Source organism: [Phormidium] sp. LEGE 05292, from assembly GCF_015207735.1.
GTDB lineage: Bacteria > Cyanobacteriota > Cyanobacteriia > Cyanobacteriales > Aerosakkonemataceae > Floridanema.
In genome coordinates, this window is record NZ_JADEWG010000041.1 from 1 (window position 1) to 51,130 (window position 51,130).

The window sequence follows — 51,130 nt, forward strand, 5'->3', positions numbered from 1 at the left end:
CTCCTGTTCCCCTGCCCCCCTTGCTCCCCTGCTCAATAAGTTGGTGCAGCTAACCAACCAATAGTTACACCCAAAGCCGAGCCAACAATTACTTGAAAAGGTGTATGTCCAAGTAATTCTTTCAGACGGTCTTCGTTAAAGGTGGGATGTTCGCGAAATAGTTCATCAATGATTTGGTTAAGGATACGTGCTTGTTTGCCAGCAGCCTGACGGACTCCGGCGGCATCGTACATAACGATAATGGCAAAGATGGCTGCGATCGCAAAATCAGGACTGTTCCATCCCGTTTTGTGACCGACACCCGTTGCCAAAGCGGTTACTAAAGCTGAATGGGCGCTGGGCATACCGCCTGTTTCCACCAAAACACGGATGTTAATTTTCCGGTTTTTAGCCAACTCGATGGCGAGTTTAGTAATTTGAGCAATTACACTGGCAATAACAGCAACCAGCAATATGTGGTTCTCTAGAAGACTGTGGCAAAATTCCTGCATATCAATTTTGGCTTTTAGGTTGAATTTCGGATTATGTAGGATTCTGCTGTAGATTTTGTGAGCAGGTTTAAATGTTAAGTCTTGTAGAAGACCAAATTTACTAAATGTTACCTGTTCTACAGACTTTTAGTTAGTGCGGGTGGTAATAAATTCTGCGATCGCTATTAGCGGTCGAGCATTTTCCCCAAAAGGTGCTAATTCTGCCTTAGCAGCTGCCACTAATTGTTGAGCCTTGCATTTAGACTCTTCCAAACCCCAAAGACTAGGATAAGTTGCCTTTTTAGCTTGTAAGTCCTTACCTGCGGTTTTGCCCAACTCTTCTTGGGTAGCTGTAATATCCAGAACATCATCCACAATCTGAAATGCTAACCCAATATTTTCAGCATAACGAGACAATCTTTGCAAATCCGTCACCGATATCCCAGCAATAATCGCCCCGCAAACCACGCAAGCCTCTAGCAGCGCACCCGTTTTGTGAGTGTGAATAAAATTCAGAGTTTCAATAGTAACATCTGACTTCCCTTCACATTCTAGGTCAACCACCTGACCACCCACTAATCCAGCCGCACTCACCGCACGACCTAAACGAGCAATCACTTTCACTAAGCGTTCTGCGGGGACATTTTCTGTCTGAGCGACTATTTCAAAAGCATAAGCTAATAAACCATCACCAGCCAAAATAGCGATGTCTTCACCATAAACCTTGTGATTTGTCAATTTACCACGTCGATAATCATCATTATCCATCGCTGGCAAATCATCATGGATTAACGACATCGTGTGGATCATCTCCAAAGCACAAGCTGTCGCCATCGCCATCTCCAGCGTCCCACCAGCCAGTTCGCAGGTAGCCAAACACAGAATAGGACGCAAACGCTTACCCCCAGCCATCAAGGAGTAGCGCATCGCTTCATAAATTTTCTCAGGATAAGTGACGGGAAGAAAATGCTCTAAAGCTTCTTCCACCAAAGCCTGACGTTCCGCTAGGTATTTGCGTAGGTCAAACGGAGGAGATTGCCCCTGTGCCGAAAACTTGTCATCCGTAGTAGCTACCATCCTTCGATTCCTTGATTGAGTCTACATCCGTAACAATTCTACAGGGGATGGGTGTTTGCTTATTTGGGAATTTTTTATTTGTTATTGAGGAAGGACGGGGACTGGCTACTGGGTACTAGGTACTGGGTACTGGGAAGGCAGAAGAAAGTTTTGAGTTTTGAGTTAAAGAGTCCCCTTGTCCCCTAGTACCCAGTCCCCAGTCCCTAGTCACTGTTTCTGACTATAACTCCAGACGGTATTTGCTAATAATAAAGCGACGGTCATCGGACCAATGCCGCCGGGGACGGGGGTGATGTATCCGGCTATGGTTTTGACGGCATCAAAGTTGACATCTCCGACTAAGCGTGAGTTACCTGCTTCGTCGGTGACACGGTTGATGCCTACGTCGATTACAATTGCTCCAGGTTTGACCATATCAGCTGTGATTAGGTCTTTGCGTCCAGCGGCGGCGACTAAAATATCAGCATCGCGGGTAATGTCGCCTAAGTTTTGGCTGCGGGAATGCGCGATCGTCACTGTGGCATCGGCTGCTAGTAACATTAATGCTAGTGGTTTACCTACTAAAATACTGCGTCCGACGACTACAGCTTTTTTGCCTTTGAGAGGAATCTGATATTCTTCGAGCAGGCGCATGACTCCGGCGGGAGTGCAACTGCGTAACCCTGCTTCACCTCTGACTAAGCGCCCTAAGTTGACTGCGTGTAGTCCGTCTGCGTCTTTATCTGGGTCTATTTGGTGCAGCAAGGAGACTGAATCTAAGTGATCGGGGAGGGGTAGCTGGACTAAAATGCCATCTACACGATCGTCTTTGTTGAGTTCTTCAATTACTTGTTTTAGTTCTTCCTGGCTGGTTTCTGTGGGGAAATGTTTGCCAAAAGATGCGATTCCCACTTTTTCGCAAGAGCGTTCTTTATTCCGTACATAAGCGGCGCTAGCTGGATTATCGCCTACCATTATTACTGCTAATCCTGGGGGGCGGCCAATTTTCGGTGTTAATTCCTCTACTTGCTGTTTTAGCTCGGCTTGAATTTTTTGGGCTAAAGTTTTACCATCTAATATTTTTGCTTCCATAGTTAATTAAATTGATAGTCTGGAACCATTGGCTCTACTAGTTTCGCAAACACTGGTTAGTTTAATGGGGAATTTTAGAGTTATTTTTGATTTTTCCGGGTTCTTAGGTGGGGAAAGGGAAATTTTTTGCTGTTGGAATTGGTAATAGGTAATGGGTAGTGGGTAGTAGGAATGCCGCTATCCACTACCAGCCTCATCTTATAACTAGCAACTTGAGTTACTATCTAGGGGAATAATCTAGTTGTTTTTTGATGACAGATATTCGGCAGATTGGCGATCGCTTTGGGAAACTGCGATGAAACAAGAGTTAATTCAAATGTTACAAGTTGGCACATTTACTCTGATGGTGGGTGGGTTGTTCAGTTGTACCCAAGTTAACAACTCAGGAATGGGTATTTTATCTTCTAATGTTTCTGTGAGTAACATTAGTGAAGTAAAGCAGCAAAGCCAAGTTAATTCTACTGTTTACTTAAAAGGTGATGTGGGTAAGTTAATTCCTTTTTTGGAAAAACGAGCTTACGAATTAAAAGACGGTACTGACACTATTACTGTAGTGACTAAAGATCCATTCCCGAAACAGAAGCAAGAAATTGTCATTCAAGGTAAGGTTTTGTATAAAAGTGTGCCTGCGGGTGGTCAAGAGTTTGGTGAGTTTTATATAGAGGAGCAAAAGAGACTGTGAATACTAAAATAGCTCATGTAGCAGTAGCAATTCTTTACCGGGATGGCAAGTTTTTGATGCAATTACGAGACAATATTCCGACTATTGTTTATCCCGGTTATTGGGCTTTTTTTGGCGGGCATTTAGAACCAGATGAACCTCCAGAAATAGCAGTAAAGCGAGAATTAAAAGAAGAAATTGGTTATGTTCCTCCCGTGTTACATAAGTTCCGTAATTATGAAGATCCCAATGTGGTGCGTCATGTTTTTCATGGGGAGTTAACTGTTGAATTAACGGACTTAGTGTTAGGAGAAGGTTGGGATATGGGATTGTTAACAGTTGCCGATATTCAACGGGGTAATTGTTATTCGGAAGTTGCGGGGGAGGTGCGTCCGTTGGGCGATCGACATCAGCGAATTTTGCTAGACTTTGTAGAATCACACATAGGCATCATCCAAAACCAATAACTATATCACCCAACCAAAATCCATCTGTGTTCATCTGTGTTTATCTGTGGACATCTGTGGTAAAAAAGCCAAAATTAACAACCCCTACCCCAAATAATCATCAACAACATCTGCGTTTATCTGCGCTTATCTGCATTAATCTGCGTTCTAAAAATCAAAAATTAACAACTCCAACCCCAAATAATCATCAACAACATCTGCGGTTAAATAAAACTCTATTCCAACTTTTGCTGATTATACCGTTCCTTAAAAATTCTTTGCTGAATTTTGTGTTCCACGATCGGCAAAGGATAACCTAAATTTTTCCGTTGAGAATCAGGGATTTCCCCACTAATTAAAAGCTTGGTGGGGAGCGATCGCAATTCCGGCACCCACTTTCTGATATACTCCCCATTAGCATCGAATTTCTCTGCTTGAGAAGCCGGATTAAAAATTCGCAAAGGTTTCGGGTCCATCCCGCTAGAAGCACTCCATTGCCAACCGCCATTATTAGCAGAAAGATCCCAATCATAAAGGCTTTGCGTAAAATATTTTTCCCCCATTTTTGGGTCAATTAATAAATCTTTGGTCAGGAAACTAGCAACTATCATTCGACAACGGTTGTGCATCCAACCAGTTGATTTTAATTGTCGCATCGCTGCATCGACAATAGGATAACCAGTGTTTCCATCACACCAAGCTTGAAAATGTTCTGAATTATTATCGTAAGGAAAGCTTTTAAAAACCTTTCGATAAGCGCCGTCAGCTAATTCGGGAAAGTGATACATTGCGTGTTGGTAAAACTCGCGCCAAGCTAATTCTTGTTGCCAAGTTTTCACGCTTTCTTGTGCTTCATCGCTGCTACTTCCAGCTATGGCGTTAATCGTAGCATCCCAAACTGTCCTAATACCAATCGCACCAAATTTTAACGCTGCACTTAGTCGAGATGTCCCATCAATAGCAGGAAAATTGCGCTTTTCTTTATAGCTAAAAATCACTTCATGACAAAACTCTTCTAATCTTTCCAGTGCTGCGGTTTCTCCGGGTGCTAACATTAGTTCGTTATCCCAACCAAAGCCTAATTCTTTGGCGGTTGGTAAGGGAATTGCACCTGCTTGATTGATTATTTTTTGTTCTGCTGCGGTTAAACTTTCTCGGTTTTGAAATTTGTCAACTGGTTCGGTTTTCGGTTTGCTAATCCAGTTTTTCCAAAAAGGTGTGTAAACTGTGTAAGGTTGATTAGCACCGCTTGCTATTTCACCGGGATAGTGCAATAATTGATCCCAGAATGTTTGAATGGGAATTCCTTTTTCTTTTAGGGCTTGGGTAATTTGGCGATCGCGTTCTCTAGCATAAGGTTCTACATCTAAATTCCAAAATACACCTTTTACATTTAAAGCAGTTGCTAACTTGGGAATCTCTTGGGTTGGTTCACCTTTTAAAATAACTAATTGGCTTCCTGCTTGGAGATAGTTTTGTTGTAATTCCTGCAAACAACCAATCATGTAAGTGATTCTGGCAGGGGCGATATCTTCACTTTCTAAAATATTGGTATCGAGGCAAAAAACCCCGACAACTTTGGCGCTTTGTTGGTTAGCTGCGGCTAATCCTATGTTATCGGAAATGCGTAAGTCTCGGCGATGCCAGAAGAGAATTAGGTTAGTCATAGATTTAAATTTAAGATGTTGTTGATTTAGATTTGGTTTGGGTGTTGTCAGTTTTTTGATTTTAGAACGCAGATAAATGCGGATAAACGCAGATGAACGCAGATGTTGTTTATGTAGATTTGGGTTGGGTGTTGTTAGTTTTGGCTTTTTACCACAGATAAATACAGATGAACACAGATAATATATTTAAACCTGGGTTTATTTTTGTCTATCTGTGGTTATAAAAGTGGAACAATTATTTAAGAAATGGACGCGCCATGAAGAAGCTGGTGACAGATTTTGCGTCTACTGGTTCGCCGGATAAAATTGCTTTTTCTAATTCTTCGGGAGTTAGAAAAACTGTTTCCATATCTTCGTCTTCGTCTTGTTCTGGTGGTTTTTCTAAGGGGTGCAAATCTTGGGCGAGAAAAGCATAAATAATTTCATCAGAATAACCAGGCGCAAGGAAAAATTCGCCTAACTTTTGCCATTTATTCGCGTGATAACCTGTCTCTTCTTCTATCTCGCGCTGAATCGTAGAAAATGGATCTTCATTAAGTTCTATAGTTCCGGCGGGAAATTCTAATAAACGTCCTTGGGCAGCAAAACGATATTGACGCAATAATATTAATTTACCTTCAGGAGTTACGGGAACCGCTAAAGCACCGCCGGGATGACGAATACATTCCCAGTCGCCTTCTGCTTTGTTAGGAAGACGCAAACGAGTTACTTCAAAATTGAATTTACGACCTTGATAAAATAGGCGTTGTTTAATTATTTCAGGCGGTTCTTTACCTAATGGCATAATTAATTTTCGATTTTAGTCACACCTGAACAGTCTACCGCTTGCACGAGTTGCGCGATCGCTTTTCCTGAAATAGGATCGATCCAATTCGGCGCAATCTCTGCCAAAGGTACGAGAACAAACGCCCTTTCTCTCATGCAGGGATGAGGTAACGTTAGCTTAGGAGTCTCTAAAATCAGATTATCGAACAATAATAAATCTAAGTCTAAAATTCTTGGCCCCCAGCGTTCTTGACGCACCCGACCAAATTTAGCTTCAATGGCTAATAGCGTTTCTAGTAACTCCGGCGGACTCATCTCCACCTTGAGCAAAGCACACCCATTCAGATAATCTGGTTGTGGTGGCCCTACAGGTTCGGTACGATACCAACTAGACTGAATCTCTAAACTAATTCCTGGGGTTTGGTCAAGGATTTTCAGGCTAGATTCCAGAATAGCGCGAGAGTCACCCAGGTTACTGCCTAGTGCGATCGCACTTTGTCCAGATTTACCCATAAAATCAAAATTCCCTAACCTGATTATCATAAATTAATTCTTTAGAATGAACCTTTTAGCGAACCAAGTAGCGTTAATTAATCATAAGGGGATTTCCGGCGCTACAGACCTAAACCAGAGTGCTATGCTACATTCCCTTGATAATTAGCTGTACTTTGTAGGTTAAAAATGTTCCCATAGAGTTAAAACTAGTTTTGCGAAGTTTCCCAGCTTCCCTATCAAGCCGGAACGCTTCCTAGCTAATATAACCAAGGTTGCAATAGTTGAGATTAGAATCATGGAAACCAAAGAACCGCAACAACAAACAACCCCCACTGTAGAAGTCACCGTCGATCAAGGTGGCCCGATCATTACCAATACTCCTGGTAGCACATCCGCTGGGCAGGTGCAAGAGTATTGGGATATATTCGTCTCCTACTTGGCTAAACTCCCAGATTATCTGGGCGATTTCTTCAGCACCTACCAAAAGCCCTTAATTACTGTTGGTTTGATTGTAGGTGCCTTTGTCACCGTTAAAGTCACTCTAGCTGTACTCGATGCGCTAGATGATATTCCTCTACTCTCGCCTTTCTTTGAATTGGTGGGTATTGGCTACTCCGGTTGGTTTGTGTATCGGTATTTACTCCGCGCCTCAAATCGTAAGGAGTTGGCTGACGAAATCAATGGCTTGAAAAATCAAGTAGTCGGCGGGAACAAAACACCAAAAGTTTAATAAATAATTAACCACTTTTGGAGTTTTCTTAAGTCTAAAACCAAAAGCGTCCGGGAACTCTCGGACGCTTTTTTAGCAAAATCTCGATTAATTCTCTAACTATTGTTTGCTTAAAGTACTAACTTTTTGTTCGGAAAGAAGGCTACGAATATCATCGAGTTGCTTATTGATTTTACCGATATCTCTAAAAGCATTTCTTTCACTTAATAGAGATACTACATATTGATTGAAACTGACTTCCTCTCGTTCAGCATTTTCCACCAACTGTTGATGTAAAGATTTAGGCATTCGGAGCAAAACTCTGCCACTGTACTGATTTTCAGTTGATGGCAAAGGAATCATACTTCCATGTTCATAAGCAGTTTCAATCCATAATTCTCGCGCTTCTTCAATATTAGACATAACCTCATCAATTGTATCTCCCTGAGTCATGCAACCAGGTAGATCTTTGATTTCTGCTACATAAGCTTCTTCACCAGGGTAAAGAGTAACAGGATATTTTAGATTTAAGTAAAACTCTAGCGATTCTCGCTCAGTCAGCGTCTTCTTTTTGGACATCATAATCCTCCAATCTGAGCAGCTTGGTTATCTGCTTTATATAAATTTTTTCAACCTTTTTACCTCCCTTCTTAGGGATAGTTAGCTGTCGCCCGTCTTCATGCAAGAAGATATGGTGACTTCCTTTTGAACGAACTTCTTCAAAGTCGAAAGCTGTCAATAGAGGCTCAACATCTTCAAAACGCGCTTCGGTTGGATAGGACAAGAAAAACTTGATTAATTTCTCTAACTGTGACATTTATTCGCTTCCTTTGTCTTTTGTGTTTTAAGTCCATCGGTCTTTTACTCCAAAAAACGATATCGTATATAGTATCATGCACCAGTAAAAAAAGCTAGAATTATTAGTTCTCCTTTACACAGCACTTGGCAAGATTGGGAAAATGAGCCTTTGGAGAGAACATTTCTCACCAGTTCGATCGCAACTTAGTAAGTAGCAGACAAAACAGCAAGGAAAAATTAGGATGGACGCAACAGAAACAACCGACAAACTTCCAGACTTCACCGAAATATTTACAGAAATGGGTAAAGTAGGGGCGACAGCTGGACAAATCATGGCAAATGCAGCAGTAGATGTGGGGACAAATGTAGCTTTTGTTGCTAACCAAACTGGAAAAGCTGCTTTAGAAACGGCTGAAGCCGCAAGTAAACAAGGCTACGAGTTGATTGAAAGGAGTACCCATACTGCTGGGGAAGCTGTTTCTGCTGTCTCAGATAACTGGTTAGTGAAAAATGTCAGCCACTTTTTTAAGTTAGATTGGATCTTCGCAGGTGTGGATCAAGTTGACTTGGAAAAAGCAAAAGCGGCTGTGGAAAAGTTGCAAGCACAACATCCAGAAGAGTCACCCAGAGAAATCGCTCATCGAATTATTGTGGAAAAATCCACTTATGCTGGTGGTGTTGGTTTGGTTAGCAGCTTTATACCAGGAATAGCTTTGGCTTTGTTGGCGATCGATCTAGTCGCCACCACTAGACTACAATCAGAAATGATTCTGCAAATTGCCTCTGCTTATGGCTTAGACTTACAAGAACCTGCACGCACAGGAGAAGTATTGGCAATTTTTGCCTTGGCGATGGGTGGTAATAGCGTCGTGAAATTGGGTTTAGGTACTTTGCGAAATATTCCGATCGCAGGAGCCGCAATTGGTGCTAGTACAAATAGTGCGGTGTTATACTCTTTAGGATTAGCAGCTTGTCAGTTCTATGAAACCAAGCTTCAGTCAGGAAATCAATAGTAATTTCTCAACTAGTTTCATAAACAAATAAACAAAGTTAATCAATCTTCAGCTTTTAAGGTTGAGGAATGGTGGTTTGCGATCGATCTCACTGGAAATCACCCCTATTATCACATCTCTCAACCTGATTAAATCACAAAGCCATCTCCACAGATTTTCCATAGTGGAGACAATTGCCTGTGGAGAAACCACATCCAGCTGAGGAGAGAATTATGAAAATTATATTAACAATAAAATGGTTACTAGAAACCATAGCTCTACAATTTTTAGCTTTAAGTCTAGGCTGGTTATTTTTGATGTATTTTGTTAACTCTGGCAGGTAGAGGACACTTGATAGGAAACAAAAGCTATCCTAAGAAGCAACTCCTTTACTAGAGCGGCGATGATTCACAAATTTAGCTTGTCCTTGTGTCTGTTGACGAGTGCAATCTGGGGTGGTAGTAGCATTCCCGTTGTTTTTGCCCAAACTCCCCCAGCAGCTACCCAACAACTCCCAGCGGCTACCCCTGTTCCCACACAAAGTTATAATAATGCAGTTTTGACTGCACAAGATTTGCCACCTGGGTTTAAAGAACTCCCCCCGGAAGTAGCAGCACAAGTTCAGACTCAATTTTCAGTTCTCAGCAGTCAATTAGCAAAAGCCGGGATGAAGCCAGAAAAGTTTTTTGCTTTCATTAATCAAGAGACTTTACAAATGGTAGTTGGTTTTACTGGTTTAATTCCAAATCAGTCAGATCAAGCAAATTTTGATTCGACTCTGAAACAAATGCAACAACCAGAGTATCAGCAACAAATGATGAATCAAATTCGGCAATCTATTCCGTCGAATCAAGGAATTAAAATAGTTGATTATGGCATGATTCCTAGTGCGAATAATATTGCTGAAACTTCCTCTGGAATGACTGTGGGAATTGATATGGAAGGGCAAGTTTTACAGTTAGATTTAGCAGCTTTTCGGCGCAGCAATGTGGGAGCTTTTACTGCTATTATGTACCGCAAGGGCGCTCAACCAACCATAAATTTAGATGCTGTAGCTCGCCAGTTAGATACTCGCATTGTCCAAACAGCTTCGGAAACAATTCCTACTAATGCTAATGAGTCAGAAGTAACTCCTTCCAACAACAGGCAAATGCAATAATATTTTTCAGCTTTGCTGTTAGTGCAAGGGTCATTAGCTTTTTGTGTTTACCCAATTCGCTAATGACCTCAAAGTAGATGTCACGAATGCAGAAAAATAGGAATTTCTTAATAAGTATTTAAGTAATAAAACTATTTTACAGAGTTACAATAAACTTATCCGAATTTGGCTAGACCAAAGATGGGTTATACTTTTACACTTTTAATAATTTTAGCTTCTTTAGCTTTTTCCGGGTTAAAATTAGACCGCGAATATCAACGCGGTGTTATCTTTCGTTTAGGTAGAAGTAAAGGAGTAATGGGGCCAGGAATGTACTGGATTATACCCATTGTTGACCAAAAAGCTCAGATAGATATTCGGACTAAAACCGTAGATATCGAACCCCAAGAAACGGTAACAGCTGATAGCGTCACAATTCGTGTCAATGCTGTGCTTTATTACCGCATTCTTGAACCGATGAAAGCTATTAATAAAGTCGAAAATTACCAAATGGCAGTTTATCAAACAGCTTTGACGACTTTAAGAAATGTGGTTGGTCAAAATATCTTAGATGATGTTTTGCAAAATCGGGATAAGATTAATACTAAGGTACAGGAAATAGTTGACGAAATCACTGAACCTTGGGGAATTGTGATTGAACGGGTGGAAATGAAAGATGTAGAAATCCCCCCGGCAATGCAAAGGGCAATGGCGAAAGAAGCAGAAGCAATTCGGGAAAAACGCGCCCGAATTATTAAAGCGGCGGCGGAACAAGAAGCATCAATTAAATTGGCAGAAGCTTCTCAAAATATTGCCGCCAATCCCGCAGCTTTGGAATTACGCAGGCTGCAAATGCTCTCAGAAATTGGGGCAGAAAATAACACAACTACAATTATTATGTTGCCTTCAGATGTAGTGCAAGCTGCGAAGAACTTGTCAACAGTTTTGCCTAATAGACATGAACATGAGGCAAATTCTTTGCAGCCAAAAGAAGTTTTTACATCTGAGAAAGTTGCGGAGGACGACCTCTTAAACCCGTCATAAGTTGTAGGGCATACTTTTTAATAGGGGTGATGTTGCGTAACATCCATAAACCGAAACGACGAATGATTACTAAAGGCAAAAACTGGTTAGAAAATATTCGGTCTAAGAAATCAGTAAATCCTAAGATTACCCAGTTTTCGCGTTTGCGCCAAGTTTCGTAATGTTTCAAAACTTGGATGTTACCAATGTCTTCACCGTTTTGTTGAGCAGTTTGGAGAATTTGGGCGAGGGCAGCTGCGTCACGAATGCCTAAGTTCATGCCTTGTCCGGCGACGGGATGACAACCATGAGCAGCATCTCCAATTAAGGCGAGTCTGGGGAGAGTGTAGCGATCGCACTGCATTAACTGTACTGGAAAAATGTAGCGATCGCCTAACAATTCCAACTTACCAAACTTCCCACCCGTATAATATTCCAACTTTTGCAAAAACTCGGTTTCATCTAATTCTTGCATGGCTTTCGCTTCTGCGTGGGGCCAAGTCCAAACAATTTGAAACCTATTTTCTGTTAAAGGCAAAACTCCCATTGGACCACTGGGCCAAAATCTTTCGTAAGCTACATTATTGTGGGGTTTTTCTGGTTTAATTGTAGCTACCACGCAAGATTGCCAGTAAGGCCAACCGTGAGTTTTAATTCCCGCAGCTTGACGAATGCGAGATTTCGCCCCATCAGCACCTACAAGTAAGCGAGTTTTAATTGTTTTTAACTCGCCATTTAAGCGCAATTGAATTTCGACAAAATCTTTCTGATAATCTGCTTTTATTACCTCTGCTGGACAAAGGTAAGAAACATTAGGACAAGTTTGTAAGAATTCCTGCAAAACTGTTAATAACACTCTATGTTCTGCGGTGTATCCTAAACCATTTGTACCTAATTCTGGGGGATGAAACTGCACAATTTTGGGATAATCAGCATCAGATAATTGCACTTGCTGATAAGTGGTAATTTGGGGTTCTATTTTGTCCCAAATGCCAATTCCGTCAAAAATGCGTCCCGAAAGTAGGGAAATAGCGTAAGCGCGTCCTTTAGCAACGGAAACAGACTCGACTTGTGCTTCGATTAACGCCACACTAAGTCCAGAATCTTTTAAAGCGGCGGCGAGAGTAGCGCCGACAATACCACCACCGACGATTGCTAAGTCGTAGTCTAGTTTAATTTCAGATGTTGGGGTAAGTAACATTCTTAACTGTGTTTGTCTTGTGCGATCGATTTTATCTATCTTTATTGTTAAACTTTGGGTGAAACTTTTCAAGGTTAAGACTGAGATATCAATACCACAAACCCACTATAGCCGCTATTTTAAAAACTCTCATAGCATAAGTAGAAACATCTAAACACAATGATTCTTAAGTGCTTCTGGACTAATCTTTATCAAGAATCTCTAAATCCGTAGGTTTCAACTTATAAAATTCTTCATTAATTAACACATATATAACTTTACTTGGAAAATCCACTTGCTCAGAACAAGTCAATATCTCTCCAATAGAACCATACTTAGGATGCCTAGTCAAATTTATCCGAACTTTTATACCACTTTTATAAAAGAGATGCGTAGGTTCTGATGAGTAAACAACAATTTTATTTGTGTACTCCACTTCATTAATAAATCTGCAATCCAAAATACATATTCTCCGAAATGTGGGAAACCAGTTAGCATATTTGCCAATATTTCTCCTAAGATTTTTTACATTTCTTGGCTTAAGATTTTGCCAAGGTAAGAAATATGAATTACCAATATAATGACCGTTACAGCACCTAATTTTCAAGGGTTTAGAATTACGAGTAAATTCCTCTGTATATTTTCTCCAAGAATCTTTCACTAAATCTTTTATATTAATAATATAATCACCTTTTTGACTATTCCAATTTGCCTCTTGATTTTGCATGATTAAGCATTCTCCCTGTTTTAAAGGTAATGAAACATTAGTAGACTCATCCTCCGAAAAATGTACAAGAGCAGAAACAATCGCTTGGCATTGTTTACACTGAAGAAACCCACTTAAGATCTGTTGATGATCTGACCTGTTTAGTGACGGATTAGGCGTGTTTGAAACTATGGGAGACAATTGGGTATTATGAGAGAATTTCTCTAAAGCTTTCTCTAATGCTTTTACTACTTGCTTTCGTTTATTTTCTTTTCTCAGATAAGAAGGTAAACGCTCATACCATCGCTGAAATTGATAGCGATGATTGTTGAGAAGCATTTGTTCATAATTAGAAAAATGAATTCGTGAGCTTGGATGAATCTTTTGAGAATAGTAATCAAGAGCGGCTTGAATTTGGTTAACTGAGCAGAATTTAAATTTAAATCCACAAACTTGCACGTAATAGATCCACTCTAGCCTTTGTTCAGAAGAAATATCTGTAGCCGAGTCGTCGCCGCGCCACATTAAGTTGGAGTCATTGTATTTAGTTTTTGGTTCTTTCCAAATCTGTGCCATTGTTCCTATACTATTTGTTCAGAGTTCTGTAGAACCATTTTACACACCCTTTTCTTGCCGATCGAACTCTAGAAAAATTTCTTCAGCATTGAGAATTAAATCCTCTTCGGACAATGGCGGAAATTCAAATTGAACAACTCGCCGCAAAATCTCTACTGCAACGTCTAATCTTTCTGATTGTGGTAAGCGATCGAAAGTGATTAAAAATTCCTCAACAGAAGTAGTCATAGTCACGATTTCAAACAATACAAGAGAATTGTTGAACTGCTGCAACTACTACAAATATACCAGATATGATATAAAATACCAAGAAGTTAATTAGATACTTTGAAAGTGAAGAAATTTCCGCTCCTAATCTGGGAAACATTATTTTTATTCCCTACAAAATTGGATAACTAATATTAACTAGTTATCCAAAAATGCAAAGTTCTTCTGGAGGATTGGTGACTCGCCAGCAAATTTCTGTTACAGCAATAGCACCGCCAATTTTTCAGAAACTATGCCAAGATTGTAAGCTTTAAACACGAATAGTAGATTCTTGAATATTTATGGGGAGGAGAAACGGTGATGGGGTGGATTTTAGCGCAACAAACCCCTTTAGGCAGCAGTTCTGCTGTGGAAAGCCAAACGGCAGGTACTATACCTCAACTAGTCATTATCTCGATCGTTCTGCTTTTAATGGCAACTGTGGTTGCACTTGTAACCCAGCGATTGCGAATTCCTTATGTTACAGGTTTGGTGCTAGCAGGTCTACCCATTACAAATGTCTTATCGCGTCGAGTAGGTTTAGACCCCTCTTTAGTTTTAAATCTTTTCCTACCAATTCTGATTTTTGAAGCAGCAATTAATACTGATATTAGCCGTCTTCGGAGTACCTTTAAACCGATCGCACTTTTAGCAGGCCCAGGCTCAATTTTTTCCTCAGCAATTATTGCGGTTCTGGTTAAATATGGGCTAGGGCTAGACTGGATACCTGCTGCGTTAATCGGAGTCATTCTGGCTAATACAGATACAGTTTCGATGATTGCAGTTTTTAAAGAAATCCGCGTACCTTCCCGATTGTCCACAATTGTAGAAGGTGAAACCTTATTCAACGATGCGGCAGCTTTAGTTACCTTCAACTTAATACTAGTTATTTATGCCACAGGTTCTCTGACCTTCGCGCAAGGAGTCAAGGAACTGCTGGTAGTCGCCGTAGGTGGGGCAGTTGTGGGCGCTATTTTAGGCTACTTGAGTTTGCCGATATTTGTCCGACTGAATGACCCATTAGGTAGTTTATTGCTAACAGTTGCTTTAGCGTTAGGAACATTCCAGATTGGGCAATTTTTGGGTGTTTCGGGTGCGGTAGCAGTGGTGATTGCGGGACTAATTTTTGGTAATTTGGGATTGCCTCGTAGTTCGTCTGCTTCCGATCGCATTACTCTGTTAAGTTTTTGGGAGTACGCGGGATTTACTGTCAATACGTTTATTTTCCTGCTGATTGGGATTGAGATTAACCCGCTGACATTGTGGAGAATCTTACCAGCAATTCTATTTGTGATTTTGGCCTATCAATTAGGAAGAATTCTCTCAGTTTATTTATTATTAAACGGGTTGCGCTGGTTCGATCGACCAATTCCTTTACGTTGGCAGCACGTTTTGTTCCTGGGAAACATCAAAGGTTCTTTGTCAATGGCATTGGCACTAAGTATTCCTCTATCCTTACCCGGACGAGAAAAGATTATTGCATTGGTATTTGGTGCGGTTTTGTTTTCTCTAATCGGACAAGGATTAAGTTTACCTTGGCTAGTCAAACGACTAAAAATTAGCCGAGTTTCTGATGTAATGGAACAAGCTGGAAAGTTGCAGATTCAGTTGATTGCGGCTAAAGCTGCTCAAGATGAACTTGATAGTTTACTCAAATCTGGTGTGTTGCCAAAGGCAGTTTACGAGGAACTTTGGGCATCCTATCAAGTACGAGTGGCAGAGTCGGAACGAGTATTGCGCGATTTTTATAATCAATATCGGGCTGGTCAATTAAAAAGCGATCGCAGCGGCTTAGATGCGATTCGACGACGATTGTTTCTCGCCGAAAAAGGAGCCGTTAGCGATGCGCTTCGCAAGCGAATTGTACCCGAAGACTTAGTACAACCTTACATCAAAGATTTGGATGAGAAACTTCTAGGGTTGGAAGATGACTAGCGTGAATCCCAAGGTAATCAATCATTTTATGGACTGACTCAGGGCGGGTGACAACTAAAATGGTTGAGCCAGCTTCCAGAACAGTATTACCATTGGGAATCTCTAAATTAGCGCAAGCATGACACTGGTAGCCAATGATTAGCGAACCTTTAGGAAAGCGGGGATCTTGAGCAATTTGAGCTACGGTGCGACTTGCCACATTGCAATCGCCAGGAACGGGTAGTTTTAGCACCTCTACCTGTCCTTGCTCAAAGTGCATCATCGACTCGACTTGGGGATATTCGATCGCATTTGCCATTGTTGCCACTGCTAAATCAATCGTGCTGATGATGTGACTCGCGCCAGCAAGACGATAGGATTCGAGAAATTCTCGATCGCGCATTCGCACCACAATATGGGAAATGCCATAACTTCTAGATAAAGTAATCAGCGCCAAATTCAACGCATCATCTCTCAAAGCTGCAACAACCGCGTTAGCTTGTCTAATACCCGCTTCCAGAAGAACTGTAGTGCTGACGGCGCTGCCCTCAAATGCCATCACGCCAATTTTTTCCCGCGCAAAGCGACAAGCCAGCGGATCTGAATCGATGATGGCAACTGTATGACCAACTTTTAATAACTGCTGGGCTAATCCCAGTCCCATCATTCCTGCGCCACCAATTAAAACGTACATAAGTAATTGCTACCAATTTTTTAGGTTTTTGAATAATAATTGTGCTAGTTTTTGGCGATCGTCATCAGCATAACTCAAACAATAATCAGGCAATTTGAAGCGTTCTAGGTTCAGGGATAGATTCGCCTTCTGCAAGACACGCTTCCAAATACATTTCAATCACTTCTTCGCCGTTATGAATTGCTTCCTCACGAGTTTTGCCATGAGTACAAGGCATCACAACTAAGTCGGCAAACTCTGGAATTGTGACTAGGAAAAGCCGATCCTCATCAGACCATTGAATAATCATACTGTATCGGCTCATAAATCATCATTCTCCCTTAACTCTTCCAATACAGTATACGTTCGTCTTGTCCTCAAGCTGCTTTTGAAACGAGCTTCGGTTTAGCTATGTTTCAATAAAAAAAGCCGCCGGGGGGCAGCAGGGTGAAGTACAAATAATTCGGAGACAGAACTTTTCTTAGGAGTGATTTAGCAAGTCCACAAATTAAGGGAGATGCCAATATCGCAGCGCAATCATTCAACTTATGGGATGTCTTTCTTTGATGACGCTTTTGATATTGTTAGTATCTAACAGAGAGATGACATAGCTTTGTCAAAGATATGGAGTTTTTGTGACAAATCTATCTTATACAAATAAAAAATGCTGCCAGAGGCAGCGATGTGAAGTACCAATTTTCGGAGGCAAAACTTTTATCTGTAAGACTTAGGCAAGCGTCACACTTCTATCAACTTGTAGGGTGCGTCAGAACTCGAAAGCCTAATTCTAACGCTCGATAATTTCGAGGTTGAACACCCTACAATTGTGCCATTTGCCTAAGTCCTAATTTGTATAGGGCAGTTTACTACTTCTTGCTCGTTGCTGTACTCTTGTTCATTGCTGTAGTGTTTTTATGAGGCTTAGATGCGTGCGAGGATTTTGTTTTATGATGGGCTTTACTGCTAGATTTAGAAGTATGATGAGGTTTTGACATTTGGTGATTGGTGTTGCTTGTAGCTGCTTGTGCTGCTGAGATAGAAAATCCTACTGGAGCTACTACTACTGCTGACAAGAGTAATGTTGTGAATAATTTGTTCATAGCCGTTGTTATCCTTGTAATTGGTTAATAGAAACTATCCAACAAGGAGATGACAGAGACTTGTCAATTTTGTATATTTTCTATGACAACAATGGAATGTAACACTATTGAGATCGTTCATAGGGTGCGTTAACGCACCCCAGATAGTTTAGGCGATACTTAGGGAGACTAAATCTTCTGACATCTCGAAGTTAGTGGTGACGTTTTGTACGTCGTCTAAACCTTCTAAAAAGTCCATCATTTTCAGGAGCGATCGCGCTTGGTCTTTATCTACCACTTCTACGTTATTATTAGGTATCCAGCGCCATTCTGCTTCGGTAACGTTAAAACCTTTTTCTTTCAAGAATTGGCTGAGATTTTCTAAATTTGTCACTTCGGTAAATACTTCTGCACCTGCTTCTTCTGCTTCTTCGTCTTCTATCAATTCGTAAGACTCTGCGCCACCTTCTAAGGAAGCTTCTAAAAGTTCGTCTTCATCCACTGCGCCGCTAATAATGCAAACGCCTTTTTGTTCAAACATCCAAGAAACACAGCCTGTTTCCCCCAAGTTTCCGCCATATTTGCTGAAAGCGAGGCGCAAATCACCAGCGGTGCGGTTACGATTATCGGTGAGGGCTTCCACGAGTACGGCGACTCCACCTGCACCATAACCTTCGTAACGGATAGTTTCGAGGCTGTCGCCTGCACCTAGTTTACCAGCACCTTTAGCGATCGCTCTTTCAATATTATCGTTGGGAATCCCTGCGGCTTTCGCTTTTTCAATTGCAGTACGGAGTTGAAAATTTCCCGCCGGGTCTGGAATACCGTTGCGTGCTGCCACAATAATAGCACGAGATAGTTGAGTGAAGGTTTTACCCTTTTTCGCATCAACTCTCTCTTTCTGACGTTTAATATTTGCCCACTTACTATGTCCTGCCATAGCCCTTTCTAACTCAATTAACCTTACATTAGGATAAACACAAATCCTAGCAAATTGCTTTGGCACAAGAAGGTAGAAGGTAAAGAAAGCTCTGTAGGGGCGAGTTTAGCAGAAAATTTTGTTATCATAACTGAAAATTTCACAACAAAACCCGCCCTTACTTTTTCACCTGATGAATTATCGCGGAATTATTGTTTTGGTTTATTTACCACCTGTGAAAGTGACACTTTGAATAAAGTAGCGATTAAAAAAGGCGTAAATTGCTAGTGCGGGTAGGGTTAAGACCATTGAAGCTGCCATAATATAATTCCAATAACTGATATATTCGCCTTTAAAAGTGTTCAATCCCAAAGGTAAGGTAAACATTTCTTTGTCAGACAAAATCAGTAGGGGTGTGAGAAAGTTATTCCAAGCACCCATAAAGATAAAGATTGCTTGGGCAGCTAAAGCGGGTTTTGCTAAAGGAAGGACAATTTGCACAAAGGTTTCCCAACGATTTAAACCATCCATTGCGGCGGCTTCTTCTAATTCTTTGGGGAAGTTCACAAAGAATTGCCGCATCATAAATATAAAAGTAGCATTTACGGCGGTTGGGACAATCAATCCTTGGTAAGAGTTCAGCCAACCGAGGTTTTTTAAGATTAAGTAACTGGGAATTAAGGTAATTTGTCCAGGAATCATTAATACTGCCAAAATCACAAAAAAGAACAGTTGATTTCCAGGAAAACGAATTCTGGCTAAAGCGTAACCTGCCATTGAATTAAACAGGAGATTTAAGGCAGTGACACAAACAGCAACGAAAACGCTATTAAACAACCATCTGCCAAATAAAGGTTCTTGAGTAAAGATGTTTTTGTAATTTTCTAAAGTGAAGTCTTTGGGGATGAAATTGATGTTTCCAGAAGAGATTTCTGGGAGGGTTTTGAAGGATGCGGAAAGCGCCCAAGCGAAGGGGATGAAGGTTGCGATCGCATAACCAATCAAAATTAAGTATAGCAGCAATTTCACCCAACCAAACTTTTGCATAAATGGTTCTTCCCTAGTGCAGTTTCTCTTCTTTAAAAATTGTCCTTTGGATTACCGTCACCAACATAATCACCGCCGCCAACATTAACGCCAAAGCTGCGGCATAACCCATATCTAAACTCTTAAAAGCATACTGATAAATCAGCAAAACTACTGTTAAAGTTGAATTATTTGGCCCACCGGAACCAGCCGAGAAAATATATGATTGATCGAATAATTGAAAAGTGCCAATAATTCCGATGACGACGATAAAAAAAGTAACAGGTTTCAAGAAGGGCAGAGTAATATTAAAAAATTGATCTAAAGCACTTGCACCATCAATTTTTGCTGCTTCATAAAGACTTTTCGGAATATCTTGTAAAGCTGCCAAATAGACAATCATATAAAGCGGTGCAGTTGACCAAATATTCATAATCATAATTGATTTTAGCGCCACTGATGGATCGCCAATCCAATTATAAGTCGGCAAACCAAAACCAGCTAAAATATTATTTAATAACCCATTCGAGTTATAAATCCACATAAAAATCAAAGTTAAAACTGCCGAAGCTGTAACCGTTGGCAGAAAAAATATAATTCTAAACCAATGCTTTCCCCTAATACTGGAATTGAGAATTAAAGCCAACCCTAAAGCCAAAATAGTCTGAGTAGGCACCACAATTACAACATACTCAAAAGTATTTTGCAAAGCAATCCAAACCCGTTCATCTGCCAACATTCGCCAGAAATTGCGCCCACCAATAAAGCGCAAATCAAACTCCCCCAAAATTCGCACCTTATGGAAAGATAGAAAAATAGCGTAGGCGATCGGCAAAACAGTAAAAACTCCCATAACAATCATAGTAGGAGCCATAAAAGAAAACCCAGCCAACCCCTCTCCAAACCTTCCTCTCTGCCAAACTCTTCTCATTACTTCGCGTCCTTTGCGTCCTTTGCGGTTCAAAAAAATTACTGACTCGCAGCAATTTCCTTATTAGCAGAAACCTGTGCCCTTTCCATCGCTTCATTTAATGATTGTTCACCAATCAAAGCACTAATAAACTGATTATTAAAGTGTGTTAAAACCGTAGGTAAAGTCTCCCCTGCTTGCCAAATTGTAGCATAATCAGCACCAGCAACAAACGGAGCATACAAAGGATTTTGATCGTACCCCAATTCTGCAATTACAGACTGACGACTCGGCAAAACCAAACCTTGATTTGCCCAAGCTTTCATCCCTTTTTTACTAGTTAAAAAAGCAATCAATTTCCAAGCGGCATCTTTATACTTAGTCCGCTTATTCATCACATAAGCAACGGTGTAAGCCATTGTACCTTTTTTACCAGCAATTGTGGGCAGTTCAGCAGTAGCAAATTTTAACTTAGGAAAAGTTTCTTTTAAATAAGGAATTGCCCAACTACCTTCAATTACCATAGCTGCTTTTCCTTGTCCAAACATTTCGCTACCTGTGCTAGCACCCACATCGCTAGGTTGAGCAGCAGTGCGATACTTTCGATATAAATCGACAATTAATTGTAGACCTTTTAGACCTTCGGGAGTGGCAAAAGTAGCATAACCATTTTGGTTGATTAAAGTGCCGCCAAATGTTTTAATTAGAAAAGATTGTCGGGAGAGTTCGGGAATAATTCCTAAGCCGTATTGGTCGATTCTGCGATCGCCATTCCAATCCCTAGTTAACTTCTGCGAATATTGTTGTAATTCTGTCCAAGTGGCGGGAGGTTGAGTTAATTTAGCGGCTTCAAAGGCTTGTTGATTATAAAATAGAGCTAAAGTAGAAAAATCTTTAGGTAATCCAAAAATTTTATTATTAGATTTAAAAGCATTTAACAAAGTAGGAATAAAATCAGACAAATCAAATTCATCATTAATATAAGTATTTAATGGTTCGAGGACATTGTTTTGCATTAATAAAGGCGCTTCAAAAGCATCTAAATAAAAGACATATGGTGCAGTGTCACCAATTAGGCGAGTTTTAATCACATCCATATATTGCTGATTAATTACCTCATATTTGACTTTAATATCAGGATGTTCCGCCTCAAAATCTTGGAGTACCCGCCTTAATAATTGCGATTCATTAGGGCTGCTTTGCCAACCGCTAAGTGTTACCGTAATTTTAGAGTTGTTACCCCTTGCAAAAGTACAGCTAGTTAAGGTTATAATTACCAACAGGAAAATTAACCATTTTACTCTTGTGCAAATCATTATTTTCCCCTTTACGAGTAACCTGTTAAGTCGAATGCTTCTGCAACCAAGTAAAATTTGATGCACAATCACCTAAAATCAAACTTCTGAATCGCAAAATAACTTTACAAAATGGCAGAATTTAACAAAAATTGATGATGTCTAGGTATTTTGTTTATTTTGAACATTTTAGCGCCCTTTTGGATAATGAGCAGACCTGCAAACTATGAAGCTTAGATGGGTAAAATTGGCGATTTTTGGCAGCCAAATGTTAAGTTTATGGCACAGAACTTTGGTATGATGTCAACCTTTGTTGAGCGATCGCCATCAGATAGATATAATTCGTTTAACATTGTGGGAAGGGGCAAATCGCACTGCTTCAGTTTTGGCGTAATTTAGCTAAAGACTTAAAGTTTTCCCATCATGCAACCAGAGAAACATGAGGGAAATTTAAGTCTAAGCCATAATAGTGTTGTAACTTTGAGGTTTAATTCATGCCTATGGATCAGAAAAAAAATCGTGGTCATGTCATCAATCATTCGATTCGTGTACCCCAGATTCGCGTGATTGATAATGATGGCGGTCACTTAGGAATTATGGATACTAGATCTGCTTTGAGTTTGGCTCAAGAAAGAGAGCTAGATTTAGTCATGATTAATGATAAATCTGAGCCACCTGTTTGTCGGATTATTGACTACGGCAAATTTAAATATGACTTAGAAAAACAAGAACGGAAAAATAAGAAAAATCAAGATAAGACTTCTGTCAAAGAATTGAAGATGCGCTATACAATTGAAGATCATGATTACAAAGTGCGCGTCAATCAAGCTGAAAAATTCTTGAAGTCTGGGGATAAAGTAAAAGTAACTATCAAGTTTCGTGGTAGAGAAAGCCAACATAGCCATTTAGCGGAAAATCTGCTTAATGACATGGCAAAAGATTTACAGGAATTTGCAGAACTTCAACAAGCACCGAAAAAAGAAGGTAGCAATATGATTATGCTGCTTTCTCCTAAGAGTGCTGTTGTCAAAACTCCTACTACTACCACTCCTAATCCTACTCCTACTCCTACTCCTACTCCTACTAGCAAGCCTAAACTAGTAGAAACTCAGCCTTCGGAAGCCACAGTTTAAAACCAATTAGCAAAGGAGCTTATAATTTTTATGAGATTTCTTTGATTAATGTTTTCATTAGTTAGACGAATTTAAGTTTGACATTCCAGGCTGGAGCTAACTAATAAACTGCTACGCATTTAAATTGAATATTTAGGCTGATGGGGAGATGGGGGGATGGGGAGAGGGATTGACGGTTTTTGCCTAACACCAAAAATATACAATTTAGATGCGATGCAAGCTTATATCACTAAATTTATAAAGTAGGGTGGTTATCCATCCTACTAAATTTTTTTGAAGGTTGAACTATGAAGCTGATTTACCAACGTTTTGATTTATTTGAGTTTGATTGGCGCGATCGCAAATCCATTTCACCCAAATTAAAGGAGAAAATAAGCGATCGCACTCCCCAATTTTTCCCCTATAATCTATTAGCACAAATCGCTGCACCAATTAACCCGACTTGGGGATTTAATACCACATGAACTGGGACTTTTTCCAGTAAATTTCTCATGCGACCTTTGTTAATAAAACCTTCCATAAAACCTCCAGCTTCAATCAGAGGTAAAATTTTCGCAGCAATACCTCCCGCCACATACAGACCGCTATAAGGTAATAGTTTGAGAGCCATATTACCTGCTTCTGCGCCATAAAGTTCTACAAAAATTCGCAGGGTTTCTTCACTTAATGGATCGGTTTTTGTTAAAGCAGCTTTGCCGATAACTGCACCTGGATCGACTGTTTTTTCAGTGTTTCCCGCTTCTTGTTCGCAAATTCTAATAATTTCCCCTATTTCGGGTGATTCGCTAGCAATTTTTTTGTCTCGTAAAAACTGATAAATTGAAACAATTCCCATGCCAGAAACTACCCGTTCTACAGAAATTCTGTCAACTCGGTGTTTTTCTAACAGATATTTCATCATTTGAAATTCTAGTTCTGTGCGTGGTGCGAAATCAGTGTGTCCGCCTTCTGTAGCAAACACTTGGTAACTGTCACCTGAAGGTGTTAAAAATGCCTGTCCTAAACCTGTTCCTGCACCAATGACAGCAATGGGTGAATTTGCTTGAAATTTGCCAACTTGTAAGGTATGTAAATCTGATTCTGTTAAACCCAAAATACCATAACCTACAGCCACAAAATCATTAATTAAACTGATTTTTGCGATGCCTAATTCTTGTTGCAAACGTTCTGCATCGAGAAACCACACCAAATTAGTTAGTTTCACGCTATTGTTAACTATTGGGCCTGCGATCGCAAAACAAGCTTTTTCTGGCTGAGGTAAATAACCCAAATGTGCCGATGCTGCTGCCAGAAATTTCTGTACTATGGGCACTAAATCGGGGAAATCTTGACTTGGATAAGTCGCCTCATCCAAGTTGTACATTGAACCTACTGCTGGCTGTTCTACCAACCGCAGAATTGTCTTTGTTCCACCGATATCGCCTGCTAGTAGTAAAGTCATAAATCTAGTGAAAGCGGATTACTTTTTCAGTTTGACTCAAATGGGAAACATCACCATTGAGTTCCATCACCCATTGTCGATCGTCACGGACAATTTTCACCAAACAACACAAAGAAGCATTGATTTCTGGTGTTCCGCCGACTAATCCTTGACTCGTTCCGACGACAGATGCACCATGTCCTACTAATAGGATATCCTCGCTAAATTCAGCTACCAGGATCTTTGCTGTTTCTGCCGCTCTTGCCATCATTTTATACCCAGTTTCCGGGTATTCAGCAATCACTCTAGAGGTATAATCTGGGTCAATTCTGGGAAATTTTTCCTGCAATTCGGCAAAGGAAAGTTTTTCTGGGTGTTCCGTCATCCAATCAGAATTTAACCATTCGCTTAACCCGGATTCTACCTTAATTGGTAAGTCTAAAATTTCGGCAACTTGATTAGCAGTTTGTACAGTTCTTAAAAACGGAGAAGCAAAAATATGAGCAATCTTTTCTCCTTTTAAGCGTTCGCCTAATTGCCTTGCTTGAATAAGTCCATCATCAGAAAGTGGGGGATCGTAACGGCGTTCCGCAGTTAAAAACCAATCAGGGTTAACAAAATCTAAGCGGTTTCCATGACGGGCAATCCAAACTGTTTGTGACATAAGATAATTAGATTGACGATTAAGAGTGCCAGAATCATTATCCCGAATTTTAGGGATTTTGCGCCAAAATTTCTAAACCTTGACCTGCGGTTAATATTGGCAAGTTAGCAACTACAAAATCTTCTGTATTCCGCGTTACAATTCCCTGAAGATTTTCTGTCATTGCACAAGCTAACTGTACCGCATCTTGAAAATCATTGATATTCAAAGTAAATGCTTGCTCTAAAATATCGCGATCGACTCTACAGATTTGCATACTTGTCAGAATTCGGGAAATTGCTTGTTTAGCAATATCAATACCCCTATTCTTTCGCACTATGTAGAAGATATCAGTCAAAGTCGTTGCTGTAACAAATCCCGCACAATTTCTTCAACTAATCTTAAGCGATCGCTCACCGACAATTTATCAGCTTCCCGCTTTAATTCTTGCCAATTCATATTTTTACCTCTTTCTGTGCAATTTAATATAACACTTATATTATAATTAACCACAGATGCACAGAGGACGCTCCAGAAAAGAGGGAGAACATATCAGGCTTAACTAATCAATTAACCAAGTAATTCATCATTTTCTGCTTCTTTTTTCACTAAAACTACCAAACAAAGAAAACTAAAAAATAGCTTAGTAAAACTCAGTACTTGGCTATCCAAAACAATAAAAATCCCTAATCCCATCAGGAAAATTGCTACAAAACTATTGCTATAAGAAGTTAGTAACCGAGCAACTGTTAAATTATCTTTTAATTTTTGTGCTGTATAGCACCAAACCCCTACTAAACAAAAAAATATGCTTAAAATTGCTAATAGATTGCTGAAAGAACTATGAGCAAACAAAGGTACATAAACGCTAATATTATCTGTTCCGTTAGCAATTGTCAGTGCTGCTACAGTATAAGTTTGGGGAGAAATCAAGTTATTAACAATAGAGTTAATACTTAATTCTGTTGGTAATTCTACTTCCGATAATTCATCGTTTTTATTTAATAGGCGATCGAGACCAAGAATAATGGGAATGAAACCTAATAACCCGATCGCATATTGGGGAATGACCAACCTGCCCAAAAAACCAGGTAGACTAGTAATTACTAATACTGTAAACCCAAGATATTGACCAAAAAGAATCTGCTGATAGCGAAATGATGGATTTTTTTGCGAAAACAATAACAACAGAATAGCTAAGTCATCAATATTAGTAGCACAGAAGGCTGTTACACCTGTAGTAATCGCCGTTACTAACCCACTCATGGCGACAATTCCTTATTTATTGCCAGATTAATATTAATATTAAAAGGAACTTCTTTCATAAATCAACATGACTAGTATAGGGACAGCTATTACTGAAGGAATCATCGCTTTTGCAGCCACGAATATTGATGACATCATTATTTTGTTACTACTATTCTCGCAACTGAACGATAATTTTCGGCGGCGAAACATCATTATTGGTCAATATCTTGGTTTTGCGATTCTAGTTGCTGCCAGTTTACCAGGATATTTCGGTGGATTGGTAGTGCAGAAGGAATGGATTGGTTTGTTGGGATTATTACCTATAGGGATTGGAATTAAGCAATTAATCGATCGCGAAAAGGATACTGCACAGGTGCAAACGGTAAGTAATGAGTTGCAGCAAAACCTAGCCAGAAACTCAATCACGGGATTTATTTTCAGTATTTTGAATCCGAAAACTTATCAAGTAGCAGCAATCACAGTTGCTAATGGAGGCGACAATATTAGTATTTATATTCCCTTATTTGCTGGTCAGGATGTTAATAGTTTACTGATAATTTTAGGAGTATTCTTTATCATGGTGGGTGTTTGGTGTGGAATTGCTTACTCATTAACTCTACACCCTGATATTGCCTATGTATTAAGTCGTTATGGTAAGCCGATCGTACCTTTTGTATTAATTGGGTTGGGTTTATTTATCATGTACGAAAGAGGCACTTTTGAAATGTTGCGCTCCGCATTTAATTAAGCTTGATTAATTAGTTTCCAACTAACCATTGTTAAAATGCTATAAATAATCATACGTAGTGCAGGTTGTGGGGTGAGTTTGCAGAGTTTGGCACCAACTAAAACCCCCGGTACTGTACCTAACCAAATTGGCAAAACTAAGCCCCAATCAACCGTTCCTAAACTTAAGTGTCCCATCGAAGTAAACACTAACAAAATAGAAGCTTGGGAAATATCTGTTCCGACTAATTTTTGCGAATCAAGGCGGAAAAAAGTAATTAATGCCAGCGCAAACATTGAACCAGAAGCTACACTAGTTAAGCCAACTAAACAACCTAAAATTGCTCCAATACCCATCGTTAACAATCGCCCAGAATTAGTTGTTAAGTCAAATTTTGGGGCAGATGGTAAATTTAATTTAGGCATAAATAACTTTAATAATGATTGGATTATAGCTGAAAAAGTAACTAACACCATCATGGTGCCAATTAAGCGAAGTAAAATAGTATCTAAATTTAAACCTTCAATTTGTCTGAGTAAATATAAAAGTCCGATTCCAGAAAGTGAGCCAGGAACACTTCCCAACGCCAGCCATTTTACTACTTCACAATCCAGCGTTTTTTGTTGCCAGTGCTTAACGCTACCGATTACTTTCATTAATGTGGCAGCTACGACATCAGAACTAACTGCGATCGCAGGTGGCACCTGAAACAGGAAAATCAACATTGGAGTAATCAGCGATGCTCCGCCAATTCCCGTTAATCCCACAACAATGCCTACTAAAAAACTCAGCGGTGTTAGTAACAAATAACTCATATAATTGACCTCTGAAATTACCGTCCTTGAGAACTTTGCTTAATGTTTGCGATCGATTATCTTGCACCATGATTTGTCTTATTAGCAAGTTTTTAGCTTTTAGTCATGAACACCGTTAACTCGATCGACTTACCGTATTTTAACTGAAATGATTACCAAAAAGCTATACATCGTAGTATCTGGTTATACGAAATTGCCCAAAACCATTGATAGATAGAGCAAGCAGCAATTTATTTGACAATTTGGCAAAAGTGACCAATTCAATTAATTGAAGATCCCCCCTCCGCCCCCCTTACCAAGGGGGGAACCAGATTAAAAGTCCTCCATGAAATAAATAGCGTTGCATCCTCTGGCTTCCCCCTTTTTAAGGGGGATCTACAGGGGGATTGAGGGGATCGAACCGACAATATTTCGCACTAGCAAATAGAGTTAGAAATGTAAAGTTTGACCTGTTCAATTACTTCAATTTATCAATTCAACAAATAAGAATGTTTGCTCTTATTGATTGAACTGCGTACAGTAAAACTATCGGCAAGTGCAGCACCGATAAAAAACATAAAGCATCGCAATTGTCAAGGAATTAAACGAAATTAGTAGAAAAAGTAGGTGAAACATGAAAGCAACTCAATCAACAGAACCAACTATTAACGCTGAACAAGAAGCCTCTATGATTCGGAAGCAACTAGAATCTTTAAAGATCCAACCTCCTGAGAAGAAACCTTTAACTTTTGGTCAAGCCTAAAAAGCTCAATCTCCAACTTTGGAAATTATTCCTAAAATCAATAACCAATAATGTTCTCTTAGTGTACACTCAGTAATACTTAAAACTTCATTTAAGATTGATAGCATTTCCCAAATTAATAAACGAAGTTTTTCCTGGGAATATTCAATCATTTCATTTCAAACAAAGGAGCATTCTATGAACTTTCTCAAAGTTGTTCTTGTAGCGATCGTCCTTTTCGTTAACTTGATCGTTGCTCCTCCCTCTTGGGCAGGCAAAGATTTCACCAAAGGCACAGATTATGCTGAAGTAACACAAGCAATCAATCAACTCTTGCAAGTACAAAGTAATCCAGAACAAGCAGGCTACACACCCGAACAATATCAGCAAACACTCAGTCAATTACAACAGCAAAAATACGTCATGGAAACTGCTGAAAAGCGAGCACAGTGTCACAATGAAACGAATGGAACGCTAGCAGTGTATGCCAATAAGCCTAAGAAATCTCCCACTCAACTTTATTACTTAGCAGCCGGAACTGAAACCGACGATGATTGGGATTGTGATGGCTATTATTTACCAGCAGGAACTCAAGCAGTTCTCGGTTCTAATGGGGAAGCACAAAGTTTAACAGAACCCCTAGCAGTCAAATTTGTAGACGGAACCCAATCAATCATCAGAACAAATCCAACGACGGGTGCAGTTGAGTTTAATGTTGCTCCAGCAAAGGTGTTCAAAGCAGGTGAAATTAACTGGATGATTCCTAAATTATCTCAAGTAGATATCAACGCCCAAACTCCCAGCCCCCAACTTATTGATTAGTTGTTTCACAGTTGAATAATCGATTTTGAGGTTATCGATCGATCGATAACCTCTTTTTTTATGTTTTCTTTAGATGGCAAAGACTGAAAAAGTTAATACAGCTACACTATAAGCTTGTTTTATCGTTTATTGCGATCGACAGGATGAAGAGCTAGAACTCTTGTTGTTAAGGCTTTTTCCTTCTGCCCTTCTGCTGTACAACTACGGGAAAGCCAACTGAGAAAGTAAATTTGCTTCTAGAAAAGCGATAATGTAATTAATTTGACAAAAAATATAATAACTCAGATCTTGCACTCCTGGAGGTAGAACCCCCCAACCCTCGTTACCAGGTTCAACCTGGTAACGAGAAATAGAGGCTCCGCCTCCTGGTGCAAGATCTCATATAAATATAATTTTTATTTATATATTACTAACCTAGTAATATTTTCGGTGTTTAATAATAACAAAAAAATCCTCAAAGTAGTTAGTAATTTGCTTGATTTTTAAAAAAAATTCACTTAGTATCTTTATTCATACGTGATGAGCAAAAACCATGAAAAAACATCTATAGTTAGAAAAAATATATGACCCAGCAGAGTGATTACCAAACAATAGCTGTAGCCATAGAAAGGATAATGCTAAAGACTCCGTATATCAACGGATGTAGGCAATTTATTCCATGCAATTAGTAGAATAGTTAACATATACCTACTGATGCAGTAGCTAGATTGAAAAAGCTGGAAATTGGCTTGATGAGTCTGGTATTTTACAGCTATTTTTTAGCCATATAACACTGATATTGCTAAGTAGTAAAAAAATATAAAAAAGAGGTGTAAACATTGGATATTTGGGAATTTACTTTATTAGTTTGGATAGGTTCATTTACTGCTGGCTTTGTGGGAGCTCTGACTGGCTTAGGCGGTGGTGTAGTTATTGTTCCCTTGCTAACTTCAGTATTTGCAGTTGATATTCGCTATGCCGTTGGCGCTTCTTTAGTTTCTGTGATTGCAACTTCATCCGGTGCGGCATCTGCTTATATTAAGCAAGGTTTTACTAATTTACGGTTAGGAATGTTTTTAGAAGTAGCGACAACAATGGGAGCGTTAATTGGTGCTGTGATCGCTGCATTTATTTCCGTCAAAGCACTAACTATTGTGTTAGCAGTTGTTCTACTTTATTCAGCTTATTTATCACAACAACCACGTCCCGAACAGCCAGAAAATGAGTCAACAGATCCGTTAGTCAGCTATTTAAAACTTAATGGTACTTGTCCAACTCCCAACGGACTAATGCCTTACCAAGTTCACTCGGTTCCGATGGGATTTAGCGTGATGGTAGTTGCGGGAGTAATTTCCGGTTTACTAGGTATTGGTTCGGGAGCATTTAAAGTATTAGCAATGGATCAAGCAATGCGGTTACCATTCAAAGTTTCGACAACTACAAGTAACTTTATGATTGGTGTCACCGCAGCAGCTTCGGCGGGTGTTTACTTAGCACGAGGTTATATCGATCCCGGACTTTCTATGCCTGTGATGTTAGGAGTATTACCAGGTGCTTTATTAGGCGCAAAAGTTCTAGTAGGAGCGAAAACTAAAGTTTTAAGAATAGTTTTTAGTTTAGTTCTGGTATTAATGGCTTTCAAAATGGTTTACAACAACTTATCAGGGGGAATATAAGATGCAAAAATTAGCTGAAAGTGAAATAGTTGAAATTAATAACTTATTTCAGGAAAATTCGGATAACGATCTCAATGATTTTCCCCAACAGTGTGAAGTTAATGAGGAGATAAAATACAGCAAAACCAAGAGAGAACAACAACTAGAACTGTTACTCAGCAACCTTTTAAAATACGGAGTTTTTCTAGCCAGTGCGGTTGTGTTACTGGGAGGAATTTTGTATTTAATACGTCACGGTGCTGAACCTGCTGATTATCGAGTTTTTCATGGAGTACCATCGGAATTTCGTTCTCCAGAAGGGGTAATTGATGCAGTATTAGCAGGTCGTCGTCGGGGGATTATCCAATTAGGTTTATTGATTTTAATAGCTACTCCGATCGTGCGTGTAGCAATCTCGTTTTTAGCTTTTCTGCGTCAACGAGATTATGTCTACATCGTGGTGACTTTGCTGGTGTTATCAGGATTAATTTACAGCGTGATTGGAGCGTATCATTAAAACTCAATCAGGCTGGACAAATTGAGTCAAATTCTGGAAATTTAATCGAATTCGATCGAATAAAGAAGTTGCGATCGCATCTAAGCTCTGTGTCGATCCAACTGACAAAATAGCGAACAGGATTAGGCTGAGAACACCAAGGGTAAAAGCGAGAAATCTTCCCCAACATCCAGGATTGATTTCCAAAAATAAAAGTTTGGATTGTCCGATTATAGAAATTAAAATTAGAACCAATCCAGAAATTAACAAAATAGTATTTAAGGAGGCAGTAGTCATGGTAAACCCTTTTTTTAGTTACATTTTATTTGGTAGACTTTTCCATTATAGCTACCATTTAATTCTGTTATTAAAACAATTAAAACTTGATAGGAGCAGATGTTTTAAATTAATGTGATTAACATTTGTTCAAAAGCTTTAGCAAGTCGAGTTTGGAAGCGTTGCTGATGCTTTAACTTTAAAATTGGTCGAACTATATCCAATTTTTGATGCAAATTATTGACGTTATCGATAATGGGAATTGAGCGTAAAGTACCAAGCTGTAATTCTTTTTTGATCATCAATTCGGGAATAGCGGCTGCGCCTACGCCATTTTCTACCGCAGCTTTGACCATTTCACTACTAGTTAAAACCAAAATTACCTGCAACTCACTCGGGTCTATGTTTCTATTTTTTAAAGCTTGTTCAAACATTTGTTGGGTTCCCGAACCAGATTCACGCATTACCCAATCTGTTGTGAAAAGTTCGGTTAAAGTAATCCCTTTACTTTCAAACCAAGGATGGGATTTACCAACAACAATTTGTAAGCGATCGCTTCCCACTATTTCTTGGTCTAAACTCTTTTTCACAGATGGTTTAACTTCCCCCGCCATTAAACCAATATCGAACAAACCCAACGCTGTTCCTTCGCAAATATCATCAGCATTAGCCAAGGTGCAGTTAACAAAAATACCGGGGTATAACTGCTTAAATTGACTAATTTTGTCCGGTAGCCAATAGTTACCAATAGTTAGGCTAGCTCCTAATTTTAATTCACCCCTTTGGAGGTTGTTTAATTCCCGCAAACCCCGTTCTGTTAAAGCAACTTGTTCGAGAATTTTTTTGGCTTCAACTTGTAGTAATTTACCTGCTTCTGTAATTTCAATATGGCGACCAATGCGATCGAATAATCTCACTCCATATTCTGTTTCTAAACTTTGAACTGCTGCACTAACAGCAGGCTGAGTAATGTATAAAACTTCTGCTGCACGAGTAAAGTGCAACTGTTCTGCTACGGCTAAAAAAATCCGTAGCTGATCGAGAGTCATTGATGACATTTCCTACCTCAAAACCGTACTTTTAAAACTTTCATAAATTCAATTTATGAGTTTAACAAAAAAGAATGTTTGATTTATACAAAAGAGGAGTTTAAAGTAACAATGAGACACCCTGGATTCAACTCAAGCTAAAGCAAATATGCAAAAACCAACTTAGCAGTAATCCTCTTCAGTAAATTAAAGGAAAAGGTTAAATGACGACTAAAAAAGTAAATAATCACAGTACTCACGGTTTAAAACCAGATTGTCTTTCTTTCGGAGAAGTATTAGCACAGTCCTTTGCTGTGATTGCACCTACCACAATACCAGCTTCTAATATTGGCTTAATTGTTGCCCTTTCTGGGAATGGCACTTGGCTAAGTTTTTTGATTGGCTTAATTGGGTTAATTTTGGTCAGCATTAATATTAATCAATTCGCCAGTCGTTCAGCCTCTCCCGGTTCACTTTATTCTTACATTGTCAAAGGTTTAGGGCCAACAGCAGGCGTAATTTGCGGCTGGAGTTTAGTGCTAGCTTACCTATTTACTGGGATGTCTGTTTTATGCGGTTTTGCTAACTTTAGTAGCACTTTAATTGGTCATTTAGGCATCCATCCTTCAAGCATTACACTATTAGCATTTGGCGCTGGAATTGCTTGGTACGCAGCTTATAAAGACATCCAACTTTCGGCAATGGCAATGTTGTGGTTAGAAGGAATTTCTCTGGCACTAATTTTAGTTTTAGGTGGAATTATTTGGGCACATAAAGGCTTTGCATTAGATTTACCTCAATTAACTTTAGAAGGCGTAACTCCTGGTAACGTAGCAACAGGACTTGTCTTAGTAATGTTTGGTTTTTCTGGTTTTGAAAGCGCCACTTCTTTAGGCGATGAAGCAAAAAGCCCCTTAAAAAATATTCCCAAGGCTGTAACTGGCAGTGCAATTTTAGCTGGTTTATTCTTCATTCTCATGACCTATATTGAAGTTTTAGGTTTTAGAGATACAGGAGTATCAATTATTAAAACCGAAGAACCTCTGGGTTTCTTATCACAACAAGTAGGCATGGGTTGGTTAGGAGAATTAATTGCCTTTGGCGCTTTATTTAGCTTCTTTGCTTGTGTTTTGGGTTGTATTAATCCTGCTGCGAGAATCTTCTTTTTGATGGCACGTCACGGATTATTTCACTCTTCTTTAGGTTCAGCACATTCCTCTAATAGAACCCCTCATATTGCAGTCACTTTATGTACCTTCATTATGTTTTTGGTGCCTGCTGTAATGTCTCTATTCCACATCAAATTATTTGAAAGCATGGGTTATTTAGGGGCAATTTGTAGCTATGGATTTTTAACTGTGTACATTCTCATATCTATTGCTGCACCAGTTTACCTCCGCAATATTGGTCAATTGCGCCCTATCAATGTAGTAGTTTCAGTATTAGCAGTTGGATTCATGGCAATACCAGTTTTGGGTAGTGTGGGAATTCCAGGTAGTACACTTTTCCCAGTTCCAGAAGCACCTTACGATGCTTTTCCTTATCTATTCTTACTATATTTAGCGGCAACTTGTGGTTGGTTTATCATGCAAAGATTTCGTTCCCCGGAAATCGTTACTTCAATGCAGCGAGGTATTGATTCAATTCATGCCAGATTTGAAAAACCTAACACCTCTTACAGCAGTTCTCCGTTGAATGCAATTTCACTCGATCGGGAAGATTTGGAATGAATTTATTGAGGAGACGGATTGACAGGCAAGATGCCTGTCCTACTTATCACCATAAGTAAGTGGCTAAATTATTAAACCCAAAACATAACAAAAAGGATGAACTGTAAATGGATGGATTAATAACTGCAATTCCCGCCGGATTAACAGCTTTTAGTGCTACCAACATTGATGATATTGTCATTCTCAGTCTGTTTTTTTCCCAAGTAAATAGCAACTTTCGCCGTTGGCACATTGTTGCTGGACAATATCTCGGTTTTACTGCATTAGTTATGGCTAGCCTTCCCGGTTTTTTTAGCAGTTTAATCGTACCTCAAGCTTGGATTGGAATGTTAGGTATTGTGCCGATCGCGATCGGTATTAACAGCTTGATCGATCGAGATGATGATGATTCAGATGAGGAAGTAGAAACAGAACCTAATAACTCTGTATTAACAAAGATTTTTTCTCCCCAAGTTTACGGTGTAGCAGCGGTGACTGTTGCTAATGGCAGTGACAATATCAGCATTTATGTACCACTATTTGCTAGCAGTACTTTGGCAAGTCTTCCGGTAATTCTGGCGGTATTTTTCTCGATGGTTGGTGTTTGGTGTTACACCGCTTATCGATTAACTCATTTACCTGCGATCGCATCTTCCTTAACTCGTTACGGTAACAATATTGTTCCCTTCATTTTGATTGGTTTGGGTGTGTTGATTTTGTGTAAAAGTCATACACTAGAAAGCAGTTCCTTAACTGTGATGACTCTACTAGCGATCGGCGGTTGTGTGCTTACCCAGGCGATTAACTATTGGCGATCGCCCCAAATAGAAAAAAATTAAACTCTCCCTCATTCATTTCAATTTAACTTCAACTTTTTTGATTAAATTACAAGGAGAAAACCATGAGATACTTGAAAATAGTTCTTGTAGCTTTGGTAATTTTTGTTAACCTACTAATTGCCAAACCTTCATTTGCTGACCCACCAAAATTCACTAAGAACCCCGACTATATCCAAGTCAATCAAGCTTTAGATGAATTGTTGAAAGTCAAAAATTACCCAGAATTACCCGAAGGAGTTACCCAAGAAGACATTCAAAAATCGATCGCAGACCTAGAATTTCAAAAATATGCTTTGGAATCCGGGATTAACTGGGGTCAATGTCGCAATGAAACCGGAAAAACCCTAGCTGTTTATGGTGCTAAATCCAAAAAATCGACCTCCACATTCGATAATGCCATCTATTTTCTCGCAGATGGCGAAACCACCAATGATGAATGGGATTGTGATGGAGTTTATTTACCAGGCGGAATCAAAGTTGCAGGTTTAAGTAATAACGGAAAAACACAAGAATTAGCAAATCCTGTCGCTGTTAAAATCCTTGATGGCACCCAATTAGTAGTCAAAACTAATCCTGACACAGGCGAAGTAGAATTAAACGTTCCTCCATCGGAAATTTTCAGTGCTGGTGATGCTAATTGGTTTATTCCCAATATTTCGCCGGACGCAATAGCCGCGAGAATTCCCAACGCACCAACGATCGAAAACGACTAAGTAATATCGTTTACACAAATGATTGATACAGAAGGGTAGGGGCGGGTTTAGCCAAAAGATTTGAATGCAAAAGCAATAAGATTCAAGTCAAAACCCGCCCATCCCAAGTATCTGTAGCAAACATTTAGGTAATCGATATCAGACCAAGAAAATAGCATTTTCAACCTTAAACAGCCAGGAGAGTTTTCTTCTGGCTGATTTTTTCTTGCACTAAGCGGGTTAGCGACTCCAAATCGCACACCTTTAAAGAAATAATGGCGCAATTAATGTTTGCTGGCTTAATTTTCAGGTTTAGGCAGTAAATAGAAGATACTTTTACTTATGTGTTAGTAGCGTTTGTTACTTGGGTACTCTATAAGTAACGTAGTTCATATTTGTATAGATAGCCATGCTAAAGCAATTCAAAAGAATTCTCTGTGTGTTTCTCATAACTCTCTTGATTACAATATCTTCAAGCTTGACTTTACCAAAACCCGCTTTTGCATTCCCCTATCCTAATTTTTCGCTTCTGAAACAGCTTGACAAAATCTTGTCCAACAAACAGATGGTTGCAGATACAAAAAAGTTACTGGATAAAACACCAGAAACAATTTGTAAAGCTTATTTTGACAAGTTAAAAGGAATTGACAATTCAAAGTGGGCAGCTATTGAAGAAGGCTTAGCCTCAACTGGCACAATTGCTACAGCAATTGCATCTGCATCTAATGCGGGAGCAGGAGCGCTAGCTGGTTATGCTGGTATTGCCTCAGCCGTTTCTGAGTTGGGATTAGGGGGAATAATGACAACAATTGCTGGAATGATGGGTAGCAATGTTGCAGGCGCAGCAGCTACTGCGGTCGTTACGTCAGCAGTTGGAGGTCCAGCTGTTATGGGGGTACTTATCGCAGGTGGAACAAGTGGGAGTCTCTTCTTAGTCTATAAGTTGGGCAAATTTACCGTTGAGAAGCTAGAAAATTTGGCTCAAGTCGAGAAGCTAGAAGATTGGGCGAAAAGTTATTGTTTATCGAGGTAAAGTTGCAAGGAGTGTAGTAACTTTAATTGCTAACCAACTAACAATTTAAATCAAGCGGACGGTCGAAAGTCGCTTGCAGACTCGTTCAAGTTATTTGCCGCCGCTGATTTAAACATTTAAGCTATTTCTTCTTCTTTCTTCGTGTTCTTCGTGTCTTCGTGGTTTTCTTGTACTATGCTATGCCTGTTCACCGGACTCGGACACCGAGTTGTGTATCCCAATGGAGTGGTTTATCTGCTTTTTGCAGAGGAGATTCTGGAATTTGACCGATCGACACACCATATTTCCAATCAGGCGGACAGATAGCGATATAGCGTGCATAACCTCCCAAACCTCCTTTGAATTTAGGATATCCGATCGCAACCAGTGCCCCAGTTTCCGGCACCTTGTCCAAATTGGCAACCCCCTCGGCTTGGGTATAACCATTGTGCAACAGCCAAGCTTCGCCTTCCAAAGTGGGCGTACTATCTGTATCTAGGGGTTCGTGTCCGTGAAACAAAATCTGCCGCTGTAAGTGCAGGAATTTAAGCGCCTCCAGTGTCACCCCAGGAAACTTAGTCCTGGTAGCCAGTTCGGGGTTGGGCCATTCTTTAGACCAGTCCGATCGCACAAACACCACCGATCCAGAAGGAATCCTACCGTGCCGACGCTCCCAATCCTGAATATCCTTGACCGTGAGATGATAGTTGGGGTCGCGTGCTACTTGTTCCTGGATCGGAATCACCACCAAAGGACGAACCGCAAAAGTTGCAGGCAACTCATCGAGTGCTGGATAGTCAGGATTCCAGTGTGCTGGTGGATCTAGCTGTGTTCCTAGCTGATCGGTAGATAGGTCGTAATGGGTCGCTTCAAAGCCATCCTTTTGGTAATTGTATGGCTGACCTGTTTTTGGGTTGATGGTAGGTGCAAACTTAGACGGGCCAAATCCTGACCAGACAGGAATTGAAGGAGTAATTGTATGAGTGAGATCGACATATTTGGCCCACTTAAGCGACTGTTGATAAACCTGCCACAAGGTCGGCTCTGGGCGGGGCTGTGCTGCATTGATGGAGAGGCAAACAATTAAGCTAAAAACGGTTACTAAAAACAAAACTTTGAGTTTTCTCATCTAATCTAATCCAATGAAAAGCTCGATCTGTAATATCAAGTAGAAAAAAGAATGCAACAAATCGGAGATCCCCCTAAATCCCCCTTAATAAGGGGGACTTAATCTCAATTCCCTAATATTTTGCTACAAATCAATCCCCCCTTCTCCCCGTCTGGAGGGTCTGGAGCGTCAGCCATCTGTAGCAAACTAAAGGGAAACCATATAAAACCGAGTCTTGTTCCCCCCTTAATAAGGGGGGTTAGGGGGGATCAAACATTTAGGTATAAAAACTGTTTAGTAAAGAAACCCAGTTTTTCAGTATTTTCCACTGGACTTTTACTTTTTTTTGTTTTAATATACGGTAAACCGATTGAGAATAAGGAGTTGTATGGAAAGCGGTGAAAAAGTTGGTCAAGGGTTGAGTATTGCTAAAGCACTTAACCCAGAACAGTTACGCCAAGGTATATCGCAGGACTTTGCCGCAGTTTTATTCAAAAAGCTCAAAGGTGGATTTTTTCTAGTTATAGGGTTTTTGCTTTCGCCTTTATCTTGGTGGAATGACTTATTTTTCAATTTACCGATCGCCTACGGTTTTGGCTACCTCTGTAGCTTACTGTCACCAAAATTACTCCTACCCTGCACCATTATTGGTTATTGGATCTCCTGCATCGCCGGAATTCTACTCATGCAAGCCGGAGTTATGGACGTATTTCAAGACCAATCTAAAGAACGTAATTTTAAAAAAGAATTATTGATGGGTATAGCTACTTCCACTGTCTACACCCTAGTAATTCTGGCACTCCTGCAACTAAAAATTCTCGACACTCCTTTAGAAATTTTGGGTAATTTGTAAATCAGAAACCTTACTTTTGGAGAGTATTTACTAATTGACTCAAATCCAACACTTTTGGCCCACCCTCACCAATAATTAAAGGTAAATTACCATTCCACTTTTCTATAGCTTGCTTAGCTAAAACTTCCGTACTCAGAGTTTCTCGAACTAACCTTTGTGCTTCCGCTTCTCCCTTAGCAAAATTCACTTTAGCTTCCGCTTCTTTAGTAGCTTTAAGGGCTACAAACTCTGCTCTTTTTGCTTCTTGTTCAGCAACTTGTTTTGCTTCTACAGCATCACCGAATCGTTGGGAAAAATGCACATGAACCAAAGAAATATCATCAACCGTAATGTGATAAGTTATTAATCTAGTAGTTAAACTATTATCTACTCCAGTTTTTACTTCTTCCCTTCTAGTAATAATTTCTTCTGCTGTGTATTTCGCCATCACTGCTTTAAGTATTTCTTCCACTGCTGGGTTAATTATTTTATCTATAATTGCTGCTTCATCTCCTATTTGTTGGTAAATTAAGTTTGCTTCCTCTGGGAGAATGTGCCAGTTAAGAGCAACATCCGTAAAAACATCCTGTAAATCTTTTGAGGAAGCTTCTGCGGAAATTTCCTGCTTTTGTACTCGAATACTCAATTTTTTTACTGTATTAACAAGGGGAATAATCAAGTGAATTCCTTCTCCGAAAATTTGATTTTGAACTTCGCCAAATTGCATTAAAACTCCCCTCTCTCCAGCATTAACAATTACGAAAGGGGAGAAAAAAATCAGCGACAGTAGCAGAAAAGCAATGATTTTGCTAACTTTGTTAAAAGTTTTATTTTTCATTTATAATTTTTACCTGGCTATTCAACCTCTGTTGTAAATATTATCTCTAAATTAACCTATATCTCGATTAACACAATATCTCTAAAATAGTATTTATTTTAATATTCCATAGTATAATACTATAAAGCAATCGACTTAGCGTAGTTAATTAAAGCAAATAGAAATATTTCATAACTCTTGCTTTTTACACAAATCAGTAGTGACTAAGACTGAAAGTGCTGAAAAAGCAGGTTAAAGTAGCTTTTTTTGCAATTTTTTTCTTCTAATTAGCAGATGAAAAAAAGTAAAATTTAGCGATTTTTCTTAAACTACATAAAACACATCGTTAAAGTGTGGTATTAATATAATCAGTGTCAACGTTAAGATGATGAAACTATCCGCTAAAGTAAGATATGGTTTATTAGCCTTGTTAGAACTAGCCGATCATTATCAACAAAGCAGTTTCTTACAAGTAGATGAAATCGTTGCTGCTCAAAACATTCCTTATCGTTATCTGATGCAATTGTTAATCTCCCTGCGACGTAGTGGAATTGTTCGTTCTCATCGGGGAATAAAAGGCGGTTATTGTTTAACTAAAGCGCCAGAAAATATTACTTTATTAGAAATTGTCACTTGTTTAGAAGGTATTCCTCAGCCAGAAAAATCAGGACAGGCTTCAGTTGAATCTGTAGATAATTTATTAATTGAGGATATATGGTCGCAAGCGAATCAATCCGTAATGCAGCTTTTTGCCAGCTATTCTCTAAAAAGTTTATCTGATAAACGTAAAGAAAGCCGCAAATCTAATCAAATGTACTATATTTAATTAATCTAGAAGAATATACCTCTTTTAACTGTCAGCAAAGAGGTATGCGAAATTTTATTGGAGATTATACAAACACTGATAATTAACAGGATTTACCTAAATTTCGTAATGCCATAATTCCTCTTCTTTAACCAAAAATCTATGTAAAGAAAGGCGTTCAATCAAACCTTGTTGTTCCAATTGAATTAAGACGCGAGTCACAGTAACGCGAGTTGCACCAAGCATTTCCGCTATATCTTGGTGAGTTAAACGTACATCAATTAACTGCCCGTTTTTAACTTCATGACCGAACCTTTTTGCCAGCCAACTTAATAGCTTAATCACCATCACATCGGTTTTTTTATAGCTACGAATTAGCAATAATTCCTCAGCTTGTTGAATATGCGCTAATAGAAGGTCTGTAATTTCCTGCCACTCTTGGGCGTGAAATGGTATTAGTTCTACTTTGGTTAAGCACTCTATTTGGTAAGCTTCCACCTTTGATAAAGCTTTACCGACAATATCTCCTGGCCCCCAAATTCCCAAAGTAACGATCGCATCGTCCTCCAGCCAAGTGGTTGCTTTGACCACACCTGACTCAATTTTCCAAAGCTGATTTGACTTAATTGGCAATATTGACCGGGGACTGAATTGCTGGCGAATTGGTTTTACAGATTGTTTCGTTGAGAGTAGCGTAAAGAGCATGGTATTGTAAAATACTGTTTGTCGATGTATTTAGCGTAGTTTTAAATATAGCAGTTTCTTGTCGAGGCACAATATGGGTATTAAAGTCGAGAATGTTTCTAAACGATTTGGCTCTTTCTCCGCCGTTGACCAGGTAAATTTAGAAGTGAAAACAGGTTCTCTGGTGGCGTTGTTAGGCCCTTCTGGATCGGGAAAATCCACTTTGTTGCGGATGATTGCAGGGTTAGAACTTCCTGATACTGGAAAAATTTGGCTGATTGGAGAAGATGCTACTTACCAGCGTGTGCAGGAACGTCACATTGGTTTTGTGTTTCAGCACTATGCTTTGTTTAAACATTTAACAATTCGCCAAAATATAGCTTTTGCTTTGGAAATTCGCAAAGTAGCGAAAAACAAGATTCAGCAGCGAGTTGAGGAACTTTTGCAGTTAGTTCAGTTGGGGGGGTTAGGCGATCGCTATCCTTCTCAACTTTCTGGTGGACAAAGACAACGGGTTGCTTTAGCTAGAGCATTAGCAGTACAACCAAGAGTTTTGTTATTAGATGAACCTTTTGGTGCATTAGATGCCAAAGTCCGTAAAGAATTGCGGACTTGGTTACGAAATCTGCACGAAGAAGTGCAAGTAACGACTGTATTTGTTACCCACGATCAAGAAGAAGCAATGGAAGTAGCTGATGAAATTGTGGTGATGAATCATGGTCGTGTGGAACAAGTTGGTCAACCATCAGAAATCTATGATAATCCGGCAACTCCTTTTGTGATGAGTTTTCTTGGGCCAGTGAATGTGTTACCAGGCGATACAGGCTTTTTACATACTAATAAACGGCTCACAGAAAAAGAGCAAATTTTCCTCCGACCTCACGATGTTTTAGTTCAGCTACAACCTGTTAAAGGTGCGGTATCTGCGAGAATTGACCGAATTATTTATTTGGGTTGGGAAATTCGCGTGGAGTTAGTTTTGGAGTCAGGAGAAAGAGTAAATGCTTACCTAAGTCGAGAGCGTTTTCTGCAACTGCAATTGCAGCCAAGTCAACAAGTTTACGTGCAATCTAAGAAAATCAAAATTTTCCCTTATGCGGTTTTGAAATAAGAGTTTTGCACCTAAAAAATTAACAAGTGCCAATCGTTAACCTCAAATTTTTAGACTTATGGAACCACTCCAAGAAACTAGCGATTATCCCCAGACTATTGAGCCGTTAGCACAGGTGAATTCTGAATTAGCAGCAAAAAAAGTTGTAACCAGAGCAAAAACAAGTTCGGAGCGAACCAGAGATCATTTAGCCAACGAAAGAACCTATTTGGCATGGATGCGAACTGCGATCGCTCTCACAGGTTTTGGAGTATTAATTGCACGCCTACGTTATTTGATTTCACCTGATGCTCCCGGAACAGGTTACGGTTGGGCACTTGGCTTACTTTTTGCCGGAATTGGTTTAGTAACAGTCTTACTTTCAACCCAGCACTATTTTTGGGTTCTGGGTGCAATTGATGCCGATACTTACCAACCTTCAAAAAGGTGGGTAATTCTTTTTAGTTTAGTGGTAATGCTTTTAGGAACAGGTGTAATTTATGTTCTTTTAACTATGCCAACTAATTTAAAGTTTTCCATGTTTTAAAATGTAAAAAAAAAAATTATATCTCAAATTGTTTTGTTCATCTAGTTAACAACAATATCATGTTAGATTCTCCCCCAAACAACGAAAGCTACAGTCTTATGGAACTATCTTCCAAACTGGAATATGCCTTGTTAGCACTTATAGAATTAGCCAGCAATACCACTAAAAAAGTTCCGTTAACTCTTAGCGAAATTACAACTAAACAGCCAATTCCTGAACGTTACTTGGAACAAGTTTTTACTAGTCTGCGGCGTGGTGGTTTAGTACAAAGTCATCGTGGTTCTAAAGGTGGCTATGTATTAAGTCGTGAACCTTGGGAGATTACTGTATTGGAAGTTGTGATTTCTTTAGAAGGTGAGCAGAAAGAGAAAAAGCGATCGGATTATTGCACTCTAGAAAAAGAAGCAATTTATAAAGTTTGGCAGCAAGCTAATTCTGCTTCCGAAAAAATCCTCAGCCGTTATACTCTCCAAGATTTATGTCAGATGAGGGATGAGCGTAAACATAATAATCCTATGTATTATATCTAAATTAGTTTTTAGATTAGGCGATCTCTGTCCAACCCTTACTGCGTCTGGGGTTGACAGATAGTTATCACCCATTCAAATTTTTTCCTCTTTCTTTGCAATTTAATATAGTAGTTATATTTGAGTTTTGAATAAGAGGTTTTTTTGAACCGCAGAGACGCAGAGAACACAGAGAGAAGAGAAGAAGAAATTTACAATTTAAATTCTTGATAACCATTTTTTGAGTGCCAAATCAATCAACAAATCTAATAATTCATAACTTTTTTCAGCGATTTTATATTGTACATAGTTAGGTATCATTACCGCATGATACTTTAATTCCGATGTTAAATAATTTAACTCTTCATAAGTTATTATTCCCAATTTCGAATATCTTTTTAAAATTACATTTCTGTCTTTACAGTATTGTCTAATATTTTTAAAGTCAGAAGTTATTATATAATTTCTGGTTGCCATTTCTTTAATCTTTTCGATTCTATTAGCTATTACCTTTTTGGATGAAGTAATTTTTGAGCCTATTCCATCAGGAACGAAACCTTCTATCAAAGCCTTTCCATTCCAATCTGTCCAAAGTCTAGCTCTAGCAACTCTTTCACTTTTGCCACCTTTTAAAGCTAACCATAAAAAAAGTATAATATTACGTTTACTATCTAGAGATAATTCAGCACATAATTTAGTTGTTTTACCCTTTTGTTTGCCATATTGGACACTACCAAGACTATAAATTTCTTCCATACGTGGATCAAATCTGAGGATTTTATGCCGGACTTTTAAAATTTCTTGTTTTTCCGACTCAGTACAATTAACCAGTAGTTTGAAAAACGCTCTTGGAGGCTCAGGTATATCATCGTTACTTTCCTTTTCTTGAAACGGAATCTCTAATTTTGTAATTTTATCATTTTCCACATTTTTCAACTGAAGATAGAACTTTTCTGAATCTGCCAAAACCGTAAATTGCCAAAATTCAATAGACAAATGGTGATACTTTCTGTCTGTAAAATTATCTCGGTGAAAACTTGGCGCAACAGCAATTAACCGCACAGGTTTTTCATAATCAATTCGCTCACTAAAAGTCTTTTCCTCACACAAAGCATGATAATAGCGAGTTAACTGCTGCACAACATATCGATCCTCAACATTTTTCAATTCCAAAACTACCAACTCTTGACTTTCACCCAAAGCTAAAATATCGCAAATTTGCCCATCTACAGAATATTGCCGCTTGAGAGGAGTTAACCCAAATAATTGAACTAAATTCAACCAAATAAAATCTTCCAAAGCAGCTTCGCTAGCAAATTCCCAACCTGTTCCAGTTTTTCTTAAACTAACTAAATCTAACATTCTGTCACTACTAAAAAAATATGCTCAATTTAGTATTCCCACAGATAGATCAGCTTTAACTAACTGGTAAAAAATCATATTGTTAACCTTTCTTAAGTTTTCTCGCTAGCAACTAGCGGCTAGCCTTTCTATAATTTAAGTAAACTGCTCTATTAGTAGCGTTATAGAAACAAAGGCAAAACAGATGCAAATTACAGATAGCGATCGCGCCGCCATCCGGTTTGTTATCGAACGCCAACTGGAAGCATTTCAGCACGAGGATGCCTTTACTGCATTCTCACTTGCTACCCCAGGAATTCAAGTTACATTCCAAACCCCGGAAAACTTCATGGAGATGGTGCGCTCTTCCTACGAAGCAGTCTACCGTCCTCGTTCAGTAATATTTGAAAACCTGGCAATTGTTAACGGTGCTTTAGCGCAACCAGTATTGGTGCTCGATCCCGAAGGAAACCCCAGAAGGGCACTTTACCAAATGGAAAAACAACCTGATGGTAGTTGGCGAATCAACGGTTGTTTCCTAGTTCCGATCGAAGTCCAACCACCTATTTAAAATTTCATCTCGGCGGACATACCTTTAATATTTGGTTGCCGCCTTTTTGAAATTCATATCCCACTTGTTTCACTTCCACACTATAACCTTGCATTTCCAATTTATTGATTACAGGTTCTAAGATAGGTGATACTTCTCCCGATATATTTAAAATCGGAAAAATTCTCACTTCTTTAGCAACCCGACACATTTCCCGAATCGCCGCCAAATGGAATTCTTCTAAAAGTTGCTCAGAATAAGTAAACAGGAAATGTGAGCATAAAGCTAAATCAAACTGATAATTATTAAAAGGTAATACTGGCAACCCATGCGGCAGATAACGCCCTTCTTTTAGCCCAAAGTCAAAATCTGCCAAAAATTTTTCCATTGCTGTCATGCGTACCTGTCCTAATTGCTCAGGAGAGGTAATTTCCTGCCACACATAACAATCTAAATTTGCTTGCACACCATTAACAACTGCTGAGTAAGTATCTTGAATTCGCTGTCTAATTTCATCAGCAGTAAAATAGTAAACCGGATCGCAAGATATTACATTGTATCCTTGCTCAGTCATTTCCGCATTAAAACTAGAAGGGCCTCCACCACAATCTAAAATCTTTAACTTTAACTCATCTGTTGTGAGATTAAACATTCTCACATATTCGGCAAAATTGCGCCCCCAAGGAATGACATTTTCCAGTTTTAGACCCACTAATTTGTTGCTCCTACATTACAAAAAAATAAGGGGAGGAATTACCCACCCCACACAAGAGATTATCAAAAGCCGATCGCGAATTCAACACTGGAAAAGCGATCGACCTAACCTAAACTAGGCGCAGCTTCCATAATTTCTCGTGGTACTCGTTGGTATTGCTTAAAGTTTTCCACAAACTTGTGTGCCAAAGCTTTCGCTTTTTCTTGATATGCTTCTGGATTGCTCCAAGTATTGATCGGATCTAAAATATTACTATCTACACCCGGAACAGACTCAGGAACTAAAATGTGGAAAATTGGATGGTGATGGAATTTTACATGATTTAATTCACCACTCAAAGCCGCTGAAATCATCGCACGAGTATCTGCGATCGCAATCCGTTTACCTACACCATAAGGCCCACCAGTCCAACCAGTATTTACCAGATATACATCAGCATTATATTCAATAATTCTGTCGTACAACATCTCAGCGTAAACAATCGGAGACAGAGGTAAAAATGGCTTACCAAAACAAGAAGAAAAAGTCGCTTGCGGTTCAGTAATTCCCCTTTCTGTACCAGCTAAATTACTCGTATAACCAGAGATGAAATGATACATTGCCTGTCTGTTTGTCAGTTTAGCAATCGGAGGCAAAACACCAAAAGCATCTGCGGTTAAAAAGATTACTGTTTTTGGATGACCACCAAAACCAGGTATTACACAATCAGGAATAAATTCCACTGGATAAGCAGCCCTAGTATTTTCCGTAACGCTGCTATCGTTATAATCTGGAGTCCGTTTTTCTGGGTCAATAGTTACATTTTCAATTAACGAACCAAAACGCAACGCTTCCCAAATTTGCGGTTCATTTTTCTTAGAAAGGCGAATAGTTTTAGCATAACATCCACCTTCAAAATTGAAGACTCCTTGCGTTGACCATCCATGTTCATCATCACCGATTAAACGACGTTCTGGATCGGCAGATAACGTTGTTTTTCCTGTACCCGAAAGACCAAAAAATAAAGCTGTATTACCATTTTCGTCCATATTGGCAGCACAGTGCATCGGCAAAACATTCCGTTTCGTCATTAAATAATTCATGAATGAGAACACGGATTTTTTCATTTCCCCAGCATAGTGAGTTCCGCCAATTAAAACAATTCCTTTTAGGAAATTCACTACAATAAATGCTTCGCTATTAATGCCATCCGTTTCAGGATCGCCTTGTAAACCGGGAACGGAAATTACTGTAACATCAGCATGATGATGCTTGAGTTCTTCTGCTGTTGGTCTAATAAACAATTGATGCACAAATAAATTGTGCCAAGCAAATTCATTAATGATTCTTACACCTAACCGATATTCAGGATCGGCACCAACATAACCATCAAAAACATACAAATCTTTGCCTTGCATATAAGCAAGTGCTTTCTTGTACAGTTGCTCGAATTTCTCTACGGAAATCGGCACATTTACGCTGTTCCAATCTATCTCATCATGAATACCTGGCTCGTCAACTATAAACTTATCTTTAGGCGATCGTCCTGTATACTTTCCCGTCTTCACAAACACCGCGCCATTCTCACCTAAAATACCTTCTTGGCGTGCTAAAGTATGTTCTACTAACTGCGATACTGATAAATTACGATACACACGACCGCAATTTTTAATTCCTAAAGACTCTAACCTATAGCTTTTTCCATTCTTTGATTCGCCTACTTGGAAAAAGCTTTCTTCCAAACGGCTAATAGTTGTCATATCCAGGGAATTGAGGGGGTAAGTTGTTGAGTTCAGCATATTAAGCACCCGCCTTGTATATTTAGGTTTTAACCTAGTTGTTCATCACCAGGTATTAAGTTATTCCTATTAACTTTTACCAAAAACTTTCGGGCTAAAGTTACTTATTAATGAAATTTTGTATATTTTAATACTGTTTTGGAATTTGTAAATAAAATACAAGGTAATGAGAGGTGTACTTTTATGCAATAAACGCATCTCATAATTGTATATTTTACATTATTTTTTATCGGAAAACTCCCGAAAGCAATCTAATTCTTTAAATAGATAATTCATTTACCAGTTAGTGCCACTTACCCTTTAAGATAGTGATATATTTTTAAGGTTGATTATGTTCGGAACTATACAATTCTACTTTAGCTTAACCAGTTATTGAGGAATTGTGTAATCTATTACTTTATAGAAACCTTTTTACTAAAATTATTTTACTTTAGTCACCCAACTAACCATTAGTAAAATAACAATCAAAAAAGTAATTCAAGTAGCTTGTTGTGAGCACTTTAGTGCTTTGCTAAGAGGACTAAAGTCCTCACAACGAACTTATTAACTCATCATTACTTGAGATGGGGTATTACTATTGCGAATTTCCGGGGAAAGCACTTGGTTTAATTTGCCACTGCGATAACCTTCTAAATCCAGAGTCACATAAATAAATCCAAATTCTTGAAAAGCAGTGACTAACTGGGGTAAATCTGTTGTTAAAACAAACTCTTTAATTTGCTCTGGTGCTAATTCAATTTTGGCAGTATCACCAGTCGATCGCACGCGCAAATTTTTCCATCCCAACTTCCGCAAATGAAGTTCTGCTCTCCCCACTCTTTGTAATTTAGCGATCGTAATTTCTTCCCCATAAGGAAAGCGAGAACTTAAACAAGGTTGAGCAGGTTTATCCCACCAAGGAAGTCCTAAGAATTTAGAAATTTCTCGCACTTCCAATTTCGTAATTCCTACTTCCGCTAAAGGCGATCGCGCACCCCGTTCCTTCGCTGCTTGAATCCCCGGACGATAATCTCTTAAATCATCAGCATTTACCCCATCTACCACATAAGGATAACCCAAACTTAAAGCTAAAGGTTTTAGGGTATCATGCAATTCACTTTTGCAAAAATAGCAGCGATTTACTGGGTTAGCAGTGTAATTGGAATTTTCCATTTCATGAGTTTGAATTACTTGATGCGGAATCCCAATTTCTAACGCTTGAATCTTGGCATCTTCCAAATCTTCTGGTAATAAAGAAGCAGATTCCGCAGTTACAGCTAAAGCGCGATCGCCCAAAACATCATAAGCAACTTTCGCCACCAAAGTACTATCAATTCCTCCTGAATAAGCAATAATCGTTCGCTCCATTTCCGCAAAAATGTTTTTTAATTGCTCTAATTTTTGTTCCAACATAGTTTCCCATCTCACAAACTCAATCAGTAGAAGACAGAAGCAAAGAAGAGTTGTACAAAGCTTTTCACCTTTTTTCAACTTAGAGATTATTTCTGCCGTGCTGCACTAACTACTACTTTGCCACCTTTCTAGGTTAACAATTTCTGTTATACCAATTCACGAAATGAATAATAACGCAAGTTGCTAGTTATTAATTCTTTCTTGTTCCCCCCTTGAGTAAGGGGGGTTAGGGGGGATCTTAGGCTGTGATTACTAGGTTTAGATCCCCCCAACCCCCCTTAATAAGGGGGGCTAAGAAAGAGTTAGACTTGTAACTAGCAACTTGAGTTAATACATATCTGAAAAGGGCGGGTTTTGTTGAAGATTTGATGGTGGGTAGCCCAAGTTAATGGCTAAACCCGCCCCTACAAATTATTTGTATTAACCTTAACGTGAAATGGTATTACTCCTAAGTTGCCCTTCCAGCCAAGCAAATGGAAAAGTACTCTATTCAATAATATCAAGTTGTTAAAAACCCATAATTAATAAACTTAGACGATCGCATTTTTCAGCTAACTCTCTCAATAATGCGATCGTCTTATTCTGTCGCCAAAGGTGCAAAAGCTTTATCTACCTTCTGCCTTCTGACTTATTTCACCAAAAAAGCCGCACATTCAACATGAGCAGTTTGGGGAAAGAAATCAGCAGGTTGCACTCTGGTTAACTGATAACCACCAGCACACAAAATTTTCAGATCGCGTGCCAAAGTCGCAGGTTTACAACTAACATAAACAATCCGACTCGGTTGAATTTCCAAAAGAGAATCTAACACAGTGCGATCGCAACCCTTACGCGGCGGATCTAACAACACAATATCCGGCGTTACTGCCAACTGCGGCAACAAATTTTCTACCTCTCCCACCTGAAAAGTAGCATTAGTAATCTGATTCAAAATAGCATTTGCCTCAGCTTGTTCCACCGCCTCTCGTTGCATCTCCAAACCAACTATTTGGCGCACCAATTTAGCCAGAGGTAAACTCATCGTACCAATGCCAGAATAAGCATCAACCAAAACCTCATTTCCTTGTAAATTAAGTTGCCCAATAATTTCTTTTAACAGCAACTCCGCCACTTCTGTATTTACCTGGAAAAAAGTATCCGGGCGAATTTGAAACTCTAAATCAGCAAACTTTTCCCGTAAAAAAGGTTTCCCGGCAACACAGCGAGTTTCCTCACCGAAATTAGCATTTGTGCGATCGGGATTTCGATTCAGCGACACCCCCACCAACTGAGGATAACGCTTCAACCAAGCTTCAGCCTGAGCCTCAACTCCCGGCAAATCCCAATCCTTCACCACCAAAGTTAACAACATTTCCCCCGTGCGTCGCCCAATCCGCAGCGACAGATGGCGTATTTGCCCGCGATGGTGTTTTTCGTTATAAATTCGCCAACCCCGCCCTTGAATGTCCTGCTTTACCTCAGCAAGCATTGGATTTAACCTAGCATCCTGTACCGGGCATTGGTTCAAATTGACAATCTGATGAGAACCCTTTTGGAAATAGCCCGCCTGCACCTTCTGTATCGATGACAAACCCACAGGATAAGTCGATTTATTACGATATCCCAAAGCCGAATCCCCTGCCAAAACCGCATCCACAGGTGGCGCAGAAATTCCGCCAATCCGTTCCAAAGCTTGAATCACCAAATTCCGCTTTGCTTCCAACTGATACTCATAGTTAATATGCTGCCATTGGCAACCGCCGCATTTGTCCGCCACAATGCAGCCAGGGCGAGTCCGATGGGCAGAAGGTTCAATAATGTCTTGCAGCTTGCCAAAGGCGTACTGGGGCTTAACGCGGAGTAAGCGGACAGAAATGCGATCGCCCACCACCGTATCCGGTACAAACACCACCCTCTCCCCAAAACGCCCTACCC

Annotated in this window: 57 protein-coding genes and 1 pseudogene; 24 read left to right on the forward strand and 34 right to left on the reverse strand. The window is 39.3% G+C overall.

Annotation, left to right across the window (positions count from 1 at the left end; genetic code table 11):
• Window positions 1-32 precede the first annotated feature (32 nt).
• From IQ264_RS13675 to folD, 3 genes are all read right to left on the reverse strand, one after another.
• Window positions 33-491, reverse strand: coding sequence for a divergent PAP2 family protein (locus tag IQ264_RS13675; RefSeq protein WP_193981338.1), 459 nt, complete (start codon window positions 489-491; stop codon window positions 33-35).
• Between the two features lie 126 nt (window positions 492-617).
• On the reverse strand, window positions 618-1,547 hold the full coding sequence (gene crtE / locus IQ264_RS13680; RefSeq protein ID WP_193981339.1) for a geranylgeranyl diphosphate synthase CrtE: 930 nt from the start codon (window positions 1,545-1,547) through the stop codon (window positions 618-620).
• A gap of 207 nt (window positions 1,548-1,754) precedes the next feature.
• Window positions 1,755-2,618 (reverse strand): bifunctional methylenetetrahydrofolate dehydrogenase/methenyltetrahydrofolate cyclohydrolase FolD, encoded by an 864-nt coding sequence (gene folD, locus IQ264_RS13685; protein ID WP_193981340.1) that lies wholly within the window; start codon window positions 2,616-2,618, stop codon window positions 1,755-1,757.
• A 241-nt stretch (window positions 2,619-2,859) separates the two neighbouring features.
• Between folD and IQ264_RS13690 the strand changes: the two genes are divergently transcribed.
• Both IQ264_RS13690 and IQ264_RS13695 read left to right on the forward strand, forming a co-directional pair.
• Window positions 2,860-3,300 (forward strand): hypothetical protein, encoded by a 441-nt coding sequence (locus IQ264_RS13690; RefSeq protein WP_193981341.1) that lies wholly within the window; start codon window positions 2,860-2,862, stop codon window positions 3,298-3,300.
• Entirely contained in the window at window positions 3,297-3,746 is a 450-nt protein-coding gene (locus IQ264_RS13695) for an NUDIX hydrolase (RefSeq protein ID WP_193981342.1), read from the forward strand. Before IQ264_RS13690 ends, IQ264_RS13695 begins: the two co-directional genes overlap by 4 nt.
• A gap of 215 nt (window positions 3,747-3,961) precedes the next feature.
• Here the strand turns inward: IQ264_RS13695 and IQ264_RS13700 are convergent, their stop codons facing one another.
• From IQ264_RS13700 to folK, 3 genes are all read right to left on the reverse strand, one after another.
• Window positions 3,962-5,392, reverse strand: a complete 1,431-nt coding sequence (locus tag IQ264_RS13700; protein WP_193981343.1) for a cryptochrome/photolyase family protein — start codon at window positions 5,390-5,392, stop codon at window positions 3,962-3,964.
• Between the two features lie 235 nt (window positions 5,393-5,627).
• Window positions 5,628-6,176 (reverse strand): NUDIX hydrolase, encoded by a 549-nt coding sequence (locus IQ264_RS13705; protein ID WP_193981344.1) that lies wholly within the window; start codon window positions 6,174-6,176, stop codon window positions 5,628-5,630.
• A 2-nt stretch (window positions 6,177-6,178) separates the two neighbouring features.
• Window positions 6,179-6,700 (reverse strand): 2-amino-4-hydroxy-6-hydroxymethyldihydropteridine diphosphokinase, encoded by a 522-nt coding sequence (gene folK, locus IQ264_RS13710; RefSeq protein WP_228061522.1) that lies wholly within the window; start codon window positions 6,698-6,700, stop codon window positions 6,179-6,181.
• Window positions 6,701-6,947: 247 nt separating this feature from the next.
• Between folK and IQ264_RS13715 the strand changes: the two genes are divergently transcribed.
• Window positions 6,948-7,382 carry a CAAD domain-containing protein gene (locus IQ264_RS13715; protein ID WP_193981345.1) on the forward strand — a complete coding sequence of 145 codons (435 nt, stop codon included), beginning with the start codon at window positions 6,948-6,950 and terminating at the stop codon, window positions 7,380-7,382.
• A gap of 99 nt (window positions 7,383-7,481) precedes the next feature.
• Here the strand turns inward: IQ264_RS13715 and IQ264_RS13720 are convergent, their stop codons facing one another.
• Window positions 7,482-7,943, reverse strand: coding sequence for a type II toxin-antitoxin system HicB family antitoxin (locus tag IQ264_RS13720; protein ID WP_193981346.1), 462 nt, complete (start codon window positions 7,941-7,943; stop codon window positions 7,482-7,484).
• Window positions 7,915-8,178 carry a type II toxin-antitoxin system HicA family toxin gene (locus IQ264_RS13725; protein ID WP_193981347.1) on the reverse strand — a complete coding sequence of 88 codons (264 nt, stop codon included), beginning with the start codon at window positions 8,176-8,178 and terminating at the stop codon, window positions 7,915-7,917. Before IQ264_RS13725 ends, IQ264_RS13720 begins: the two co-directional genes overlap by 29 nt.
• A gap of 223 nt (window positions 8,179-8,401) precedes the next feature.
• Here IQ264_RS13725 and IQ264_RS13730 point away from each other — a divergent pair, with 223 nt between their 5' ends.
• The 3 genes from IQ264_RS13730 (at window position 8,402) to IQ264_RS13740 (ending at window position 11,333) form a co-directional block, all read left to right on the forward strand.
• Entirely contained in the window at window positions 8,402-9,172 is a 771-nt protein-coding gene (locus IQ264_RS13730; protein ID WP_193981348.1) for a hypothetical protein, read from the forward strand.
• A 382-nt stretch (window positions 9,173-9,554) separates the two neighbouring features.
• Window positions 9,555-10,310, forward strand: a complete 756-nt coding sequence (locus tag IQ264_RS13735) for a hypothetical protein (RefSeq protein ID WP_193981349.1) — start codon at window positions 9,555-9,557, stop codon at window positions 10,308-10,310.
• Between the two features lie 165 nt (window positions 10,311-10,475).
• A complete protein-coding gene (locus tag IQ264_RS13740; RefSeq protein ID WP_228061523.1) occupies window positions 10,476-11,333 on the forward strand; it encodes a slipin family protein in 858 nt (285 codons plus the stop codon).
• Here the strand turns inward: IQ264_RS13740 and IQ264_RS13745 are convergent.
• The 3 genes from IQ264_RS13745 to IQ264_RS13755 form a co-directional block, all read right to left on the reverse strand.
• Window positions 11,287-12,513 carry an FAD-dependent hydroxylase gene (locus IQ264_RS13745; protein WP_193981391.1) on the reverse strand — a complete coding sequence of 409 codons (1,227 nt, stop codon included), beginning with the start codon at window positions 12,511-12,513 and terminating at the stop codon, window positions 11,287-11,289. The genes IQ264_RS13740 and IQ264_RS13745 overlap by 47 nt on opposite strands.
• Before the next feature lie 181 nt (window positions 12,514-12,694).
• On the reverse strand, window positions 12,695-13,774 hold the full coding sequence (locus tag IQ264_RS13750; protein WP_193981350.1) for a hypothetical protein: 1,080 nt from the start codon (window positions 13,772-13,774) through the stop codon (window positions 12,695-12,697).
• 39 nt (window positions 13,775-13,813) lie between these two features.
• The gene (locus tag IQ264_RS13755) at window positions 13,814-14,002 is read right to left on the reverse strand and encodes a hypothetical protein (protein ID WP_193981351.1); all 189 of its coding nucleotides are present in this window, start codon (window positions 14,000-14,002) and stop codon (window positions 13,814-13,816) included.
• A gap of 339 nt (window positions 14,003-14,341) precedes the next feature.
• Here IQ264_RS13755 and IQ264_RS13760 point away from each other — a divergent pair, with 339 nt between their 5' ends.
• Window positions 14,342-15,955, forward strand: coding sequence for a cation:proton antiporter (locus tag IQ264_RS13760; protein WP_193981352.1), 1,614 nt, complete (start codon window positions 14,342-14,344; stop codon window positions 15,953-15,955).
• Here IQ264_RS13760 and IQ264_RS13765 read toward each other — a convergent pair.
• The 7 genes from IQ264_RS13765 to IQ264_RS13795 form a co-directional block, all read right to left on the reverse strand.
• Window positions 15,912-16,628, reverse strand: coding sequence for a potassium channel family protein (locus IQ264_RS13765; RefSeq protein WP_193981353.1), 717 nt, complete (start codon window positions 16,626-16,628; stop codon window positions 15,912-15,914). The two genes, IQ264_RS13760 and IQ264_RS13765, sit on opposite strands and share 44 nt — an antisense overlap.
• 85 nt (window positions 16,629-16,713) lie before the next feature.
• Entirely contained in the window at window positions 16,714-16,932 is a 219-nt protein-coding gene (locus IQ264_RS13770) for a type II toxin-antitoxin system HicB family antitoxin (protein WP_193981354.1), read from the reverse strand.
• A gap of 541 nt (window positions 16,933-17,473) precedes the next feature.
• Window positions 17,474-17,707 (reverse strand): hypothetical protein, encoded by a 234-nt coding sequence (locus IQ264_RS13775; RefSeq protein WP_193981355.1) that lies wholly within the window; start codon window positions 17,705-17,707, stop codon window positions 17,474-17,476.
• Window positions 17,708-17,855: 148 nt separating this feature from the next.
• Window positions 17,856-18,626 (reverse strand): YebC/PmpR family DNA-binding transcriptional regulator, encoded by a 771-nt coding sequence (locus IQ264_RS13780; protein WP_193981356.1) that lies wholly within the window; start codon window positions 18,624-18,626, stop codon window positions 17,856-17,858.
• Between the two features lie 201 nt (window positions 18,627-18,827).
• On the reverse strand, window positions 18,828-19,652 hold the full coding sequence (locus IQ264_RS13785; protein ID WP_193981357.1) for a carbohydrate ABC transporter permease: 825 nt from the start codon (window positions 19,650-19,652) through the stop codon (window positions 18,828-18,830).
• A 13-nt stretch (window positions 19,653-19,665) separates the two neighbouring features.
• Window positions 19,666-20,505, reverse strand: a complete 840-nt coding sequence (locus IQ264_RS13790) for a carbohydrate ABC transporter permease (RefSeq protein WP_228061524.1) — start codon at window positions 20,503-20,505, stop codon at window positions 19,666-19,668.
• 95 nt (window positions 20,506-20,600) lie between these two features.
• Entirely contained in the window at window positions 20,601-21,857 is a 1,257-nt protein-coding gene (locus IQ264_RS13795; protein ID WP_193981359.1) for an ABC transporter substrate-binding protein, read from the reverse strand.
• Between the two features lie 216 nt (window positions 21,858-22,073).
• On the opposite strand from IQ264_RS13795, the gene IQ264_RS13800 reads away from it, so the two are divergent.
• Together IQ264_RS13800 and infC are read left to right on the forward strand one after the other, a co-directional pair.
• A complete protein-coding gene (locus IQ264_RS13800) occupies window positions 22,074-22,235 on the forward strand; it encodes a hypothetical protein (protein WP_193981360.1) in 162 nt (53 codons plus the stop codon).
• Window positions 22,236-22,330: 95 nt separating this feature from the next.
• Window positions 22,331-22,852 (forward strand): annotated as a pseudogene (gene infC / locus IQ264_RS13805) (translation initiation factor IF-3); the annotation flags it as partial.
• Window positions 22,853-23,254: 402 nt separating this feature from the next.
• Here the strand turns inward: infC and IQ264_RS33420 are convergent.
• From IQ264_RS33420 to IQ264_RS13825, 5 genes are all read right to left on the reverse strand, one after another.
• The gene (locus IQ264_RS33420) at window positions 23,255-23,386 is read right to left on the reverse strand and encodes a hypothetical protein (RefSeq protein ID WP_265583037.1); all 132 of its coding nucleotides are present in this window, start codon (window positions 23,384-23,386) and stop codon (window positions 23,255-23,257) included.
• Window positions 23,370-24,410, reverse strand: coding sequence for a glucokinase (locus IQ264_RS13810; RefSeq protein ID WP_193981362.1), 1,041 nt, complete (start codon window positions 24,408-24,410; stop codon window positions 23,370-23,372). Before IQ264_RS13810 ends, IQ264_RS33420 begins: the two co-directional genes overlap by 17 nt.
• A gap of 4 nt (window positions 24,411-24,414) precedes the next feature.
• On the reverse strand, window positions 24,415-25,053 hold the full coding sequence (locus IQ264_RS13815) for a histidine phosphatase family protein (protein WP_193981363.1): 639 nt from the start codon (window positions 25,051-25,053) through the stop codon (window positions 24,415-24,417).
• A 49-nt stretch (window positions 25,054-25,102) separates the two neighbouring features.
• On the reverse strand, window positions 25,103-25,369 hold the full coding sequence (locus IQ264_RS13820) for a PIN domain-containing protein (protein ID WP_193981364.1): 267 nt from the start codon (window positions 25,367-25,369) through the stop codon (window positions 25,103-25,105).
• A gap of 233 nt (window positions 25,370-25,602) precedes the next feature.
• The gene (locus IQ264_RS13825) at window positions 25,603-26,298 is read right to left on the reverse strand and encodes a cadmium resistance transporter (protein ID WP_193981365.1); all 696 of its coding nucleotides are present in this window, start codon (window positions 26,296-26,298) and stop codon (window positions 25,603-25,605) included.
• A gap of 67 nt (window positions 26,299-26,365) precedes the next feature.
• Between IQ264_RS13825 and IQ264_RS13830 the strand changes: the two genes are divergently transcribed.
• Window positions 26,366-27,028, forward strand: coding sequence for a cadmium resistance transporter (locus IQ264_RS13830; protein WP_193981366.1), 663 nt, complete (start codon window positions 26,366-26,368; stop codon window positions 27,026-27,028).
• On the opposite strand, the gene IQ264_RS13835 is transcribed toward IQ264_RS13830, so the two are convergent.
• Window positions 27,025-27,822, reverse strand: a complete 798-nt coding sequence (locus IQ264_RS13835; protein WP_193981367.1) for a sulfite exporter TauE/SafE family protein — start codon at window positions 27,820-27,822, stop codon at window positions 27,025-27,027. The genes IQ264_RS13830 and IQ264_RS13835 overlap by 4 nt on opposite strands.
• 613 nt (window positions 27,823-28,435) lie before the next feature.
• Here IQ264_RS13835 and IQ264_RS33425 point away from each other — a divergent pair.
• The 4 genes from IQ264_RS33425 to IQ264_RS13850 all read left to right on the forward strand — a co-directional run bounded on the left by IQ264_RS33425 (window position 28,436) and on the right by IQ264_RS13850 (window position 31,516).
• Window positions 28,436-28,564 carry a hypothetical protein gene (locus tag IQ264_RS33425; protein WP_265583038.1) on the forward strand — a complete coding sequence of 43 codons (129 nt, stop codon included), beginning with the start codon at window positions 28,436-28,438 and terminating at the stop codon, window positions 28,562-28,564.
• Window positions 28,565-28,741: 177 nt separating this feature from the next.
• Window positions 28,742-29,365 carry a hypothetical protein gene (locus tag IQ264_RS13840; RefSeq protein ID WP_193981368.1) on the forward strand — a complete coding sequence of 208 codons (624 nt, stop codon included), beginning with the start codon at window positions 28,742-28,744 and terminating at the stop codon, window positions 29,363-29,365.
• 818 nt (window positions 29,366-30,183) lie between these two features.
• The gene (locus IQ264_RS13845; protein ID WP_193981369.1) at window positions 30,184-31,020 is read left to right on the forward strand and encodes a sulfite exporter TauE/SafE family protein; all 837 of its coding nucleotides are present in this window, start codon (window positions 30,184-30,186) and stop codon (window positions 31,018-31,020) included.
• A gap of 1 nt (window position 31,021) precedes the next feature.
• Window positions 31,022-31,516: a DUF1634 domain-containing protein gene (locus IQ264_RS13850; protein WP_193981370.1), complete on the forward strand. Its 495-nt coding sequence runs from the start codon at window positions 31,022-31,024 to the stop codon at window positions 31,514-31,516.
• Between the two features lie 3 nt (window positions 31,517-31,519).
• Here IQ264_RS13850 and IQ264_RS13855 read toward each other — a convergent pair whose 3' ends face one another.
• Window positions 31,520-31,792: a hypothetical protein gene (locus IQ264_RS13855; RefSeq protein ID WP_193981371.1), complete on the reverse strand. Its 273-nt coding sequence runs from the start codon at window positions 31,790-31,792 to the stop codon at window positions 31,520-31,522.
• Window positions 31,793-31,896: 104 nt separating this feature from the next.
• Window positions 31,897-32,829, reverse strand: a complete 933-nt coding sequence (locus IQ264_RS13860; RefSeq protein ID WP_228061526.1) for a LysR family transcriptional regulator — start codon at window positions 32,827-32,829, stop codon at window positions 31,897-31,899.
• Window positions 32,830-33,023: 194 nt separating this feature from the next.
• On the opposite strand from IQ264_RS13860, the gene IQ264_RS13865 reads away from it, so the two are divergent.
• The 4 genes from IQ264_RS13865 to IQ264_RS13880 all read left to right on the forward strand — a co-directional run bounded on the left by IQ264_RS13865 (window position 33,024) and on the right by IQ264_RS13880 (window position 37,072).
• Window positions 33,024-34,529, forward strand: coding sequence for an APC family permease (locus IQ264_RS13865; RefSeq protein WP_193981372.1), 1,506 nt, complete (start codon window positions 33,024-33,026; stop codon window positions 34,527-34,529).
• A gap of 107 nt (window positions 34,530-34,636) precedes the next feature.
• Window positions 34,637-35,347 (forward strand): cadmium resistance transporter, encoded by a 711-nt coding sequence (locus IQ264_RS13870; protein WP_193981373.1) that lies wholly within the window; start codon window positions 34,637-34,639, stop codon window positions 35,345-35,347.
• Between the two features lie 62 nt (window positions 35,348-35,409).
• The gene (locus IQ264_RS13875) at window positions 35,410-36,060 is read left to right on the forward strand and encodes a hypothetical protein (RefSeq protein ID WP_193981374.1); all 651 of its coding nucleotides are present in this window, start codon (window positions 35,410-35,412) and stop codon (window positions 36,058-36,060) included.
• Between the two features lie 418 nt (window positions 36,061-36,478).
• Window positions 36,479-37,072, forward strand: a complete 594-nt coding sequence (locus IQ264_RS13880; protein WP_193981375.1) for a hypothetical protein — start codon at window positions 36,479-36,481, stop codon at window positions 37,070-37,072.
• Window positions 37,073-37,259: 187 nt separating this feature from the next.
• Here IQ264_RS13880 and IQ264_RS13885 read toward each other — a convergent pair whose 3' ends face one another.
• Window positions 37,260-38,180, reverse strand: coding sequence for a cyclase family protein (locus IQ264_RS13885; protein ID WP_193981376.1), 921 nt, complete (start codon window positions 38,178-38,180; stop codon window positions 37,260-37,262).
• 367 nt (window positions 38,181-38,547) lie between these two features.
• On the opposite strand from IQ264_RS13885, the gene IQ264_RS13890 reads away from it, so the two are divergent.
• Window positions 38,548-39,012, forward strand: coding sequence for a hypothetical protein (locus IQ264_RS13890; protein ID WP_193981377.1), 465 nt, complete (start codon window positions 38,548-38,550; stop codon window positions 39,010-39,012).
• A 10-nt stretch (window positions 39,013-39,022) separates the two neighbouring features.
• Here IQ264_RS13890 and IQ264_RS13895 read toward each other — a convergent pair whose 3' ends face one another.
• Window positions 39,023-39,829: a prohibitin family protein gene (locus tag IQ264_RS13895; protein WP_193981378.1), complete on the reverse strand. Its 807-nt coding sequence runs from the start codon at window positions 39,827-39,829 to the stop codon at window positions 39,023-39,025.
• A 364-nt stretch (window positions 39,830-40,193) separates the two neighbouring features.
• Between IQ264_RS13895 and IQ264_RS13900 the strand changes: the two genes are divergently transcribed.
• Complete coding sequence (locus IQ264_RS13900; protein WP_228061527.1) at window positions 40,194-40,634, forward strand: RrF2 family transcriptional regulator; 441 nt, start codon at window positions 40,194-40,196, stop codon at window positions 40,632-40,634.
• Between the two features lie 96 nt (window positions 40,635-40,730).
• Here the strand turns inward: IQ264_RS13900 and IQ264_RS13905 are convergent, their stop codons facing one another.
• Window positions 40,731-41,318: a Crp/Fnr family transcriptional regulator gene (locus IQ264_RS13905; RefSeq protein ID WP_193981379.1), complete on the reverse strand. Its 588-nt coding sequence runs from the start codon at window positions 41,316-41,318 to the stop codon at window positions 40,731-40,733.
• 73 nt (window positions 41,319-41,391) lie between these two features.
• On the opposite strand from IQ264_RS13905, the gene IQ264_RS13910 reads away from it, so the two are divergent.
• The 3 genes from IQ264_RS13910 (at window position 41,392) to IQ264_RS13920 (ending at window position 43,464) form a co-directional block, all read left to right on the forward strand.
• A complete protein-coding gene (locus tag IQ264_RS13910) occupies window positions 41,392-42,408 on the forward strand; it encodes a sulfate/molybdate ABC transporter ATP-binding protein (protein WP_193981380.1) in 1,017 nt (338 codons plus the stop codon).
• Between the two features lie 58 nt (window positions 42,409-42,466).
• Window positions 42,467-42,934 carry a YidH family protein gene (locus IQ264_RS13915; protein ID WP_193981381.1) on the forward strand — a complete coding sequence of 156 codons (468 nt, stop codon included), beginning with the start codon at window positions 42,467-42,469 and terminating at the stop codon, window positions 42,932-42,934.
• Window positions 42,935-43,032: 98 nt separating this feature from the next.
• Window positions 43,033-43,464 (forward strand): RrF2 family transcriptional regulator, encoded by a 432-nt coding sequence (locus tag IQ264_RS13920; RefSeq protein WP_228061528.1) that lies wholly within the window; start codon window positions 43,033-43,035, stop codon window positions 43,462-43,464.
• A 195-nt stretch (window positions 43,465-43,659) separates the two neighbouring features.
• Here IQ264_RS13920 and IQ264_RS13925 read toward each other — a convergent pair whose 3' ends face one another.
• Window positions 43,660-44,802: an endonuclease NucS domain-containing protein gene (locus IQ264_RS13925; RefSeq protein ID WP_193981383.1), complete on the reverse strand. Its 1,143-nt coding sequence runs from the start codon at window positions 44,800-44,802 to the stop codon at window positions 43,660-43,662.
• A gap of 184 nt (window positions 44,803-44,986) precedes the next feature.
• Between IQ264_RS13925 and IQ264_RS13930 the strand changes: the two genes are divergently transcribed.
• Complete coding sequence (locus IQ264_RS13930; RefSeq protein ID WP_193981384.1) at window positions 44,987-45,352, forward strand: DUF4864 domain-containing protein; 366 nt, start codon at window positions 44,987-44,989, stop codon at window positions 45,350-45,352.
• Window positions 45,353-45,356: 4 nt separating this feature from the next.
• On the opposite strand, the gene IQ264_RS13935 is transcribed toward IQ264_RS13930, so the two are convergent.
• From IQ264_RS13935 to rlmD, 4 genes are all read right to left on the reverse strand, one after another.
• The gene (locus tag IQ264_RS13935) at window positions 45,357-46,043 is read right to left on the reverse strand and encodes an SAM-dependent methyltransferase (RefSeq protein WP_193981385.1); all 687 of its coding nucleotides are present in this window, start codon (window positions 46,041-46,043) and stop codon (window positions 45,357-45,359) included.
• A 107-nt stretch (window positions 46,044-46,150) separates the two neighbouring features.
• A complete protein-coding gene (gene pckA / locus IQ264_RS13940) occupies window positions 46,151-47,824 on the reverse strand; it encodes a phosphoenolpyruvate carboxykinase (ATP) (RefSeq protein WP_193981386.1) in 1,674 nt (557 codons plus the stop codon).
• 543 nt (window positions 47,825-48,367) lie between these two features.
• Window positions 48,368-49,216 (reverse strand): ATP-dependent sacrificial sulfur transferase LarE, encoded by an 849-nt coding sequence (larE, locus tag IQ264_RS13945; RefSeq protein WP_193981387.1) that lies wholly within the window; start codon window positions 49,214-49,216, stop codon window positions 48,368-48,370.
• 628 nt (window positions 49,217-49,844) lie between these two features.
• Window positions 49,845-51,130: 23S rRNA (uracil(1939)-C(5))-methyltransferase RlmD (gene rlmD / locus IQ264_RS13950; protein ID WP_193981388.1), on the reverse strand; the 1,286-nt coding region annotated here is incomplete at its 5' end.

Bases quoted from the DNA above. Each gene is read 5' to 3' on its own strand.
- IQ264_RS13735 (WP_193981349.1), top strand. From the start codon at position 9,555: ATGATTCACAAATTTAGCTTGTCCTTGTGTCTGTTGACGAGTGCAATC.
- IQ264_RS13675 (WP_193981338.1), bottom strand. From the start codon at position 491: ATGCAGGAATTTTGCCACAGTCTTCTAGAGAACCACATATTGCTGGTT.
- IQ264_RS13720 (WP_193981346.1), bottom strand. From the start codon at position 7,943: ATGATGTCCAAAAAGAAGACGCTGACTGAGCGAGAATCGCTAGAGTTT.
- IQ264_RS13840 (WP_193981368.1), top strand. From the start codon at position 28,742: ATGAACTTTCTCAAAGTTGTTCTTGTAGCGATCGTCCTTTTCGTTAAC.
- IQ264_RS33425 (WP_265583038.1), top strand. From the start codon at position 28,436: ATGAAAGCAACTCAATCAACAGAACCAACTATTAACGCTGAACAAGAA.
- IQ264_RS13765 (WP_193981353.1), bottom strand. From the start codon at position 16,628: ATGTACGTTTTAATTGGTGGCGCAGGAATGATGGGACTGGGATTAGCC.
- IQ264_RS13790 (WP_228061524.1), bottom strand. From the start codon at position 20,505: ATGGCTCCTACTATGATTGTTATGGGAGTTTTTACTGTTTTGCCGATC.
- IQ264_RS13915 (WP_193981381.1), top strand. From the start codon at position 42,467: ATGGAACCACTCCAAGAAACTAGCGATTATCCCCAGACTATTGAGCCG.
- IQ264_RS13715 (WP_193981345.1), top strand. From the start codon at position 6,948: ATGGAAACCAAAGAACCGCAACAACAAACAACCCCCACTGTAGAAGTC.
- IQ264_RS13875 (WP_193981374.1), top strand. From the start codon at position 35,410: ATGAGATACTTGAAAATAGTTCTTGTAGCTTTGGTAATTTTTGTTAAC.
- IQ264_RS13780 (WP_193981356.1), bottom strand. From the start codon at position 18,626: ATGGCAGGACATAGTAAGTGGGCAAATATTAAACGTCAGAAAGAGAGA.
- IQ264_RS13855 (WP_193981371.1), bottom strand. From the start codon at position 31,792: ATGACTACTGCCTCCTTAAATACTATTTTGTTAATTTCTGGATTGGTT.
- IQ264_RS13750 (WP_193981350.1), bottom strand. From the start codon at position 13,774: ATGGCACAGATTTGGAAAGAACCAAAAACTAAATACAATGACTCCAAC.
- IQ264_RS13930 (WP_193981384.1), top strand. From the start codon at position 44,987: ATGCAAATTACAGATAGCGATCGCGCCGCCATCCGGTTTGTTATCGAA.
- IQ264_RS13860 (WP_228061526.1), bottom strand. From the start codon at position 32,829: ATGTCATCAATGACTCTCGATCAGCTACGGATTTTTTTAGCCGTAGCA.
- IQ264_RS13810 (WP_193981362.1), bottom strand. From the start codon at position 24,410: ATGACTTTACTACTAGCAGGCGATATCGGTGGAACAAAGACAATTCTG.
- crtE (WP_193981339.1), bottom strand. From the start codon at position 1,547: ATGGTAGCTACTACGGATGACAAGTTTTCGGCACAGGGGCAATCTCCT.
- IQ264_RS13770 (WP_193981354.1), bottom strand. From the start codon at position 16,932: ATGAGCCGATACAGTATGATTATTCAATGGTCTGATGAGGATCGGCTT.
- IQ264_RS13755 (WP_193981351.1), bottom strand. From the start codon at position 14,002: ATGACTACTTCTGTTGAGGAATTTTTAATCACTTTCGATCGCTTACCA.
- IQ264_RS13760 (WP_193981352.1), top strand. From the start codon at position 14,342: ATGGGGTGGATTTTAGCGCAACAAACCCCTTTAGGCAGCAGTTCTGCT.
- IQ264_RS13895 (WP_193981378.1), bottom strand. From the start codon at position 39,829: ATGAAAAATAAAACTTTTAACAAAGTTAGCAAAATCATTGCTTTTCTG.
- IQ264_RS13925 (WP_193981383.1), bottom strand. From the start codon at position 44,802: ATGTTAGATTTAGTTAGTTTAAGAAAAACTGGAACAGGTTGGGAATTT.
- IQ264_RS13910 (WP_193981380.1), top strand. From the start codon at position 41,392: ATGGGTATTAAAGTCGAGAATGTTTCTAAACGATTTGGCTCTTTCTCC.
- IQ264_RS13850 (WP_193981370.1), top strand. From the start codon at position 31,022: ATGCAAAAATTAGCTGAAAGTGAAATAGTTGAAATTAATAACTTATTT.
- IQ264_RS13705 (WP_193981344.1), bottom strand. From the start codon at position 6,176: ATGCCATTAGGTAAAGAACCGCCTGAAATAATTAAACAACGCCTATTT.
- folK (WP_228061522.1), bottom strand. From the start codon at position 6,700: ATGATAATCAGGTTAGGGAATTTTGATTTTATGGGTAAATCTGGACAA.
- IQ264_RS13900 (WP_228061527.1), top strand. From the start codon at position 40,194: ATGATGAAACTATCCGCTAAAGTAAGATATGGTTTATTAGCCTTGTTA.
- IQ264_RS13905 (WP_193981379.1), bottom strand. From the start codon at position 41,318: ATGCTCTTTACGCTACTCTCAACGAAACAATCTGTAAAACCAATTCGC.
- pckA (WP_193981386.1), bottom strand. From the start codon at position 47,824: ATGCTGAACTCAACAACTTACCCCCTCAATTCCCTGGATATGACAACT.
- IQ264_RS13815 (WP_193981363.1), bottom strand. From the start codon at position 25,053: ATGTCACAAACAGTTTGGATTGCCCGTCATGGAAACCGCTTAGATTTT.
- IQ264_RS13725 (WP_193981347.1), bottom strand. From the start codon at position 8,178: ATGTCACAGTTAGAGAAATTAATCAAGTTTTTCTTGTCCTATCCAACC.
- IQ264_RS13920 (WP_228061528.1), top strand. From the start codon at position 43,033: ATGGAACTATCTTCCAAACTGGAATATGCCTTGTTAGCACTTATAGAA.
- IQ264_RS13835 (WP_193981367.1), bottom strand. From the start codon at position 27,822: ATGAGTTATTTGTTACTAACACCGCTGAGTTTTTTAGTAGGCATTGTT.
- IQ264_RS13830 (WP_193981366.1), top strand. From the start codon at position 26,366: ATGACTAGTATAGGGACAGCTATTACTGAAGGAATCATCGCTTTTGCA.
- IQ264_RS13865 (WP_193981372.1), top strand. From the start codon at position 33,024: ATGACGACTAAAAAAGTAAATAATCACAGTACTCACGGTTTAAAACCA.
- IQ264_RS13700 (WP_193981343.1), bottom strand. From the start codon at position 5,392: ATGACTAACCTAATTCTCTTCTGGCATCGCCGAGACTTACGCATTTCC.
- IQ264_RS13890 (WP_193981377.1), top strand. From the start codon at position 38,548: ATGGAAAGCGGTGAAAAAGTTGGTCAAGGGTTGAGTATTGCTAAAGCA.
- IQ264_RS13825 (WP_193981365.1), bottom strand. From the start codon at position 26,298: ATGAGTGGGTTAGTAACGGCGATTACTACAGGTGTAACAGCCTTCTGT.
- IQ264_RS13775 (WP_193981355.1), bottom strand. From the start codon at position 17,707: ATGAACAAATTATTCACAACATTACTCTTGTCAGCAGTAGTAGTAGCT.
- IQ264_RS13800 (WP_193981360.1), top strand. From the start codon at position 22,074: ATGGGTAAAATTGGCGATTTTTGGCAGCCAAATGTTAAGTTTATGGCA.
- IQ264_RS13885 (WP_193981376.1), bottom strand. From the start codon at position 38,180: ATGAGAAAACTCAAAGTTTTGTTTTTAGTAACCGTTTTTAGCTTAATT.
- IQ264_RS13730 (WP_193981348.1), top strand. From the start codon at position 8,402: ATGGACGCAACAGAAACAACCGACAAACTTCCAGACTTCACCGAAATA.
- IQ264_RS13745 (WP_193981391.1), bottom strand. From the start codon at position 12,513: ATGTTACTTACCCCAACATCTGAAATTAAACTAGACTACGACTTAGCA.
- larE (WP_193981387.1), bottom strand. From the start codon at position 49,216: ATGTTGGAACAAAAATTAGAGCAATTAAAAAACATTTTTGCGGAAATG.
- IQ264_RS13785 (WP_193981357.1), bottom strand. From the start codon at position 19,652: ATGCAAAAGTTTGGTTGGGTGAAATTGCTGCTATACTTAATTTTGATT.
- IQ264_RS13870 (WP_193981373.1), top strand. From the start codon at position 34,637: ATGGATGGATTAATAACTGCAATTCCCGCCGGATTAACAGCTTTTAGT.
- folD (WP_193981340.1), bottom strand. From the start codon at position 2,618: ATGGAAGCAAAAATATTAGATGGTAAAACTTTAGCCCAAAAAATTCAA.
- IQ264_RS13795 (WP_193981359.1), bottom strand. From the start codon at position 21,857: ATGATTTGCACAAGAGTAAAATGGTTAATTTTCCTGTTGGTAATTATA.